At 74.9% G+C, this 56,245-nt stretch carries 52 protein-coding genes, 1 tRNA gene and 2 pseudogenes (2 of these 55 running past the window's edge); 36 read left to right on the top strand and 19 right to left on the bottom strand.

What is annotated here, in order from left to right; all coding sequences use genetic code 11:
- From CLT72_RS06515 to CLT72_RS06495, 5 genes are all read left to right on the top strand, one after another.
- A protein-coding gene (locus CLT72_RS06515) for an ABC transporter substrate-binding protein (RefSeq protein ID WP_101409986.1) crosses the window boundary here: on the top strand, positions 1–512 show its 3' end. 811 nt of this gene lie to the left of the window's left edge; 512 of the gene's 1,323 nt are visible here — the last part of the coding sequence; its start codon lies off the left edge, out of view; the stop codon is at positions 510–512.
- On the top strand, positions 509–1,549 hold the full coding sequence (locus CLT72_RS06510; protein ID WP_101409984.1) for an ABC transporter ATP-binding protein: 1,041 nt from the start codon (positions 509–511) through the stop codon (positions 1,547–1,549). Before CLT72_RS06515 ends, CLT72_RS06510 begins: the two co-directional genes overlap by 4 nt.
- A gap of 38 nt (positions 1,550–1,587) precedes the next feature.
- Positions 1,588–2,457 (top strand): carbohydrate ABC transporter permease, encoded by an 870-nt coding sequence (locus tag CLT72_RS06505; protein ID WP_101414981.1) that lies wholly within the window; start codon positions 1,588–1,590, stop codon positions 2,455–2,457.
- An 89-nt stretch (positions 2,458–2,546) separates the two neighbouring features.
- Positions 2,547–3,161 (top strand): GNAT family N-acetyltransferase, encoded by a 615-nt coding sequence (locus tag CLT72_RS06500; protein ID WP_101414980.1) that lies wholly within the window; start codon positions 2,547–2,549, stop codon positions 3,159–3,161.
- Positions 3,162–3,189: 28 nt separating this feature from the next.
- Complete coding sequence (locus CLT72_RS06495; protein ID WP_101409982.1) at positions 3,190–4,608, top strand: RtcB family protein; 1,419 nt, start codon at positions 3,190–3,192, stop codon at positions 4,606–4,608.
- A 25-nt stretch (positions 4,609–4,633) separates the two neighbouring features.
- On the opposite strand, the gene CLT72_RS06490 is transcribed toward CLT72_RS06495, so the two are convergent.
- Complete coding sequence (locus CLT72_RS06490) at positions 4,634–5,062, bottom strand: archease (protein ID WP_101409980.1); 429 nt, start codon at positions 5,060–5,062, stop codon at positions 4,634–4,636.
- A gap of 41 nt (positions 5,063–5,103) precedes the next feature.
- Complete coding sequence (locus CLT72_RS06485; protein ID WP_101409978.1) at positions 5,104–6,705, bottom strand: LLM class flavin-dependent oxidoreductase; 1,602 nt, start codon at positions 6,703–6,705, stop codon at positions 5,104–5,106.
- A gap of 140 nt (positions 6,706–6,845) precedes the next feature.
- Between CLT72_RS06485 and CLT72_RS06480 the strand changes: the two genes are divergently transcribed.
- The 3 genes from CLT72_RS06480 to ygiD all read left to right on the top strand — a co-directional run bounded on the left by CLT72_RS06480 (position 6,846) and on the right by ygiD (position 8,746).
- The gene (locus tag CLT72_RS06480) at positions 6,846–7,448 is read left to right on the top strand and encodes an MBL fold metallo-hydrolase (protein ID WP_101414979.1); all 603 of its coding nucleotides are present in this window, start codon (positions 6,846–6,848) and stop codon (positions 7,446–7,448) included.
- A 77-nt stretch (positions 7,449–7,525) separates the two neighbouring features.
- On the top strand, positions 7,526–7,744 hold the full coding sequence (locus tag CLT72_RS06475; RefSeq protein WP_089000245.1) for a hypothetical protein: 219 nt from the start codon (positions 7,526–7,528) through the stop codon (positions 7,742–7,744).
- A 105-nt stretch (positions 7,745–7,849) separates the two neighbouring features.
- Positions 7,850–8,746, top strand: a complete 897-nt coding sequence (gene ygiD, locus CLT72_RS06470) for a 4,5-DOPA-extradiol-dioxygenase (RefSeq protein ID WP_101409976.1) — start codon at positions 7,850–7,852, stop codon at positions 8,744–8,746.
- Here ygiD and CLT72_RS06465 read toward each other — a convergent pair.
- Together CLT72_RS06465 and CLT72_RS06460 are read right to left on the bottom strand one after the other, a co-directional pair.
- Positions 8,733–9,218: an SRPBCC family protein gene (locus CLT72_RS06465; RefSeq protein ID WP_101409974.1), complete on the bottom strand. Its 486-nt coding sequence runs from the start codon at positions 9,216–9,218 to the stop codon at positions 8,733–8,735. The genes ygiD and CLT72_RS06465 overlap by 14 nt on opposite strands.
- On the bottom strand, positions 9,215–9,577 hold the full coding sequence (locus CLT72_RS06460) for an ArsR/SmtB family transcription factor (RefSeq protein ID WP_101414978.1): 363 nt from the start codon (positions 9,575–9,577) through the stop codon (positions 9,215–9,217). Before CLT72_RS06460 ends, CLT72_RS06465 begins: the two co-directional genes overlap by 4 nt.
- Before the next feature lie 117 nt (positions 9,578–9,694).
- Between CLT72_RS06460 and CLT72_RS06455 the strand changes: the two genes are divergently transcribed.
- Both CLT72_RS06455 and CLT72_RS06450 read left to right on the top strand, forming a co-directional pair.
- Positions 9,695–10,006 carry a hypothetical protein gene (locus CLT72_RS06455; protein ID WP_101409972.1) on the top strand — a complete coding sequence of 104 codons (312 nt, stop codon included), beginning with the start codon at positions 9,695–9,697 and terminating at the stop codon, positions 10,004–10,006.
- 155 nt (positions 10,007–10,161) lie between these two features.
- Entirely contained in the window at positions 10,162–11,196 is a 1,035-nt protein-coding gene (locus CLT72_RS06450) for an extracellular catalytic domain type 2 short-chain-length polyhydroxyalkanoate depolymerase (RefSeq protein ID WP_101409970.1), read from the top strand.
- Positions 11,197–11,232: 36 nt separating this feature from the next.
- On the opposite strand, the gene CLT72_RS31830 is transcribed toward CLT72_RS06450, so the two are convergent.
- From CLT72_RS31830 to CLT72_RS06415, 7 genes are all read right to left on the bottom strand, one after another.
- On the bottom strand, positions 11,233–13,587 hold the full coding sequence (locus CLT72_RS31830) for a tetratricopeptide repeat protein (RefSeq protein WP_158241977.1): 2,355 nt from the start codon (positions 13,585–13,587) through the stop codon (positions 11,233–11,235).
- Positions 13,584–15,347 carry an ABC transporter permease gene (locus CLT72_RS06440; RefSeq protein ID WP_101409968.1) on the bottom strand — a complete coding sequence of 588 codons (1,764 nt, stop codon included), beginning with the start codon at positions 15,345–15,347 and terminating at the stop codon, positions 13,584–13,586. Before CLT72_RS06440 ends, CLT72_RS31830 begins: the two co-directional genes overlap by 4 nt.
- Positions 15,344–16,642: an extracellular solute-binding protein gene (locus CLT72_RS06435; protein ID WP_101409967.1), complete on the bottom strand. Its 1,299-nt coding sequence runs from the start codon at positions 16,640–16,642 to the stop codon at positions 15,344–15,346. Before CLT72_RS06435 ends, CLT72_RS06440 begins: the two co-directional genes overlap by 4 nt.
- Positions 16,639–17,250: an ATP-binding cassette domain-containing protein gene (locus CLT72_RS06430; protein ID WP_101409965.1), complete on the bottom strand. Its 612-nt coding sequence runs from the start codon at positions 17,248–17,250 to the stop codon at positions 16,639–16,641. The genes CLT72_RS06435 and CLT72_RS06430 overlap by 4 nt, the downstream gene beginning before the upstream one ends.
- A gap of 193 nt (positions 17,251–17,443) precedes the next feature.
- Positions 17,444–17,749, bottom strand: coding sequence for a DUF2470 domain-containing protein (locus CLT72_RS06425; RefSeq protein ID WP_101409963.1), 306 nt, complete (start codon positions 17,747–17,749; stop codon positions 17,444–17,446).
- The gene (locus CLT72_RS06420; RefSeq protein WP_350822859.1) at positions 17,746–18,417 is read right to left on the bottom strand and encodes a biliverdin-producing heme oxygenase; all 672 of its coding nucleotides are present in this window, start codon (positions 18,415–18,417) and stop codon (positions 17,746–17,748) included. Before CLT72_RS06420 ends, CLT72_RS06425 begins: the two co-directional genes overlap by 4 nt.
- 149 nt (positions 18,418–18,566) lie before the next feature.
- Complete coding sequence (locus CLT72_RS06415; RefSeq protein ID WP_101409961.1) at positions 18,567–19,229, bottom strand: TetR/AcrR family transcriptional regulator; 663 nt, start codon at positions 19,227–19,229, stop codon at positions 18,567–18,569.
- 112 nt (positions 19,230–19,341) lie between these two features.
- Here CLT72_RS06415 and CLT72_RS32195 point away from each other — a divergent pair.
- The 6 genes and pseudogenes from CLT72_RS32195 to CLT72_RS06390 form a co-directional block, all read left to right on the top strand.
- Positions 19,342–20,793, top strand: a pseudogene (locus CLT72_RS32195) (flavin-containing monooxygenase); the annotation flags it as partial.
- 21 nt (positions 20,794–20,814) lie between these two features.
- Entirely contained in the window at positions 20,815–21,768 is a 954-nt protein-coding gene (locus tag CLT72_RS32190) for an SDR family NAD(P)-dependent oxidoreductase (protein WP_199184712.1), read from the top strand.
- Positions 21,765–22,628 (top strand): alpha/beta fold hydrolase, encoded by an 864-nt coding sequence (locus CLT72_RS06405; RefSeq protein ID WP_101409957.1) that lies wholly within the window; start codon positions 21,765–21,767, stop codon positions 22,626–22,628. The genes CLT72_RS32190 and CLT72_RS06405 overlap by 4 nt, the downstream gene beginning before the upstream one ends.
- A gap of 30 nt (positions 22,629–22,658) precedes the next feature.
- The gene (locus CLT72_RS06400; RefSeq protein WP_199184497.1) at positions 22,659–23,762 is read left to right on the top strand and encodes a CapA family protein; all 1,104 of its coding nucleotides are present in this window, start codon (positions 22,659–22,661) and stop codon (positions 23,760–23,762) included.
- A gap of 69 nt (positions 23,763–23,831) precedes the next feature.
- Positions 23,832–24,494 carry a GntR family transcriptional regulator gene (locus tag CLT72_RS06395; RefSeq protein WP_101409955.1) on the top strand — a complete coding sequence of 221 codons (663 nt, stop codon included), beginning with the start codon at positions 23,832–23,834 and terminating at the stop codon, positions 24,492–24,494.
- Between the two features lie 2 nt (positions 24,495–24,496).
- Positions 24,497–25,786, top strand: coding sequence for an MFS transporter (locus tag CLT72_RS06390; protein WP_250101927.1), 1,290 nt, complete (start codon positions 24,497–24,499; stop codon positions 25,784–25,786).
- A gap of 212 nt (positions 25,787–25,998) precedes the next feature.
- Here the strand turns inward: CLT72_RS06390 and CLT72_RS06385 are convergent, their stop codons facing one another.
- On the bottom strand, positions 25,999–26,418 hold the full coding sequence (locus CLT72_RS06385; protein ID WP_101409953.1) for a hypothetical protein: 420 nt from the start codon (positions 26,416–26,418) through the stop codon (positions 25,999–26,001).
- Between the two features lie 187 nt (positions 26,419–26,605).
- Here CLT72_RS06385 and CLT72_RS06380 point away from each other — a divergent pair, with 187 nt between their 5' ends.
- Entirely contained in the window at positions 26,606–27,691 is a 1,086-nt protein-coding gene (locus tag CLT72_RS06380) for an S-(hydroxymethyl)mycothiol dehydrogenase (protein WP_101409951.1), read from the top strand.
- Positions 27,691–28,320, top strand: a complete 630-nt coding sequence (locus CLT72_RS06375; RefSeq protein ID WP_101409950.1) for an MBL fold metallo-hydrolase — start codon at positions 27,691–27,693, stop codon at positions 28,318–28,320. The genes CLT72_RS06380 and CLT72_RS06375 overlap by 1 nt, the downstream gene beginning before the upstream one ends.
- A 76-nt stretch (positions 28,321–28,396) precedes the next feature.
- Here CLT72_RS06375 and CLT72_RS06370 read toward each other — a convergent pair whose 3' ends face one another.
- The gene (locus CLT72_RS06370) at positions 28,397–29,338 is read right to left on the bottom strand and encodes a sensor histidine kinase (protein ID WP_101409948.1); all 942 of its coding nucleotides are present in this window, start codon (positions 29,336–29,338) and stop codon (positions 28,397–28,399) included.
- A gap of 200 nt (positions 29,339–29,538) precedes the next feature.
- On the opposite strand from CLT72_RS06370, the gene CLT72_RS06365 reads away from it, so the two are divergent.
- The 3 genes from CLT72_RS06365 (at position 29,539) to CLT72_RS06355 (ending at position 33,338) form a co-directional block, all read left to right on the top strand.
- Positions 29,539–30,666 carry a DUF3626 domain-containing protein gene (locus CLT72_RS06365; RefSeq protein WP_486484190.1) on the top strand — a complete coding sequence of 376 codons (1,128 nt, stop codon included), beginning with the start codon at positions 29,539–29,541 and terminating at the stop codon, positions 30,664–30,666.
- A gap of 259 nt (positions 30,667–30,925) precedes the next feature.
- On the top strand, positions 30,926–31,633 hold the full coding sequence (locus CLT72_RS06360; protein ID WP_101409946.1) for a hypothetical protein: 708 nt from the start codon (positions 30,926–30,928) through the stop codon (positions 31,631–31,633).
- Positions 31,634–32,741: 1,108 nt separating this feature from the next.
- Positions 32,742–33,338 carry a hypothetical protein gene (locus tag CLT72_RS06355; protein ID WP_101409944.1) on the top strand — a complete coding sequence of 199 codons (597 nt, stop codon included), beginning with the start codon at positions 32,742–32,744 and terminating at the stop codon, positions 33,336–33,338.
- A gap of 428 nt (positions 33,339–33,766) precedes the next feature.
- Here the strand turns inward: CLT72_RS06355 and CLT72_RS06350 are convergent, their stop codons facing one another.
- Positions 33,767–35,224 carry an MFS transporter gene (locus tag CLT72_RS06350; RefSeq protein ID WP_101409942.1) on the bottom strand — a complete coding sequence of 486 codons (1,458 nt, stop codon included), beginning with the start codon at positions 35,222–35,224 and terminating at the stop codon, positions 33,767–33,769.
- A gap of 85 nt (positions 35,225–35,309) precedes the next feature.
- Complete coding sequence (locus tag CLT72_RS06345; protein WP_101409940.1) at positions 35,310–35,546, bottom strand: hypothetical protein; 237 nt, start codon at positions 35,544–35,546, stop codon at positions 35,310–35,312.
- 151 nt (positions 35,547–35,697) lie between these two features.
- Here CLT72_RS06345 and CLT72_RS06340 point away from each other — a divergent pair, with 151 nt between their 5' ends.
- The 3 genes from CLT72_RS06340 (at position 35,698) to CLT72_RS06330 (ending at position 39,147) form a co-directional block, all read left to right on the top strand.
- Positions 35,698–36,816 (top strand): geranylgeranyl reductase family protein, encoded by a 1,119-nt coding sequence (locus tag CLT72_RS06340; RefSeq protein WP_101409938.1) that lies wholly within the window; start codon positions 35,698–35,700, stop codon positions 36,814–36,816.
- 186 nt (positions 36,817–37,002) lie between these two features.
- Positions 37,003–37,194: a hypothetical protein gene (locus CLT72_RS06335; RefSeq protein ID WP_101409936.1), complete on the top strand. Its 192-nt coding sequence runs from the start codon at positions 37,003–37,005 to the stop codon at positions 37,192–37,194.
- A gap of 276 nt (positions 37,195–37,470) precedes the next feature.
- The gene (locus tag CLT72_RS06330; RefSeq protein ID WP_101409934.1) at positions 37,471–39,147 is read left to right on the top strand and encodes an ABC-F family ATP-binding cassette domain-containing protein; all 1,677 of its coding nucleotides are present in this window, start codon (positions 37,471–37,473) and stop codon (positions 39,145–39,147) included.
- 69 nt (positions 39,148–39,216) lie between these two features.
- Here the strand turns inward: CLT72_RS06330 and CLT72_RS06325 are convergent, their stop codons facing one another.
- Positions 39,217–41,007: a 5'-nucleotidase C-terminal domain-containing protein gene (locus tag CLT72_RS06325; RefSeq protein WP_101409932.1), complete on the bottom strand. Its 1,791-nt coding sequence runs from the start codon at positions 41,005–41,007 to the stop codon at positions 39,217–39,219.
- 211 nt (positions 41,008–41,218) lie between these two features.
- On the opposite strand from CLT72_RS06325, the gene CLT72_RS06320 reads away from it, so the two are divergent.
- A complete protein-coding gene (locus CLT72_RS06320) occupies positions 41,219–42,121 on the top strand; it encodes an SDR family oxidoreductase (protein WP_101414973.1) in 903 nt (300 codons plus the stop codon).
- A gap of 163 nt (positions 42,122–42,284) precedes the next feature.
- On the opposite strand, the gene CLT72_RS06315 is transcribed toward CLT72_RS06320, so the two are convergent.
- Entirely contained in the window at positions 42,285–42,944 is a 660-nt protein-coding gene (locus tag CLT72_RS06315; protein WP_250101937.1) for a nucleotidyl transferase AbiEii/AbiGii toxin family protein, read from the bottom strand.
- On the bottom strand, positions 42,941–43,282 hold the full coding sequence (locus CLT72_RS06310; protein WP_089000275.1) for a hypothetical protein: 342 nt from the start codon (positions 43,280–43,282) through the stop codon (positions 42,941–42,943). The genes CLT72_RS06315 and CLT72_RS06310 overlap by 4 nt, the downstream gene beginning before the upstream one ends.
- A gap of 814 nt (positions 43,283–44,096) precedes the next feature.
- Between CLT72_RS06310 and CLT72_RS06305 the strand changes: the two genes are divergently transcribed.
- The 10 genes and pseudogenes from CLT72_RS06305 to CLT72_RS32175 all read left to right on the top strand — a co-directional run bounded on the left by CLT72_RS06305 (position 44,097) and on the right by CLT72_RS32175 (position 55,384).
- Positions 44,097–44,690 (top strand): hypothetical protein, encoded by a 594-nt coding sequence (locus tag CLT72_RS06305; RefSeq protein ID WP_101409930.1) that lies wholly within the window; start codon positions 44,097–44,099, stop codon positions 44,688–44,690.
- Between the two features lie 494 nt (positions 44,691–45,184).
- Positions 45,185–48,398: pseudogene (gene fdh, locus CLT72_RS06295) on the top strand (formate dehydrogenase); the annotation flags it as partial.
- Between the two features lie 75 nt (positions 48,399–48,473).
- Positions 48,474–49,400 (top strand): 4Fe-4S dicluster domain-containing protein, encoded by a 927-nt coding sequence (locus tag CLT72_RS06290; RefSeq protein WP_101409927.1) that lies wholly within the window; start codon positions 48,474–48,476, stop codon positions 49,398–49,400.
- Positions 49,397–50,386: an NrfD/PsrC family molybdoenzyme membrane anchor subunit gene (nrfD, locus tag CLT72_RS06285; protein ID WP_250101939.1), complete on the top strand. Its 990-nt coding sequence runs from the start codon at positions 49,397–49,399 to the stop codon at positions 50,384–50,386. The genes CLT72_RS06290 and nrfD overlap by 4 nt, the downstream gene beginning before the upstream one ends.
- A 44-nt stretch (positions 50,387–50,430) precedes the next feature.
- A tRNA-Sec gene (locus CLT72_RS31825) sits at positions 50,431–50,526 on the top strand.
- A gap of 19 nt (positions 50,527–50,545) precedes the next feature.
- Complete coding sequence (gene selA / locus CLT72_RS32185) at positions 50,546–51,850, top strand: L-seryl-tRNA(Sec) selenium transferase (RefSeq protein WP_199184496.1); 1,305 nt, start codon at positions 50,546–50,548, stop codon at positions 51,848–51,850.
- Between the two features lie 3 nt (positions 51,851–51,853).
- On the top strand, positions 51,854–53,617 hold the full coding sequence (gene selB, locus CLT72_RS32180) for a selenocysteine-specific translation elongation factor (protein WP_199184495.1): 1,764 nt from the start codon (positions 51,854–51,856) through the stop codon (positions 53,615–53,617).
- A gap of 40 nt (positions 53,618–53,657) precedes the next feature.
- Positions 53,658–53,855, top strand: a complete 198-nt coding sequence (locus tag CLT72_RS06275; protein WP_089000292.1) for a hypothetical protein — start codon at positions 53,658–53,660, stop codon at positions 53,853–53,855.
- Between the two features lies 1 nt (position 53,856).
- The gene (locus CLT72_RS06270; RefSeq protein WP_101409925.1) at positions 53,857–55,146 is read left to right on the top strand and encodes a hemolysin family protein; all 1,290 of its coding nucleotides are present in this window, start codon (positions 53,857–53,859) and stop codon (positions 55,144–55,146) included.
- A gap of 67 nt (positions 55,147–55,213) precedes the next feature.
- Positions 55,214–55,384: a hypothetical protein gene (locus CLT72_RS32175; protein WP_199184494.1), complete on the top strand. Its 171-nt coding sequence runs from the start codon at positions 55,214–55,216 to the stop codon at positions 55,382–55,384.
- Positions 55,385–55,388: 4 nt separating this feature from the next.
- Here the strand turns inward: CLT72_RS32175 and CLT72_RS06265 are convergent, their stop codons facing one another.
- Entirely contained in the window at positions 55,389–56,039 is a 651-nt protein-coding gene (locus tag CLT72_RS06265) for a hypothetical protein (protein ID WP_101409924.1), read from the bottom strand.
- Positions 56,040–56,158: 119 nt separating this feature from the next.
- On the opposite strand from CLT72_RS06265, the gene CLT72_RS06260 reads away from it, so the two are divergent.
- Positions 56,159–56,245, top strand: the beginning of a protein-coding gene (locus CLT72_RS06260; RefSeq protein WP_089000295.1) for a hypothetical protein. 117 nt of this gene lie beyond the right edge of the window; 87 of the gene's 204 nt are visible here — the first part of the coding sequence; the start codon lies at positions 56,159–56,161; its stop codon lies beyond the right edge, outside the window.

Raw genomic sequence — 56,245 nt, 5'->3', positions numbered from 1 at the left:
ACGACGAGTCGCGCTTCGCCAACGGCCGGCTCGCCATGCTGATGAGTTCCCGCCGCTCCACCACCACGTTCCGCTCGATCACCGGCTTCGAGTGGGACGTCGCCCCGCTGCCCGTCTACAGGGAGCAGGTCGGCGTGCTGCACTCCGACGCGTACTGCATGACGCGGGGCGCGAAGCACAAGGACGCCGCGTGGCGGTTCCTGGAGTTCGCCATCGCCGAGGAGGGGCAGCGGATCGTCGCGGCCACCGGGCGTACCGTCCCGTCGCACATCGGGGTGTCGCAGTCCCCGGCGTTCCTCGGCCCTGCCCAGCCGCCGCGCAGCGCGAAGGTCTTCCTCGACGCCATCCCCACCGTCCGGGCGCTGCCGACCGTCTCCACCTGGCCGGAGATCGAGGACGTCACCTACGGCATCCTGGAGAACGCCATGCACCGGGGCGACCGGCTCGACGACGTGATCCGCGAACTCGACCGGCAGACCCGCCCGATCTTCGCCCGCGGGGAGCACGGGTGAGCGACCCGGGCCTGGCCCTGGCCGGGGTCTCGGCCGCGTACCGGAGCGCGACCGTGCTGCACGAGGTGGACCTGGCCGTCGCCCGGGGCGAGCTGCTGGTGGTGCTCGGCCCGTCGGGCGCCGGCAAGTCGACCGTGCTGCGGGTCGTCGCCGGCCTGGAGCCGGTCACCGCCGGCCGCGTCCGCATCGCCGGCCGCGACGTCACCGCCGAGCGCCCCGGCCGGCGCAACGTGTCGATGGTGTTCCAGTCGTACGCGCTCTTTCCGCACCTGAGCGTCGCCGAGAACATCGCGTTCGGCCTGGAGGTGCGCGACACGCCCCGCACGGCGGCCCGCGAGCGGGCCCGCGCGGCGGCCGAGACGGTCGGCTGCGCCGGGCTGCTGGACCGGCGGCCCGCGCAGCTCTCCGGCGGCGAACGGCAGCGGGTGGCACTGGCCCGGGCGCTGGTGCGCGAGCCGGACGTGTTCCTGCTCGACGAGCCGCTGTCCAACCTCGACCAGGCGCTGCGGGTGCAGATGCGCGCCGAGCTGCGCGCCCTGCACGACCGGCTGGGCGCGACGATGGTGCACGTCACCCACGACCAGACCGAGGCGCTGGTACTGGCCGACCGGATCGCCGTGCTGCGCGACGGGCGCATCGAGCAGGTCGGTACCCCCGACGAGATCTGGCGTACCCCGGCCACCACCTTCGTGGCCCGCTTCGTCGGTTCCCCGGCGATGAACCTGCTCCCGGCCGACGGTCCGCTGCGCCCCGACGGCGCCCCGGCCCCGGGTGCCGACCACGACGGTATGGAGATCGGCTTCCGTCCCGAGGCGGTCGCCCTCGACGCCGCCGAGGGCACGGACGCCACCGTCGAGCGGATCGAGGTGGTTGGCGAGGACGCGTACGCGTACCTGACCCTCGCCGGCGGGCACCGGATCGTCGCCCGGGTGCCCGCCGCCCGCCGGCCCGGCAAGGGCGAGGCGGTACGCGTCGGCGTGCGCTGGGCCGACGCGCACGTCTTCCACGCCGCCTCCGGCCGCCGGTACGCCCCGTGACGAGCCCCGACCGCCGCTCGCGCCGGCAGTTGACGCTGATGCTGACGCCGTACCTGGTGGGGCTGGTCGGGCTGGTGCTGCTGCCCGCCGCCGTCACCCTGGCGCTGGCGTTCACCGAGTACGACCTGCTGCGCCCGCCCCGCTGGGTGGGGCTGGACAATCTCGCGGCGCTGGCCGACGACCCGGTGTTCCGGGTGTCGCTGACCAACTCGCTGGTCTTCGCGCTGGTGGCCGTACCGCTGCGGATGCTGCTCGCCCTCGGCCTGGCGCTGCTGCTGCACCGCCGAGCGTTCGGCGTCGGCAGCGCCCGCACCGCGGCCGTGCTGCCGACCGCGGTGCCGGAGATCGCCTACGGGCTGCTCTGGCTCTGGCTGCTCAACCCCCTCTACGGCCCGATCAACCAGCTGCTGCGCACGGGCGGGGAGAACGGCCTGACCGCGCTGGGGCGCACCCCGCCGCAGTGGCTCACCGACCCCACCGACGCCCGGGCGGCGATCATCGGGATGAGCCTGTTCACCATCGGCGAGACCTTCGTGGTGCTGCTGGCCGCCCGCCGCGCGCTGCCCCGCGACGTCTACGAGATGGCGGCGATCGAGGACGCCACCGGCTGGGACGTGTTCCGCCGGGTCACGCTGCCGCTGATGGCGCCCGCGCTGGCGCTGCTGGCGGTGCGCGACGCCATCCAGAGCCTGCACTTCTCCTTCGTGCCGGCGTTCGTGGTGACCGACGGCGGCCCGCCCCCGTACGCCACCACCTACCTGTCGCTGTTCGTCTACCGCACCGGCTTCGAGTACCTGCGCTACGGCTACGCGGCCGCCGCGACCCTGGTGATGATCCTGCTGACCGTGGCGGCGGTGCTGGTGCAGTGGCGGCTGATCCGCCGCTACCGGGCGTTCTACCGGCTCTGACGCCCCGATAACCGCGGGCGCCGGCCCCGGGGGCCGTGGCATGATCGCGCACTGCGCCGACGCGGGTGGCGGCGCGCGAGGAGGACGGCATGGAGTTCGAGGTACGCCGCATCGGGCCGGAGTCGACCGCCGAGGCGGCCGACGTGCTCGCCGACGCCTTCGACGGGTACCCGTGGACGGCCTGGACGGTGGCGGCCGAGCGGCACCGGGAGCGGCTGGCGGCGATGTTCGCCGGCACCGTCGCCGCCGTCGGGCTGCCCTACGGCGACGTCTGGGCGGCGGTGGACCCCGCCGGCCGGCTGGCGGCGGTGGCGGTCTGGCTGCCCCCGGACCGGCCGGTGCCGGACGAGGTCTGGGCCGCCGTCGCGGCCCGCAACGCCGAGCTGGCCGGCGACCGGCAGCCGGCGCTGCGCGCCGCCGACGAGGCCTGCGCCGCGCTGCGGTCGGCCGAGCCGGCGTCGCTGCTCGCCACCGTCGGCGTGCGCCGGGCCGACCAGGGCCGGGGGCTGGGCGCCCGGGTGCTGGCGCCCGGCCTGGCCGAGGCCGACCGGGCCGGCCTGCCGGCGGTGCTGGAGACCTCGTCGGAGCCGAACGTGCGCTTCTACCGGCGGCTCGGTTTCGCCGTCACCGGCCAGGCGCGGGTGCCCGACGGCGGGCCCGACGTCTGGGCGATGCGGCGGCCGGCGGCCGGCGAGCGGGTGTAGGGACCGCCGGCCCGGGTAGCCGCCGGGGATGGAGCTGGTGGAGGAGTCGCCGTACCGCTTCCGGATCGACCGGCACGACCCGATGCGGGTGCCGGGGGTGGTGTTCGCGTCCCGGTCGCTGCTGCCCGACGCCGGGGAGGACAGGTCGCTGGAGCAGGTCGCGAACGTCGCCACGCTGCCCGGCATCGTCGACGCCTCGTACGCCATGCCCGACGTGCACTGGGGCTACGGGTTCCCGATCGGCGGCGTGGCCGCTACCGACGTCGCGCACGGCGGGGTGGTCTCGCCCGGCGGGGTGGGCTTCGACATCTCCTGCGGCGTGCGGCTGCTCGCCGCCGACACCGACCGCGACGGGCTGCGGTCCCGCCTCGACGCGCTGATGGACGGGCTGGGCGAGGCGACCCCGCGCGGCATGGGCCGGGGCGCGGTGTGGCACCTGTCGAATCGCGCGGAACTCGACGCGGTGCTGCGCGGCGGCTCCCGCTACGCCGTCGAGCGCGGCTTCGGCGTGCAGCGGGACCTGGAGCGCTGCGAGGACGCCGGAGCCGTCGGCGACGCCGATCCGGCGCGGGTCAGCGAGCGGGCGATCGAGCGCGGCGCGCGCCAGGTCGGCAGCCTCGGCTCCGGCAACCACTTCCTCGAGGTGCAGGCCGTCGACGAGGTGTACGACGACGCCGTGGCGACCGCCTTCGGGCTGCGCCCCGGCCAGGTCTGCGTGATGATCCACTGCGGGTCCCGCGGGCTGGGCCACCAGATCTGCACCGACTACGTGCGGAAGATGGAGCAGGTGATGGCCCGCCACGGCATCGAGGTGCCGGACCGCCAGCTCGCCTGCGCCCCGGTCTCCTCCGCCGAGGGCCGCGCCTACCTGGGGGCGATGGCCGCCGCCGCCAACTACGCGCGGGCGAACCGGCAACTGCTGGCCGACGCCGCCCGGAAGGTCTTCGCCCGGGTCACCGGCAGCCGGCTCGACCTGGTCTACGACATCTCGCACAACCTCGCGAAGATCGAGACGCACGACGTCGACGGCGCGCCGCGCGCGCTGTGCGTGCACCGCAAGGGCGCCACCCGGGCGCTGCCGCCCGGGCACGACGAGCTGCCCGACGACCTGCGGGACGTGGGCCAGCCGGTGTTGATCCCCGGCTCCATGGGCACCGGCTCGTACGTGCTCACCGGCGTGCCGGGCTCGCCGGCCTTCGCGTCCACCTGCCACGGCGCCGGCCGGGTGCAGAGCCGCAGGCAGGCCGTGCGCTCGGAGCGCGGGCTGGACCCGCGTGCCCAACTGGAGGAGCAGGACATCGCCGTGCGCGGTGCGTCGCGGCGCGGCCTGGCCGAGGAGATGCCGGCGGCGTACAAGGACGTCTCGGCGGTGGTGGCCGCCGCCGAGGGCGCCGGGCTGTGCCGCAAGGTGGCCCGGCTGGTCCCGCTCGGCGTGGTGAAGGGTTGAGCGGGGGTGGGGCCGGGCGTGGGGTTCACACGTCCAGCGTCACCGCGCAGGACCAGCCCCCGCCGTCGGGCCCGAAGCGCAGCCCGTGCAGGGAGACGGCCTTCGGCACCGCGCCGACCAGCTCGACGGCGTCGGTGTCCGCCGTGCGCCAGCGCACCCGCAGGCCGCCGGCGCCGTCGTCGGCCACGTCGGTGTGCAGCGGCAGCTCACCCGCCGTCTCCATCCGGAAGATCACCTCGTCGAGTACGCCCACCAGCAGGTCCGCGTCGTCGCCGGCCGGCGCGTGGAACTCCCGCCGCGCGCCCGGCCGCGCCCCGCCGGGGTCGACGAACGTGTCGACCAGCGCGGCGACCGCCTCGGCGACGCACTCCTGCCGGCTCGGCGCCCACGCCTCGATGCGGACGTCGGCGGTGTGCGGCAGGCGGCGGTGCCCCCGCCCGGGTCGTCGCTGCATGCCCCGATCCTGCGCCACGCGGGCCCGCGCGGCGGCCGGTTTCAGTTCAGGCCGAGCCGGGCGATCGGCTCGACGAGTTCGCGTTCCTCGTAGGCGAGGTGGGACAGCAGGGTGTCGCTGAGCAGGTCGACCGCCGCGCGCAGCTCGGCCATCCCGTCGGCGACGGAGACGAACGCGACCAGCGCCCGGTCGACGCGTTCCAACACGTCGTGGATGGCGTGGTGCTCCTGCTCCAGCCGGTCCAGCACCGGGGCGAGGCGGTCGTCGCCGCGGCGCAGGTGCGGGAAGATGCCCCGGTCCTCCAGCGTGTGGTGGGTGGTGACCACCCGGCAGTACGACTCGCAGTAGGTGCCCAGCGTCCACTTGTTCTGCCGGATGGTCATGGTGTTGATGTGCGAGCGGGCCGTGCCCGCGTCGACCAGCCCGGCGCCCACCTGCTCGACGAGGTCGTACAGCCGGGTCAGCTCGGCGCGCAGCCCGTCGTGCACGTCGATGAGGTGCTGGGCGCCGGCCTGGTCGTGCGGGCTGTAGGTGCGCGCCGGGTCGGGCGCGGGACCGGTGGGGCGCGTGGCCTCGTCCCAGACGCGGATCGCGCTGCGCCGCACGCCGTCGTCGGGCGTGGGGACGACGGCGAGGGGTGCCGCGCCGGCGGGCGGGCGTGCGGCGTCCGTCGCCCGCGCCCCGGCGCCCCCGGGTGTCGCCCGCGCCTCGACGGCCTCGGGCGTCGCCGGGGTCACGGCGGCAGCGGTGCCGCCCGCGCGCTCGCCGGCCACGAGTTCGCGTACGGCCGGGGCGACCTCGGCGGCGAAGCGCCGCAGGTCCTCGGGGTCGTCGCTGCCCAGGATGAAGGTGCCGACCCCGTCGCTGAGCGCGAGGTCGGCCAGTTCCTCCGCCCACTGCTCGGCGGGCCCGTGCAGCGGTCCCCGGCCGACAGAGGCGAAGCGGCCGGTGACGTTGAGCAGCCGGCGTACGTCGGCCGGGTCCCGGCCGGCCTCCCGGGCGGCGTCGTCGATGATCGTGTTTCCCCTGCCGAGGTCGCCGGGTTGCAGGTAGCCCAGCGACGGCAGCCACCCGTCGGCCCGTCGCCCGGTCAACGCCAGCATCCGCGGCTTGTACGCACCGAGCCAGATGCCCACGTCGTGGGCGGGCGCGGGGCCCCGCTTCGCACCGACCACGCGGTGGAACTCGCCGTCGACCCGTACGCCGCCGCGCGCGTCGACGTCCCAGACCTGGCGGATGACGTCGATGGCCTCGGCCAGGGCCCGTACGCCCTGCCCGGGCGAGAGCCGGCGCCCGCCCATCGCCTCGATGGCCTCCCAGAACGCGCCGGCGCCCAGACCGAGCTCCACCCGGCCGCTGCTGAGCAGGTCGAGGCTCGCCACGGCGCGGGCCAGGACGGCCGGCGGGCGCAGCGGCAGGTTGGTGACGTTGGCGGCCAGCCGCACCGTGCCGGTCCGGGCCGCCACGAAGCTCATCAGCGTCCACGTGTCGAGGAACGCGGGCTGGTAGGGGTGGTCCTGGAAGGTGACCAGGTCGAACCCGACCTGCTCGGCCAGCATGGCGAGGCCCACCACCCGCCCCGGCTCGGCGTTGCCGGGCGTCAGGAACGCCCCGAACGCCAGCGGGTGACCGTAGTCGCTCATGTCGGCACTCCCTTCCGCTCCGCAGCCTCTCACGCGGCCGCCGGCGCGTGCCGGGCGACGCCGCGGGACGGGTGCGCCGCGAGCCGTCCGGCGGAATCGGGGGGCCCACCGCCACGGGCCTCCGGGCGTACGGTCGGCGGATGCGGATCACGAAGTTCACCCACTCCTGTGTCCGGCTGGAGCACGACGGCGGCGTGCTGGTCATCGACCCCGGCACCTGGAGCGAGCCGCGCGCCCTGGCCGGCGCGGACGCCGTGCTGGTCACCCACGAGCACACCGACCACGTCGACGTGCTCCGGTTGGCGGGCCTCGGCGTGCCGGTCTTCGTGCCGGAGGACGCCGTCCTGCCCGACCTGGCGCCGCTGCCCGTGACCAGGGTCGCCGCCGGCCAGCGGTTCACCGCCGCCGGCCTCACCGTGACCGCGCTCGGCGGCCGGCACGCCGCCATCCACGGCGGGCAGCCCGACTGCGCCAACCTGGGCTACCTGGTCGGCGACGCCGTCTACCACCCGGGCGACTCCCTGCACCGGCCGGGCCGGCCGGTCGAGACGCTGCTGGTCCCGGCCCAGGCGTCCTGGCTGAAGCTCACCGAGGCGATCGACTTCGCCACCGCCGTGGGGGCCGAGCGGGTGTTCCCGATCCACGACGCGCAACTCAACGAGCGCGGCCTGGGCAGCGTGAACGGCTGGTTCGCCGAGACGGTGGCCGGCTACCGCCACCTGGCGCCGGGGGAGTCCGCCTGACCGGTCACCCCACCCAGGGGTGATCTCCACCGACACCGGACGTGTCGTCCACGGACGAACTGCTATACGGTCGCGGGGTGAGGGTCGAAGAACACTGGTGGAACGGCGACACGTCGCAGCGTGGGCGTCGGGACGTGTACATCCGTACCGACGGGCAGCGATGGGACGTACAGGTACGGATCGGCGGCGAATCCGGCCGCTCCCGGGTGCAGGAATGCCCCGGTCGGACATCGGCGGTCATTCTGGCCGGTGCGTGGCGCGGCAACCACCCCGCCTGGCGCGAGGTGTCCGACTGACGCCGACCGCCGGCACCGGACGGTGACGGTCGGTCACGCTCGACGTTGGCCGGCTGCTCCCTCCGACGTTGGTTACGCTCGGGTGACCACGGCGGGGGGAGCAGCATGAGCGGCGAAACCGTTCCGGCGGTGATGCCGGCCGCGTTCATCGGTCACGGCAGTCCGATGAACGCGCTGGAACTCAACCGCTACACGCAGGCGTGGCGCGCCTTCGGGCGGGCGGTCCCGCGGCCCCGGGCGATCCTGGTGGTGTCGGCGCACTGGTACGTCGGCGCCACCGCCGTCACCGCGATGCCCCGGCCGAGGACGATCCACGACTTCTACGGCTTCCCGCAGGAGTTGTTCGACGTCGCCTACCCCGTGCCCGGCCTGCCGGAGCTGGCCGAGGAGGTCGCCGACGTCGTCCATCCCACCTGGGTCGGGGCGGACGTCGACTCGTGGGGGATCGACCACGGCACCTGGTCGGTGCTCACCCACGCGTTTCCCGACGCCGACATCCCGGTCGTGCAGCTGAGCATCAACGCGTTCAAGGGCCTGGACCACCATCTGGACCTGGGCGCGAGGCTCGCCCCGCTGCGCGAGCGCGGCGTGCTCGTCGTGGCCAGCGGCAACGTGGTGCACAACCTGCGGGGGGTGGACCCGCGCCTGCTCGACGAGGGCTTCGACTGGGCGCGGCGGTTCGACGAGGCGGCGAAGGACGTGATGCTCGCCCGCCCGACCGAGGTGGCCGCCCTGGACGCCCACCGCGACTTCGACCGCGCCGTGCCGACGCCGGACCACTTCATCCCGCTGCTCTACCTGGCCGGCCTCGCCGACGCGGCCGGCGACGGCGCGCAGGTGCTGGTGGACGGGGTCGCTGTCGATGACCGCCTACACGCTGGGGTTGTCCTGCCGCACCGACGCCCCGCTGGCCGGCGCGCCCGCCCTGCCGGCCGACGTGCCGCCCGACTCGGCCGACATCTGACGGACACCCGGGGCGTCGCCGCCGTCAGCGGGCCTTGACGACCTCGACCAGCTGGTCCAGCGCGGCGCTCCAGCCCTCGGCGAAGCCCATCTCCTCGTGCGACTTCCGCGCCGAGGCGTCGGCGTGGATCGCCGTGGCGGTGTACTTCGTGCCGCCGCCGGTGCCCTCGATCCGGATGATCGCGGTGAACGGGAAGCCGTCGCCGCCGACCTGGGGACGGAAGCCGGGGCCTAGCCCCGAGGTGAAGGCCAGCGTCGAGCTCTCCTCGACGACGAGGATGCAACCGGTGCTCGGGTACTCCTCGCCCTCGGGCGAGCGCATCACGGTGTGGAACCTGCCGCCGGGCCGAAGGTCGATCTCGCAGGCGGAGGTCGACCAGGGTCGGGGGGCGAACCACTTCACGAGCAGCTCGGGCGTCGTCCAGGCCTTCCAGACCAGCTCGGGCGCGACGTCGACGGTGCGCGTCAGGACGAGGTCGAGATCCGGGTCCACGTGCGGGTAGGCGGTCATGTCTGCTGCTCCTTCAGATCGTGCAGAAACGAGTCGAGTTGGTCGAGGCGTCGGGACCACATCGCGCGCTGGCCCGCGAGCCAGCTGTCGACGTGGGCGAGCGACTCGGGGGCGAGCCGGTAGGTGCGCACCCGCCCCTTCTTCTCCGACGTCACCAGGCCGGAGCGCTCCAGGACGCCCAGGTGCTGGGTGAACGAGGGCAGTGCCATGTCGAACGGGCGGGCGAGTTCGCTGGTCGTGGCGGGACCCCGACCGAGCAGCTCGACGACCCGGCGGCGGGTGGGGTCCGACAGCGCGTGGAACACGCCGTCCAGGGCCACGTCGTCGCTGCCGTCCCCGCCGCCCAATTGCTTAGGCATGAGCCTAAGTATGCCCACGCCGTTCACTTAGGTCAAGGCCTAAGTGAAGTTGCCGGCGGCGGCCCCCGTCCGGCCGGCGGCGTTCCTCAACGGCCGCGCGTGGGCCATGCTGATGCCATGACCGACGCCGGCACCCCGGAACCGCTCACCCTCAACGTGTACTGCCGGCTCACCGTGGCCGTGACCGACCCGCAGGTGCTCACCGAGTACGCGGTCGCCGACCTGCGGGCCGCCGACATCGACTGGCCCGCCGAGGAGGACGACCTCGAGGCGGCGGCGGCGGACCTGCGCAACGACATCGTGGTGTCGCTGGCGTCCGTGGTGGACATCAGCCGGATGGTCGAGGGACTGCCCGGCGTGGCGGCCCGCGGCGGGCTGTGCTGGGCCGAGCCCGGCCCGCCCCGCGAGGCCGTCTGGCGCGCCGAGTAGGACCGACCGGGCCGGACGCGGGGCGTCGCTGTGTCGGTCCCGGACACACCGGCGACGCCCGAGGTGTCGGCGGCACTCATGTCCACTGTGCCCGGCGTCACGTTAGCGTCTGCGCACGCCGGCACCACCGCCCCGCTCCCGGACAGGAGAGCGCCATGACCACACCGCTGAGGGCCACCGCCGCCCTCGTCACCGCCCTGCTGCTCGTCCTCACCGCCACCGTCCCCGCCCAGGCCGCCGCCACCCCCGCCACCAAGACCCCGGTCGCCGGCACGCTGCGCGCCCACAACGTCTCCGGCGTGTACGTCGCCGGCGTCTCCTCCGGTGGCTACATGGCCACCCAGCTGCACGTCGCCTACTCGTCGCGGATCCGGGGCGCGGCGGTCTTCGCCGCGGGGCCGTACTACTGCGCCCAGAACAACGTCGCCCAGGCACTCGACGGCTGCGGCGACAACGTGTACCCCACGAACGTGTCGGCCCTGCAGGCGTACACCCGGACGTGGGCCTCCTACGGCTGGGTCGACCCCGTCGGCAACCTGTCCGGTGATCCCGTGTACGTCCTGCACGGCACCAACGACACCGTGGTCCAGAAGTCCGTCACCGACGACCTGGTCCGGTACTACCAGCACTTCGGTGCCAACGTGCAGTACGACAGCGGCACCCCGGCCGGCCACGCCTGGGTCACCCCGTACGGGACCCTGGGGTGCGCCACCACGGCGTCGCCGTTCCTCGCCGACTGCGGCACCGACCCGCAGGGCACCCTGCTGCGCAAGCTGCTCGGCAGCATACGGGCACCGAACAGCGGCCCGCTGGGCGGCAGCCTGATCCGGTTCAGCCAGCACACGTACGCGGTCAACGGCTGGGCCGACGGCCTGAGCATGGCCGCCGACGGGTTCGCCTACGTGCCGGCGTCCTGCGCCGCCGGGCAGTCCTGCCGGCTGCTCGTCGCCCTGCACGGCTGCCTCCAGGGCCACGGCGCGGTCGGCACCGCCTTCGTGGACCGGGCGAACCTCAACCAGTACGCCGACACCAACCAGTTGATCGTGCTCTACCCCCAGGCGCGCGCCGCCGCCACCAACCCGAACGGCTGCTGGGACTGGTGGGGCTACCTGGGCGCGACGAACTACCCGATCAAGGGCGGCGCCCAGATTGAGACGATCATGAACATGGTGCGCCGGCTGGACGGCTGAGCCGCCGCCCGGGCGGGGCCCCGGCGCGGGCCCCGCTCAGGCCGGCGCGTCGCTGCCCACCAGGCGGGCGTCGGCCGCGGCCTGACCCTCGACGTCCCCCGCCTCCTCGCACACGCCCGCCGCGTCCGCCCAGTGCCGCCGGGCCTCCTCGGCGTCGCCGAGGGCCGCCGCCGCGTCGCCCAGGTGCAGCAGCGTCCGTCCCAGCCCGGCCGTCGGCCGCCCGTCGCGCAGCCGCAGGCTCTCGGCCAGCATCCCGTACGCCTGCCGGGCCTGCGCCGGCGTGGCGGCCAGCAGCGCGCCACCCGCGTTGAGCAGCGCGGCGGCCCGATTCGTGGGGTCGACCACCGTGTCGTACTCGCGCAGCGCCGCCCGCCACGACTGGGTCGCGTCGAGGTGCTCGCCGAGCCCGGCGTGTACCAGCACCAGGTTGGTCAGCGCCGCCGCGTAGCCCCGGGCGTCGCCGAGCGCGCGGAAGGCGTTCGCCGCGCGGACCAGGTGGTGGTGCGCGACCTCCAGCTCCCCGCGGGCCAGCCGGGCGGCGCCCAGGCCCAGGTCGGTCAGGGCGTGCCCGGACCGGTCCGCCGCCGAGCGGTGCCGCCGCGACAGCTCCAGGTGCTCGACCGCGTCGTCGAGCTGCCCCAGGTCCAGCAGCACCAGACCCAGGTTCATCCGCGCCTGCGCGGTGCCGCGCCGGCCCCGCTCCGCCACCGCGAGGCTCAGCGCCGTCGCCGCCCCCTGCGGGTCGTGCCGGCGGCGGCGCAGCACCCCCAGCTCGTTGTGGGCCCAACCGGCGATCTCCGGCCGGTCGTCGGCCGTGGGCGTGGCGAGCACCGTGCGACACACCTGCGCCCACTCGTCGAGCCGCCCGGCGTGGGCGAGCCACCCGCACAGCGCCACCGCCAGCCGGAACCACCACCGGCGCACCCGCCGGGGCAGGGTCTCCGCCGCGCCCGCCGGCACCCGCACCACCGCCAGCAGCAGCTCCTGGTGCAGGTCGAACCAGCCGTACGGGTCGTCGTCCAGCGCCAGCGTCGGCTCCCGGTCCGGCGGCGAGCCGACCACGGCGAGGCTCGCCGCGTGCCGCTCGGCCCGCCGCGCGAGGTGCCGGGTGAGTCGCGCCTGCGCGGCGACCCGCCGCCGCGCAGGCTCCGCGTGCCGCAGGTGCATCCGGGCGTACGGGGCCAGCAGCGGGCGCACCTCGTAGCGGTCGCCGGGCGCGCCGGTGACGAACCCGCCGGTGGCCAGCTCGTGCAGCAGGGCGGCCACCCGCTCCGGGCGGCGACCGGCGAGCGCCGCGAGCGTCGGCCGGTCCAGCGGCACCGGGCTGAGCGACATCAGTCGCCACAACCGCCGGGCCTCGCCGCCCAGCGCGTGGTACGCGGTGTCCCGCGCGGTCACCAGCAGGGTCGCCGGGGAGGCGGCGACGTGCTGGTGCGGGGGAGTGTCGACGGCGCGGCGCAACGCGTCGAGCACGTCGCCGTGCCGCCACCCGTGCTGGGCCGTACGCCGACCCAGCTCCGCGAGGGTGCGGGGCTGGCGCCCGCAGAGCTCGACGAGGGCGCGTACCGCCGGGTCGGTGCGCGGGTCCGGGCGGTGCGGCCGGGCGACGGGCGCGGTGGCGCCGGCGGCCGCGAACAGCTCGACGGCGTCGTCGGCGTCCGGCTCGGCGAGCCCGTGCGCCACCACCCCGTCCAGCGCGGCCAACGCCCCCGTGCCGGCCAGCAGCAGGCGGCACGTGCGTGCGGTCGGCGGCAGCAGCGGCCGCACCTGGGCCGGGTCGTCCACGTTGTCCAGCACCACGAGGATCGCCCGGCCGTCGAGCTGGCCGCTCAGCTCATCGGCGGCGTCGGCGAGGTCGTCGGTGCGCCCCGACGCCGGTGGCCGGGTGCCGAGGATCCGGGCCAGCGCGGTCAGCACCTGCCGGGCGTCGAGCGGCCGGCCGCCCCGGCGCAGGTCCAGGTAGTACTGGCCGTCGGGGAAGTCGTCCCGGCACAGGTTGGCGGCCTGGACCGCGCAGGCCGACGTGCCGACGGCCCGCCGGCCGACCACCGCGACCGCGTGTTCCTTGCGCAACAGCTCGATGATCGCGTCGACGTGCCCGGCGCGCCCGGTGAACCCGGTCGGCCACGGCAGGGTGGGCGTGCCGGCGGCGGGCGTCGCCTCGGTGTCGTCCGGCGCCACGGCCTGCTGCCGCTGGCGGCGCCACTCCACGATCATCGCGGCGGCGAGGCCGAGCACGATCACCCCGGCGCTGGCGGAGCCGAGCTGGGCGACGGAGAGCTCGGAGAGCAGGTTGCCGGTGACGTTGCCGAGCACCGCGCTGACCGTTCCGCCGACCACGCCGCCGAGCGCGAGCAGCAGGCTCAGCCGCCGGGGGCGGCGCCCCGTCACCGCACGCCCCCGGCGACCAGGCCGGCGACCAGCTGGCGGCGGGCCAGCACCACCAGCAGCACCGGCAGGATCGAGGCGATCACCGAGCCCGCGGCGAGCGCCCCGCTGTTGGCCGCGAAGCCCCGGGTCTGCCCAGCGAGGAACAGCCCCAGCGGCAGCGCGCCCGGCCCGCTGAACAGCAGACCCACCACCAGGTCGTTCCACACCTGCACGAACTCCAGCACCGCGACCGCCACCACCGCCGGGCGGTTGTGCCGGGCGAGCAGTCGCAGGGTGCCCCACCAGTGCCGCCCGCCCACCCGGGCCGCCCGCACCTGCTCGGCGGGCAGGTCCGCGAACGCGTTGCGCAGCACCAGCACGGCGAACGGCACGCCCAGCGCCACATGCACCAGCGCCAGGCCGCGCGCCGTGCCCGAGGAGAGCACCACGCCGAGCACCTCGTTGACCGGCCCGGCGATCACCTGCACCGGCACGATGCTGGCGGCCATCAGCAGCAGCCCGGTCGCCTGGGCGGGCGGCCCGGTCAGCCACGCCAGCGGGTACGCGGCGAGCAGCGCTACGCCCAGCACCACGGCGGTGACCACGGTCGCCAGCACCAGCGTGAAGCCCAGCGTGCGCCACAGCTCGGCGCCGGTGAGCAGCTCCCGGTAGGAGTCGAGGCTGGGTGGGCTCCACCACCAGCCCCGGGCCGCCGCGTCCACCGCCCCGTGCAGCGAGGTGGCGAGCAGCACTCCGAGGGGCACCAGCCAGGCGAGCGCCGCGCCGGCCACCAGCAGCCGGGTCGTCCGGCGCGGTGCCGGTGCCGCCGGCTCGGGCGCGACGGGCACCGGGTCCTGGGGCGGCGGCCACGCCTGCCGCACGAACAGCGCGGCGACCAGCAGGCCGGCGGCCACCGCCGCCAGCCACACCACCCCGAGCGCGGCGCCCTCGCCGGTGGTGGCGCCGTTGGAGGTCTGCCAGACCCGCAGCGCGAGCACCGACGCCTCGTCGCGCACCGAGCCGGGCGCCATCACCAGGATCAGGTCGAACGTCCGGGCGGTGCCGAGCGCCGCCAGGGTGAACACCACCGCCACGGTGCGCAGCAGCAGCGGCCGCCACTGCGCGTCCCAGAGCACGTCGCGGCGGTTGCCGCCGTAGGCGCGCACCGCGTCGGCGAGGCTGGGCGGCACCGCGTCGAGGGCGGCCCGGAACACCAGCACGGCCAGCCCGACCCACGCCCACACGAACGCCGACATCAGCGCCACCGTCACCAGGCGGGGGCCGAGCAGTTGCGGGGCGTCGGCCGCGGACCGACCGGTCAGCGTCGCGGCGACCAGCGTGGCCAGCCCGCGCTCCGGGTCCGGGTCGTACATCAGCCGGAAGGTGACCCCGGTGACCACCAGCGGCAGCGCGGTCGGCACCACCAGGATGAGGCGGACCAGCCCGCCCTCCTGCGAGCGGCGTGAGGCGGCGGCCAGCAGGTAGCCCAGCACCGTGACCACCGCCGGCACCAGCAGCGCCCAGAGCAGCGTGCGGCCCACCACGGCGCCGGTGCCGGGCGCGCCCAGCGCGGTGCGGAAGTGCTCCGCGCCCACCCACCGGCCGTCGGTGGTGACGCTGGCGTGCAGCGTACGCAGCACCGGCCACGCCACCAGCCCGCCGAGCAGCAGCAGGGCGGGTAGCAGCAGCGCCGAGGTGGCGCCGGCCGCCGGATAGGCCCGCCCGCGCCGGGGCGGCCCGACGTCGTCGAGGACCGCCAGCTCGCCCAGTACGCGGCTCACCGGCCGCCCCCGCTCGAGCGGGCCGCCGCCGCCAGTTGCCCGACGGCCCGGCGGGCGGCCCGGCCAGCGGGGACCTTGTCGGTGACGTCGGCGAAGAAGTCCTGCATGATCCGCCAGATGCCCACCCCGTCGGAGCCGGTGAACGGGCCCGGCAGCCGGTCGGACAGGTCGAAGCGCACGGCCCCGGCCGTACGCAGCTCGGCGGCGAGGCGGCGGCGGACGGGATCGCGGTAGTCCGCCAGCGGCACGGTGACGTTGGGGGAGAGGTAGCCACCGGCGCGCAACCACGGCCCGAACGCCGACCCGCCGCTGAGCCAACGCACCAGTTCCGCCCCGCTGGCCGAGCCGGCGAACGCCACGGCGGCGTCGCCGCCGACGATCAGCGGGCTGTCGGCCAGCCGGGAACCGGGGAAGCGGAAGGTCTCCGGCTGCTCCGGGCCCCGGCGGAACCGGCGGCTGACGTCGTCGACGAAGTCGGCCTCGAAGAGCATCGTCGCCCGCCGGTGGTGCACCACCTGGATGACCGACTCCTCGTACTGGGTGAGCAGGGCCCGGCGGCCGTCACCGGGGAACGCGCCGTCGACGCTCCACAGCTCCGCCAGCCGGTCCAGCGCCGTGTGCACCGACGGGCTGCGCCAGTCGGCCTCGCCGCGGGCCAGCGCCTCGTAGTAGCCGGGCGGCGCGACGTCGGCGAGCACGTTCTCGAACCAGTCGGTGAGCACCCAGCCGTCGGCTGCACCGATGGCCAGCGGGGCCGGGCCGTCGCCCGCGCGGGCCCGCGCGCCGAGGCGCCGGGTGAGCGTCACGAGCTGGTCCCAGGTGCGCGGCGGCGCGGGGAGCATCGACGGGAAGTACCAGAACAGCGACTTGTGGGCCGCCTTCACCCAGACGCCGTAGCGGCGCCCGTCGGCGGAGAGCAGGTCGGCCATGCCGGGCGGGAGGGCGTAGCTGGGGGCGGGGCTCAGCTCGCGCAGCCAGCCGCGCCGGGCGTACTCGACGACCAGCCCCGAGCGGGGCAGGATCGCCACGTCGGGGCTGGTGCCGGCCAGTTGGCGGGCGCGCAGGAATGCGTCGATGTCGTTGCCGGCGCTGATTACCTGCACGCCGGTGTCGTAGCCGGCCACGACCTCGCGGAAGCGGGCCAGCTCGCCGCCGCTCCACACGACGGCGACCTGGACCGCCGGCGGCGCGCCCGAGCAGCCGGCGACGGCCGTCGCGGTGGCCCCGGCGGCGGCCCGCAGCAGAGTACGGCGGCCCAGCCGCGCCGCCGGCACGATCCGAGGCACCGGCGTCATCCGCCCACCTCGGCGGCGACCGGCACGTCGGGCAGCGCGCCCGGCTCGGCCGTGCAGACCAGCACCGCCACCCCCGGCGTGTCCGGTGGGGTCAGCCGGCCGAGCAACTCGGTCAGCCGCCCGCCCCCGGTCGGCCCGGTCGGCAGGTCGATCACCAGCGCCTCGGGCAGGCAGACCACGGCCCGGGCGAGCGCCACCCGGAACCGCTGCGCCTCCGACAGCAGGTGCGGTCGCAGCCCCAGCGTCGGGGCAAGTTCCAGCCGGTCGACCACCGTCGCCGTCCACGCGTCGGCCACCTCGCGTACCCGTTCCCGGCGGCGCTGGCCGTAGGCGATGTTGCGCCGCACGGTCAGGTGCGGCAGCAGCGCGCCGCCGGCCGGCACGTAGGCGATGCGGCGCTGCGGCGGCGGCAGGGCGGTCACCTCGCGGTCGCCGACCAGGACCCGCCCGGCGACCGGCGCGGCCAGCCCGCTCACTACCCGGGCGACGGCGGTGCCGACGACGGGCGGGGCCGCGACCAGGGCGGCCGTGGCACCCGCGGCGACGTCGAGGTCCACGGCGGCGGCGTCCGGCACGGCGACGAGTGCGCACAGTCGTAACGTGGCCATCACCTCCCGTGACCGGACGGTCGCCCCCAGGGTCGCACAACCGGGCGACAACCGGCGCCCCGCCACCGTCCGTTGTGGAGGGGCGCCGGGGGATCAGCCCGGCATCCGCCCACCGGACGGGGGCGCGTAGAGGTCGGCGGCGGTCGCGGCGAGCCGCTCGCGCAGTGCCGCCGGGGCCATGGTCGTCGCCCGGTCAGCCGGCCGGGCGCGGCGGGAGCCCGAGGCGCTGGCACGCCTCCCGGTACATGCGCACCACCTCCTGGCGGATCTGCACGCGTTCGGTCAACGGCTGGGCGAACGGCACCCGCACCGGGACCTCGACGTCGTCCACGGTGACGGCGAAGTCCATGCCCCCGGCGTCCAGCGCGGTGGCCCGGGCCCGGGTGGCGGCCGGCTGCCCGCCGAGCGTGCGGCAGATGAGCAGCGAGTCCGCGGCGTGGTCGTCGTTCATGTGCCGACAGACGGCGGCCACCACGTCGGGGCCGAACGGGGCGCTCACGCGGCTCCCTCCGCGTACGCGGCCGGCACGAGGTGGGACAGGGCGGCCAGGACCTCCGTGTTGTGCCGGTACGCCACGAGCACCTCGGCCCGCAGCCGCGCCCGCCCCGCCTCGTCGAGCGGCAGGTCGTCCAGCCTCGCCCGGTAGGTGTCCTTGTACGCCTTCGGGCTGGGGATCCGGTCGAAGCGGTAGAACGCCGCGCCGGCGTCCCCGGTCAGCCCGTGGTGCCGGGCGAGCGACCGTCCGATGTGCAGGCCGCCGGAGAGGTCGCCGAGGTAGCGGGTGTAGTGGTGGGCGAGGAACAGCTCGGGCGGGCCGGCGCGGAGCGCGCCGAGGCGTACGGCGTACGCGGCCGTGGCCGGGGTCGGTGCGATGCGCCGGCGCCAGTCGGGCCCGAGCAGGAACTCCAGGTCCGCGGCGAGGGCGGGCAGCCGGGTCAGCGCGTCGTCGACGAACGGGCCGGCCAGCGGGTCGTGGCGCATGGCGTCGGCGGCGTCCTCCAGCGCCTCGTAGATCACGTGGTGCTGCGCCACCAGCGCGGCGTAGCCGGCGCGGTCCAGTTCGCCGGCCACCAGGGCCGAGACGTACCGCTGGGACTCCGCGCCCTGATGGGCCTCGGCGCTGGCGGCCCGCAGCTCGGCCGAGAACGTGGTGCTGGTCGGGCGCAAGTCTCCTCCAGTGGGACGGATGGCCGGGCGGGTCGCCGTCGCGGAACGACCAACGGTAGCCGGGCACGTCGGTGGGGGCACGACCTCGACGTCGTGCCGGCTCACCGCGAGGGTGGCGTAGCCCGGACTCCGGCTCCGACGGCAGCGGCTCAGGCCGGCGGGGGAGCGGTGCTGCGGTAGATCGCCGCCAACCAGACGTCGCGCAGCACGTCGACGACGTCGGCCTCGGCCACCGCCGGCCCGTCGCCGGCGAAGGTGGCGTACCAGACGCGCTCGTTCATCGAGTTGAGCGCGATCGCGAGGTCGCGGGCGGGTATGCCGTCGGGGGCCGCCCCGCGCCGCCGCTCGGCCACGATCGCGGTCTCGATGGCGTGCACCCAGCGCTCCAGCACGGTTGCCCAGAGCCGGCGCACCTCGGCGTTGGTGCCGCGCACCTGCGCGCAGGCCAGCACCACCGCCCGGTGCGCGCCGAACGTCTCGTGGAAGCGGTGGATCAGCTCCCGCCAGCGTGCCCGGGGATCCTCGGCCAGCCGCTCCAACACGTCGCCGGCGGCGGCGTCGGCCTCCTCGGTGACCCGGTCCAGCAGCGTGAGCAGCACCGCGTCCTTGGACGGGAAGTAGAAGTAGAACGTGGGCCGGGAGATGCCCGCGCCGCGCGCCAGGTCGTCGATGGAGATGTCGGCGAAGGCCCGCTCCCGCAGCAGCCGCTCGGCGGTGGCCAGGATGGCCGACTCCCGTTCGTCACCGGCGGAGCGCGCCGCGCGCCGTCCGCGCCCGGTGGCGCTCCCGGCGGCCGTACGGGCGGGTGTCATGCCCGGTGACTCTACACCGGATCAACACGGTGTCGATCCGACTCGACAGGGTGTTGACGCGCCTCGACGGCCGTGGCTAGTGTCCGGTGTCACACGGCGGACGGGAGACGAGATGGCCACCGACCACGTCGACGTGCTCATCGTCGGGGCCGGCCTGTCCGGCGTCGGCGCCGCCTGTCACCTGCGCCGCCGCTGCCCCGACAAGACGTACGCGGTGCTGGAGTCCCGCGCCGCGATCGGCGGCACCTGGGACCTGTTCCGCTATCCCGGTGTCCGGTCGGACTCCGACATGTTCACCCTCGGCTACTCCTTCAAGCCGTGGACCGACCCGAAGGCCATCGCCGACGGCGACGCCATCCGCGACTACGTCCGCCGCACCGCCGATGAGTACGGCGTCACCGACCACATCCGCTTGCGCCACCGCGTGCTACGGGCCGACTGGGACGGCGCCAGCGCCCGCTGGACGGTGCACGCCCACCGCGACGACACCGGCGAGACGGTCGTGCTGACCTGCTCCTTCCTGTTCACCTGCGCGGGCTACTACCGCTACGACGCCGGCTACACCCCTGCGCTGCCGGGCGCCGAGCGCTTCGCCGGGCGGATCGTGCACCCGCAGCACTGGCCCGACGACCTCGACCACACCGGCAAGCGGGTGGTGGTGATCGGCAGCGGCGCCACCGCCGTGACCCTGGTGCCGGCGATGGCCGAGCGGGCCGCCCACGTCACGATGCTCCAGCGCTCACCCACGTACGTCCTGGCGTTGCCGTCGCGCGACGTGCTCGCCGACGCGCTGCGGCGCTGGCTGCCGGCGAGGGCCGCGTATCCGGTGGTGCGGTGGAAGAACGTCCTGCTCTCCACCGCCAACTTCCAGCTCAGCCGGCGTGCGCCCGCCCTGGTCCGGCGGCTGCTGCTGCGCGCCGCCCGCGGCCGGCTGCCGGCCGGCTACGACGTCGACCGGCACTTCTCGCCCCGCTACGACCCGTGGGACCAGCGGCTGTGCGTGGTGCCCGACGGCGACCTGTTCGCGGCGCTGGCGCGGGGGCGCGCGTCGATCGTCACGGACACCATCGAGACGTTCACCGAGGCCGGTGTCCGGCTCGCCTCCGGCGAGGAACTGGCCGCGGACGTCGTGGTCACCGCCACCGGGCTCAACCTGCTCGCCCTCGGCGGCATGACGCTGAGCGTGGACGGCGCGCGGGTGGACCTGCCCGGCACCGTCGCCTACAAGGGCATGATGCTCTCCGGGGTGCCGAACTTCGCGATGACCATCGGTTACACCAACGCCTCGTGGACGCTGAAGGCCGACCTGGTCGCCACCTACGTCTGCCGGCTGCTGCGGCACCTGGACCGCACCGGCCAGCAGGTCGTCACCCCGCTGCCGCCCCCCGACGGGGAGCGCGAGCCGATCATCGACCTGACGGCCGGCTACGTGCTGCGCAGCGTCGACGTCCTGCCCAAGCAGGGCACCCGGGCGCCCTGGCGGCTGCACCAGAACTATCCCCGGGACGTCCTGTTGATGCGGCACGGCCGGCTCACCGACCCCGGCGTGCGCTTCGCGCCGGCACACCGCAAAGGAGGACCGTTCGTGCGTAGGTTCGTCTTCACCGGCGGCACGGCCGTGGTGACCGGCGCCGCCAGCGGGATCGGGGAGGCCCTCGCCCACTCGCTCGCCCGCCGGGGCAGCGACCTGGTGCTGGTCGACCGCGACGCCGGCCGGCTCGACGCCGTCGTCGCGGCGGTCCGCGCCGCGTACCCCGACCGGCAGCTCACCGCCCACGTGGTCGACCTGGCCGACGCCGCCGCGACCGCCCGGGTGGCGGAGGAGATCCGGCAGCGGCACCCGGCGGTACGGCTACTGGTCAACAACGCCGGGGTGGCGCTGGGTGGGCGCTTCGACCAGGTGAGCCTGGACGAGTTCAGCTGGGTCGTCGACGTCAACTTCCGGGCCGTGGTGCAGCTGACCCACGCGCTGCTGCCCACCCTGCGGGCCGAGCCGGGCGCGCACCTGGTCAACCTGTCCAGCCTCTTCGGGATCATCGCCCCGGCGGGGCAGACCGCCTACTCGGCCAGCAAGTTCGCCGTCCGGGGCTTCACCGAGGCGCTGCGCCAGGAACTGGCCGGCGAGGGGATCGGGGTGACCTGCGTGCACCCGGGCGGCATCCGCACCCGCATCGCGCAGAACGCCCGGGTGGGCGCCGGCGTGCCCGCCGGGGAGTTCGAGACCGGCCGCCGGCAGTTCGAGCGGCTGCTGACCATCGACCCCGCCACGGCCGCCGAGGTGATCCTGCGGGGCGTGCACCGCCGCCGGGGCCGGGTGCTGATCGGCTGGTCGGCGAAGCTGCCCGACCTGCTGGCCCGGGCGGCGCCGGTGTCGTACCAGCGGGTCCTGGCCTTCGCGCTCGATCGCGTCGCGGGCGACGCCACCCGCCGGCTCACCACCGGGCGACCCGCCCCGGCGCAGCGCCAGCCCGAGGCGCCCCCGGCGCAGCGGCAGCCCGAGGCGACCCCGGCGGCCGACCCGGCCGGGGGGCCGGCGTGAGCGCCCCGGCCCGGCGCCGGCACGTCACCGTGGACGGCCGGCGGGTGTGCCACCGTGTCGACGGCGACGGGCCGCCGGTGCTGCTGCTGCACGGCATCGGCCGCACCCTGCGCGACTTCACCGAGCTGCACGAGCTGCTCGCCGAGCGGTTCCGGGTGCACAGCGTCGACCTGCCCGGCTACGGCGGTTCGTTGCCGATGGGCCGCCCCTGCACCCTGTCGGCGCTGGGCGAGTTCGCTGCCCACTACCTCGACGCCGTGGGCGTCGAGGAGCCGGCGCACGTGGTCGGCAACTCCCTCGGCGGCGCGGTCGCCATGCGCCTCGCGGCGTCCGAGCCGGCCCGGGTCGGCAGCCTGACGCTGGTCAACAGCGCCGGCTTCGGCCGGGAGGTCACCATCGTGCTGCGGCTGCTGGCGCTGCGCCCGCTGGGCCGGCTGATGCTGCGCCCCACCCGCTGGGCGGCCCGCCGCGCCGAGCGGTCCCTCTTCCACGACCCGGCGCACGCCACCGCCGAACGCGTCGCCCACGCCCTGGCGGTCGCCCGCCAGCCGTACGCCGCCCGGGTCATGCTGGAGACGGCGCGCGACCTCGGCACCTTCCGGGGCGTGCGCCCGCGGTGGCGCGAGGAGCTGCTGGCCGAGGTGCAGCGACTCGACGTGCCCACCCTGGTCGTCTGGGGCGACCGGGACCTGATCCTGCCGGCCACGCACCTCGACGCCGCCCGGGCCCGGCTGCCGAAGGCCCGCACCCACCTGTTCGCCGACTGCGGTCACCTGCCGCAGATCGAGTGCGCGGCCGAGTTCCACCGCCTGCTCGTCGACTTCTGGGCCGAGGCCGGCGCGGACGCCGCCGGCAGGTGAGCCGGCGGCGGGACGGGGAAAGCGGGCCGGGTGCCCGAGCTGACCCTCTTCCTCGGCGGTGACGTGATGACCGGCCGGGGCGTGGACGCGATCCTGCCCGCGCCCGGCCCGCCCGAGCTGCGCGAACCGGCGGTACGCGACGCCCGCGACTACGTCGACCTGGCCCGCGCCGCCAACGGGCCGGTTCCGCGTCCGGCGCCCCCGGCCTGGCCGTGGGGCCAGGCGCTCGACCTGCTCGACGAGGTGCGGCCCGACGCGCGCGTGGTCAACCTGGAGACCGCGGTGACCGGCCGGGGCGAGCACGCACCGGCCAAGGCGATCCACTACCGGATGCACCCGGGGAACCTCGGCTGCCTCGCGGCGGCCCGGCTCGACGTCTGCGCCCTGGCCAACAACCACAGCCTCGACTTCGGCCCGGTGGGGCTCACCGACACCCTCGACGCGCTCGCCGCCGCCGGCATCGCCACGGCCGGCGCCGGCCGGGACGCGGCCTCGGCCTGGCGACCCGCCCGGGTGCCCCTCGGCACGGGCGGACGGCTGCTCGTCTGGTCGGTGGCCGCGCCGTCGAGCGGGGTGCCCGCGCCCTGGGCGGCCACCGCCGGGGCGCCCGGGGTGGCGTACCTGCCGGAGGTCTCGGTCGCCTCGGCGGACGCGCTGGCGGCACGGATCGCCGCCGTGGCCGGGCCGGGGGACCGGGTGCTGGTCTCCGTGCACTGGGGCACCAACTGGGGGTACGAGGTCCCGCCCGCGCACGTCGACTTCGCCCACCGGCTCGTCGACGCCGGGGTGGACGTGGTGCACGGCCACTCGTCGCACCACCCGCGCCCCGTCGAGGTGTACCGCGAGCGGCTGATCCTCTACGGCTGCGGCGACCTGCTCGACGACTACGAGGGCATCGGCGGACGGGAGGCGTACCGGCCGTGGCTGTGGCTGCTGTGGCTGCCGACCCTCGACGCGGCCACCGGTGCGCTGCGGCGGCTGCGGGCGGCCCCGGTGCGGATGCGCCGGCTGCGGCTGGCGCGGGCCGCGCCCGATGAGGCGCGCTGGCTCGCGGGGCTGCTCGGCGGCTTCGGCCCACCGTTCGTGTCCGGGTGGGCGGTCGACGACGGCCTGCTGGCGCTGCGAGCGCGCTGACGGGTGGCGCGCGCCACCTCCGGCGGGGGCGCGGGGATGCGCCGGCGCGACGGGATCCACGATAGATACATGACGCATCCCTCCTCGCCGGGCCGGACGGCCGCGCCCTCCGCCGCCGAGCGGGCCTACCGGCACCTCAAGCGCGAGATCCTGGAGCAGATCCACCCGGGCGGCTCGCTGGTCAGCGAGGGGGAGATCGCCGAGGCCACCGGGGTCTCCCGCACCCCCGTCCGGGAGGCGCTGCTGCGCCTGGAGGCGGAGGGACTGGTCCGGCTCTACCCGAAGCGGGGCGCGCTGATCCGCCCGGTCTCCGCCCGCGAGATCAACGACGTGATCGAGGCGCGGCGGCTGGTCGAGCTGCACGCCGCCGAGCGGGTCTGGCCCCGGCGCGCGGCGCTGCGCGGCGACCTCGCCGCCCGGCTGGCCGAGATGCGCGCCGCGCACGCCGCCGGCGACCTCGCCGCGCTCATGCAGGCCGACCGGGCCTTCCACGCGACCGTGGTGGAGGCGGCCGGCAACGAGATCCTCGCCGAGCTGTACCAGCGGCTGCGCGACCGGCAGCTGCGGATGGGCGAGGCCAGCTTCCGGCTCTCGCCCGGCTGGGCCGAGACGGCGCTCACCGAGCACGCCGAGCAGGTCGCGGCGCTCGACTCCGACGACCCCCGGCGGTGGCTCGCCGCCGTCGCCGCGCACATCGACAACGCCGCGGACGTGCTGCGGACCCTGCGGTGAGGGTGCTGACCGCACCGGTCTCCTCGCGCCGGTCGGCGGGCGGCCTCGTCTGGGGCGTCGCCGTGGCCGCGTACGTGGCCGCCGTGTTCCACCGCAGCTCGCTCGGCGTCACCGGCGTCGACGCGACGCACCGCTTCGACATCAACGCCTCGGCGCTGGCCACCTTCTCCGTCGCCCAGCTCGCCGTGTACGCGGCGATGCAGGTCCCGGTCGGCGTGCTGCTCGACCGGTTCGGGTCCCGCCGGCTGCTCATCGCCGGCGGCGCCCTCATGGTGGCCGGCCAGCTCTGCTTCGCCGTCGCCACCGACGTGCCCCTGGCGATCGCCGCCCGCGTCCTGATCGGGCTCGGCGACGCGATGACCTTCATCAGCGTGCTGCGCATCGTGGCGCTGTGGTTCCCGGGGCGGCGCTACGCGATGATGACCCAGCTCACCGGCACCCTCGGCCAGCTCGGGGCGATCCTCGGCGCCGTACCGCTGGTGGCGCTGCTGCACTGGGCGGGCTGGACCCCCGCCTTCGTGACCGCCGCGGCGGTCGGGGCGAGCGTGCTGCTGATGATCGTCGTCGCCGTACGGGACACCCCGGGCGGGCCGGTCCCGGCCGGCGCGGCGCCCACCCTCGCCGGCGTCCGCCGGGAGCTGGCCGCCGCGTGGGCTGCGCCGGGCACCCGCCTGGGGCTCTGGACGCACTTCGTCACCCAGTTCTCCGGCGCCGTCTTCGCCCTGCTGTGGGGGTACCCGTTCCTCGTGCAGGGGCAGGGGCTCAGCCCGACGACGGCGGCGTCGCTGCTCACCCTGATGACGGCCGCCATGCTGCTGACCGGGCCGGTGGTCGCGCACCTGTGCGCCCGGCACCCGTTCCACCGCTCGGTGCTCGTCTTCGCGATCACCGGCGCCACCGCCGCGGTCTGGACCGTCGTGCTCGCCTGGCCGGGACGCGCGCCGGGCTGGCTGCTGGTCGTGCTGGTCCTGGTGCTCGCCGTCAACGGCCCGGCCTCTCTGATCGGGTTTGACTACGCGCGCAGCTTCAACCCGGTCAACCGGATCGGCAGTGCCACCGGGGTCGTCAACGTCGGCGGCTTCGTCGCCTCGATCGTGCTGGTGCTGGCCGTCGGCGTCGTGCTCGACCTGGCCACCCCGGCCGGCCGGGCCACCCCGGACCTGGCCGCCTTCCGGTGGGCCTTCGCCGTGCAGTACCTCCTCTGGGCGCTCGGCGCGGTCCAGGTGCTGCGCTACCGCAACGCGGCCCGCCGCGACCTAGCCGCGCGGACACCCGTCGAGCCGCCGAGCTGACCCGTCGAGCCGCCGAGCTGATCCGCCGCACCGCCGAGCTGACCCGCCGCACCGGCCGCGTGACGCCGACCGCCCTCCCGGCGCGGGGCGCGTGACCCGGCGCGGGCGTGTCCGAAGCGGCTGATCGATACGGCTTCCACGCGCGACTTCGTCACCGGCGGGTGGAGCACCGGCGCAGTGGCCCGGGTGTCGCCGGTCGCCGGCGTCGGACGTCAGCGGCGCCGGCGGCCGTGGGTGAGGTCGTCCAGCACCAGGGTCAGGCCGGCCCCGAGCAGCCAGACGTCCTTGGCCAGGCCGATGCCCTGCTGGGTGGGCCGGAGGCTGCCCGTCTCACGCATCCCCGGCGTACGCAGGTAGAGCTGCACCAGACCCGCGCCGAACGCGGCCAACCCCAGCCCGGCCAGCGCCGACGGGACGAACGGCGCGAGCAGCGCGGCACCCAGGGCGATCTCGGCCCGCGAGAGCAGCCGGGCGAACCGGTCCGGGTCGAGCCTGCCGAGCTGCGGCACCGCCCCGACAGCCATTCCGTGCACGCCCTGCGCGGCCTCGCCCTCCAGCGACCGCTTGCCCAGCCCCGAGTTGAGGACGAACGCGCCGATGCTGACCCGCAGCGGCAGATGGCTGACCCTCATGGCGTACTCCCGTCCGACTGTCGAACCGTGCCCCCGCCTACCCGCCGCCACCCGGGATAACCGCCCGGCGGGCCCGGGTGGTCCACGACGATCGGGGGTAGTTTCGGCCCGAGGGACGTGGCCGAGGTGCCGCGTCAGCGCACCGACGGACGGCGGCGCGACGCGTCGGCGTGGAGCAGGAGGAAGCGTGAGCCAGGAGGTCAGGGGAGTCATCTCCCGCAGCAAGGGTGCGCCGGTCGAGGTGACCACGATCGTGCTGCCCGACCCGGGGCCGGGCGAGGCGATCGTGCGGATCCAGTCCTGCGGGGTCTGCCACACCGACCTGCACTACCGGGAGGGCGGCATCAACGACGACTACCCGTTCCTGCTGGGCCACGAGGCCGCTGGCGTCGTCGAACAGGTCGGGCCGGGCGTCGACGGCGTCGCGCCGGGCGACTTCGTGGTGCTCAACTGGCGGGCCGTCTGCGGGGAGTGCCGGGCCTGCCGCCGGGGCCGCCCGTGGTACTGCTTCGCCACCCACAACGCGGCGCAGAAGATGACCCTCACCGACGGCACCGAACTCACGCCGGCGCTGGGCATCGGTGCCTTCGCCGAGAAGACCCTGGTGCACGCCGGGCAGTGCACCAAGGTCGACCCGGCGGCCCGGCCCGCCGCCGTCGGTCTGCTCGGCTGCGGCGTGATGGCCGGTCTCGGGGCCGCCATGAACACCGGCGGGGTCACCCGGGGCGACTCGGTGGCCGTGATCGGCTGCGGCGGCGTCGGGGACGCGGCGGTCGCCGGCGCGGCGCTGGCCGGCGCGACGACGATCGTCGCCGTGGACACCGACCCCCGCAAGCTCGACTGGGCCCGCAAGTTCGGCGCCACCCACACCGTCAACGCCCGCGAGGACGACCCGGTCGAGGCGATCCGCGCCGCCACCGGCGGCTTCGGCGCCGACGTCGTGATCGACGCGGTCGGCCGCCCCGAGACCTGGAAGCAGGCCTTCTACGCCCGCGACCTCGCCGGCACCGTCGTGCTGGTGGGCGTACCGACGCCGGAGATGACCGTCGAGGTGCCACTGCTCGACGTCTTCGGCCGGGGCGGCGCGTTGAAGTCCAGCTGGTACGGCGACTGCCTGCCCAGCCGCGACTTCCCCATGCTCACCGAGCTCTACCTGCAGGGCCGGCTCGACCTGGACGCCTTCGTCACCGAGGAGATCGCCCTGGGGCAGGTCGAGGAGGCGTTCGCCCGGATGCACCGGGGCGACGTGCTGCGCTCGGTGGTGGTGCTCTGATGGCCGCGCGCGTCGACCACGCCGTCACCTCCGGCACGTTCTCCCTCGACGGTCAGACCTTCGACGTGGACAACAACGTGTGGGTCGTCGGCGACGACACCGAGTGCGTCGTCGTCGACGCCCCGCACGACGTCGACGCGATCCTGGCCGCCGTCGGCGACCGACGGGTGCGGGCGATCCTCGCCACCCACGCGCACGACGACCACGTCCGGGTGGCCCCGGCGCTGGCCCGGGCCACCGGCGCCCCGGTGCTGCTGCACCCGGCCGACCGGGTGCTGTGGGACATGGTGCACCCCGACGAGGCACCTGGCGGGGAGTTGCGCGACGGGCAGGTCGTCGAGGTGGCCGGGACCGCGCTGAGCGTGCTGCACACGCCCGGGCACAGCCCCGGCGCGTGCAGCTTCCACGCGCCGCAGCTCGGCGTCGTCTTCACCGGCGACACGCTCTTCGCCGGCGGGCCGGGAGCGACGGGACGCTCGTACAGCGACTTCGGCACCATCGTCGCCTCGATCCGGGACCGGCTGCTCACGCTCCCACCGGAGACGGTCGTGCACACCGGGCACGGGGAGAGCACGACCGTCGTGGCGGAGGCTCCCCACCTCGACGAGTGGCTGGCCCGCGGCCACTGAGCGGGCCGGCGGTCGTCCCGGGCAGTCGCCGTACGGGCTGCCCGGGACCGCTCGGCGGCCTACCTCCCGGGCCGGGTCACGCCGGGCGGCGCACGTACATCCGGATGGTCGTGCCGGCGGCGGTCGTGTGTAGGCGCACCAGGTCGCACAGCGCCTGCACGATCACCAGCCCCCGGCCGCCGATGCCGTCCGCCGCCGGGGTCAGCCGCCCGGCCAGCGGGTCGGTCAACGAACCGTCGTCGTGGATCTCGCAGACCAGGTGCTCGGCCGTCCGCCACACGCGCAGCACACCGGCGCCCCCGGCGTGCGCGACGCTGTTGGTCGCCAGCTCGGTCACCGCGATCTGGAGGTCGGCCAACCGGTCCGCGTCCAGCCCCGCGGCCTCCCCGTGCCCGGCCACGAACCGGCGCACGGTGGTGAGCGTGTCCAGCTCGTACGCCAGCGCCGCGACCGGCTCCGTCGGGCTCGGCAGGGGCTCGTTGTAGCGGGCCACCACCTCCGCCGGGGCGTAGCGCGGACTCGGCCGTCGCCCCGCGTCGTCGACGAGCACGGGATGCGTGGCATACGCGTCGGCCAGCACGTCGGCGTCGAGCCCGGCGGTGTCGTACGGGCAGAGGATGGTCGCGTCGCGGCCGGCGAAGGCCATGTTGATCAGTGCCTCGTGCTGGGCGCACGCCGGGTACTCCGTGTCGCTGCGCCCGGCCCAGATCGGCTCGCCGATGATCCGCACCCGCCGGCCGGCGTGCTGCTCGATGAACGCCTGCAACACCCACGGGATGATCCGGCCCGGGTTCCGGCCGGCCTGCGTCATGTCCGCCCAGCGCACGGCGTCGGTGGGGCCGACCTCGGCGCGGACCCGCCGCAGGTTGGCCCCCGGCATCGCGACCAGCACCGGCTCCCCGGCGGCGAGACCGTCGGTGATGAACGGGACCGTGCCGGCGAGCAGGGCCCGCGGACCCTCGTAGAAGAACCCCTCGTGCACGAAGGCGCCCTGCTCGACCACGGCACCACCAGTCATTCGTCGCCTTCCGCTTGGCGCCTCCCACTGTAATCGTCGGTCCAGATGTCGGCCCACCGGGTGAAACATCGGCGTCGCCGCGCCGCCCACCCGACTCCGCCCCATGACCGTGACCGGGCCGACGCGGGCGTGCCGGCCAGGTCACCACCGAAGGGAAAAGGGGGTGCGTCCCCGCCCGCGAATGGGAGACATTCGTCGCCGTGCGACCCCCCGCTGAACCGGCCGCCGCGCAGGCGGCACCGGCACTCACCCCCGCCCAGAGCGCCGCCCTCGCGTACGTCCGCGCGGTGGCGCTGCGTGACCGTCCCGCCGCCCTGGCCGCCATCGCCCGCGCGCTCGCCGGCTCCGGCGTCACCCACGGTCCGGAACTGTTGATCGCGGCGGTCGGCCGGCACGGGCGGCTCACCCTCAACTTCCACCCCGACCGGCTGCTCGCCGACGGGCGTACGGTCGCGGAGGCCCTCGCCGCCGAGGGCGTCTACCGCAGCCAGTTCGAGACCGGCATCTCCAACGGCGGCCTGACCGCCTTCCCCGGCGGTGACCGGGACCGCTGGGAGGAGTCCCTCTTCGGCGGCGCCTACCAGGCACCCGGCGTACCCCTCGCGGACCGGCCGAAGTACGGCGGCCTCAACCTGCTCGACCATCCCGACGGCGCGTGCCCCCGGTTCGGCTCCTGTCACCTGCGGCTGCGTCCGCAGGTGCTCGCGCGGGCCACGTTCTGCTTCGGCGACAGCCACCTCGGGCCCCGGGACCTGGGCACCGTCGACGTCTTCGAGCCGGTGCTGGCGGCCCTGCTGGCCGCCATCGACGACACCGGGATCAGCCTCGGCGTGCCGGGCGACGTGGTGAGCCTGGCCCAGAGCCTGCTGCGCCGCCGGGAGGACGCCGGGTGGGCCCCCGGCACGGCGGGGCGCGCGCTCGACGACTACATCGAGGCCCAGATCCACGGCGAGCTGAGCCTCGCCCGCGACGTGGAGGCGATGGTCGTCGACCCGTCCTTCCGGGGCACCGAGGCCGGGGAGATCCTCGCCGCGCTCGCCCGGCGGCACGGCTTCGCCCTGCTCTGGCACGCCGGGTTCGCGCTTCCCGTCGACCGGATCGACGCCGACTTCCGGGGCCCGGCCATCCCGCCGCTGGCCGCCCGGGTGCACGCCGAGTTCGCCCGGCCGGGGGAACTGGTCGACGCCGCCCTGATCGGCCGGGCGGCGGCCTCGGTGGTCAGGGAGCCGTCCCGCTGGGCCGACCGTGGGCCGACGCACGTGACCCTCCAGCACCTCAAGCAGCTCTGGCACGTCCTGGTCCGCTTCGGCGCTCCGCGCGACGCCTAGGAACGAACGCCCGCGCCCGCCGCGCCGCCGCCCGGCCTGGGGCTCGTCGGGGCGGGGCGGGGCGTTGCTGCCCCTGCGTCCGATCCGCGTGGTGACCCCGGTCGCAGCCGACGGCGGCCGGCGCATATCCGGAATGACCGACAGGCCCGGCTGGTTGTGTCCCCCGTACCGCCGGAGCCGAAACCCGTCCGGCACGGAAGTTTCCCCTCCAGGAGTGCTCATCCAGGGAGCGCTTCGCCTGACCGAAAGGGCAACCATCGTGAAGTACGACTTCACTCGATGGCTCCCGGCCATCGCGAAGGACTCGACGGACTCGAACCGCAAGATCGCGTTGAGCGTGGTGGGTGTCGCCGCCCTCGGTGGTCTCGCCTTCGGGCCGACGGCCGTGGCCGCGCCGGTCACGTCCGCCCCCCACGAGGGCGCCGTGGCGGCGATCGAGCAGGCCACCGGCAAGAGCCGGCCGGGCGCGGCCGAGGAGTCGGCACTGACCACGGGCGGTACGACCACCAAGCCCTCCGCCGACAAGCCCAGCCGCGAGAAGCTCATCCCGCACGGCGTGCAGGGCGCCCAGTCGCGCATCCCGCTCGACGACGCGCAGCTCGCCAACGCCAAGGCCATCATCGAGGAGGCCAAGGAGAGCGGTGTGGGTGAGCGGGGCGCCGTCATCGGCATCGCCACGTCGCTTCAGGAGTCGAAGCTCTACAACCTCGGCCACCTGGGCGCGTACAACGACCACGACTCGCAGGGGCTGTTCCAGCAGCGCCCGTCGTCGGGCTGGGGCTCGCCCGAGCAGATCACCGACCCCGAGTACGCCTCGGAGGCCTTCTACCGGGCGCTCAAGAACGTGGGCGGCTGGCAGGATCTGCCGCTGACCTCCGCCGCGCAGACCGTGCAGGTCTCGGCCTACCCCTTCGCGTACGCGCAGTGGGAGGAGCAGGCGGCGGACATCGTGTCCCAGCTCTGGTGACGATCGCGTGACACCGGCCGGTCCCCGCCTCGGGGGCCGGCCGGTCGCGTCCATGCCGACGAAGCCCCCGCATCGGGCTTGCCGTCCCGTATCCGGTCTGCCGCTCCGTGTCCGGCCTGCCGTCCTGCATCCGGTCTGCCGCCCCGGCCGCAGCCGGCGCAGCGTCTCGTCGTGGTGGCCAGCGCGAGCCCTGTCGAGCTGCCCCGTCCACGAGACCGCCTTCGAGGTCCGGGCCCGCGACGCCAGCGGGATCACCGGTGGAACACCATGGGTGTCTCCCGGCCCCGGTGACACCCATGGTGTTCCACCGGTGGCCGTCGCCAGCGTCCCTGCTTCCGAGCCCGTCCGCTGCGGCTCGACTCCGACTCCGATTCCGCCGCGACGGACGCCAGCCTCCTCGCGCCGGGATTGCGGGTCCGGTCTGCGTCCGTTCCGTTTCCTGGTGCCGTGAGATCTTGGTAGGGATGTGCCCCTCCCGGGGGCGTGAAGCTACCAAGATCGCGGTCGGTCACGGTTACGCCTACCTGCGTCGCGTGTCCGGTTGTGGCGCAGGCGTGCGGGGAGTGCGGCTGGGCTGTGCTCGTCTGGTCCGGGGTGGGTGCGGTGTCCGGTTTGGGGGTGTGGTCGGGGACATCGTGAGGGCGGAATCGTGGCGGGGGTGGGGTCGTTACACCCTGCGTACGACCGAGCAGGGCCACGCGCCGGGCCACGTCGCCCGCCCCGGCGGGCAAGTCCCAAGGCGATGTCGCCAGGGTCGGGATGGCGGGCCCCGGGGTCCCGGAATGGTGGCGGGCCGGTGGTCGTTACACATGGTCCGGCCGACGTGAGGGCAACCCCCCGCCCCACGAAACAGCCCGGGTCTTTGCGACCGGCACAGGTTCGGGCCTCCGGTCGTCACGGCCGATCTGATCTTTCTCCAGCCGGACGCCGGGGACCTTTTCTTCGGTGCGACCGTCGGAGATCTTTCCTCCAGTCGGACGCCGGAGGTCCCTCCGGTTCGACTGGGCATCCCCCTGGAGTTCCTTGGGCGCCGGACGGTGCTTGCACCCGCGTGAAAGCCGATCCCCCTTCGGTGTGTGGGTGCCGACCCCCGAATGGAGCATCTGTGATGAACACGATCATTCGTAACAGCGTTCTCGGTATCGCCGGTCTGGCGTTCGCCGGTGGTGTGGCCGCCGGCCCGATGACCGACAGCACCCCGACGACTGTCGACACCACGCCCGTGGCGGCTGTGGCCATGCAGGCTGACAAGCCGGCCGTGGACAAGGGCAAGCTGGTGCCGCACGGTGTGCAGGGCGCCCAGTCGCACATCGACCTGTCCGATGAGCAGGTGGGCAACGTGAAGGCGATCATCGCGGCGACGAAGAAGGCCGGCATGGACGAGCGGGCCGCCGTCGTCTCCATCGCGACCGCCCTGCAGGAGTCGAAGCTGGAGAACCTGGGTCATCTGGGTGACCGCAACGACCATGACTCGCAGGGCCTGTTCCAGCAGCGTCCGTCCAGTGGTTGGGGCACGGTCGAGCAGATCACCGACCCCGAGTACTCGACCACCGCGTTCCTGAAGGGTCTCAAGCAGGTCGACGGGTGGCAGGACATGCCGCTGACGAAGGCCGCGCAGACCGTGCAGGTGTCGGCGTACCCGGACCACTACGCCCAGTGGGAGCAGATGGCCGCCGACCTGGTCGCCGAGCACTGGAACAGCTGACCCGAGCAGTGTGAACGACTGCCGCTGGCCGGCACCCCCCGGGGTGCCGGCCAGACGCATGCCCGGAGCCGGGAGGCGCGGAGTCAGCCCGGTTGCGCAGGCGGGAGCCGTACCGTCCGGTCGCGCCAGCGCGAGAGGGACTGGCACCGGCCCGGGGCGGACGGGAAAGCATCGACCCGGCGATGCTGGTGCACGCCAAGCCGACGCCGGCGATCTGCGCCGTGGCCGTCGTCGTACCGGTCAGGGGCGGTGGGCGTGGCCGGCGGTCAGGGGCGGCGGGCTGGTTGGCGGTCAGGGACGCCGACCGTCGTGACCCCGAAAAGGGGCGGCGGGCTGTCGTGATGCCGGTCAGGGCCGACCGTCGTGAGGCAGGTCAGGGCGCCCGCTGTCGTGCAGCCGGTCACGGCGGCGGGCTGTCGTGACGCCCGTCAGGGACGGCGGTCGTCGTGACGGCGGTGGCCGAGGGTGACGTCGACCAGGGCCGCCACCAGCGCGAGGGCGATCACCCCGGCGGCCAGCAGCAGCGAGTGCCGGAACGCGAGCGGGAAGTCCCCATCGCTGGCGGCCAGCGAGGAGAAGAAGACCGAGCCGACGGCGGCGATGCCGGCGGCGGAACCGATCCGCTGGCCGGTCTGGAGCATGCCCGCCCCGCTGCCCGCCTGCCGCACCGGCACCTGGGACAGCGTCAGGGTCTGGTTCGGCGCGATCACCAGGCCGCTGCCCAGCCCGGCGACCAGCAGGGGAGCGGCGGTCAGCCACGGCACGGGTACGCCGCCGGGGGCCAGGTCGAGCACGACGACCACCGCCCCGAGCCCGAGCACCACGGTGAGCAGCCCGACCGCGACCAGCGGGCGCCCGTAGCGGTCGACGATCCGGCCTCCGAGCGCCGACGCCGCGGCCGAGCCCAGCGCGAACGGGGTGATGGCGAGGCCGGCGACCAGCGCGCTGTAGCCGAGGCCGTTCTGGAGATAGAGCGTGAAGACGAAGAAGATCGCGGTGAACCCGCCGAAGTAGACCAGCGCGATCAGCGCGCCCAGGGCGTACGACCGGAAGCCGAACAGCCCCAGGTCGAACAGCGGCTCCTGGCGTCGGGCGTACCACCGTTCCCACGCCCCGAAGCCGGTCAGGGTGAGCAGCCCCACGGGCACGAGCAGCCACTTCGCCGGGTTCCGCCACTCCTGCTGCACCAGCGGCAACAGCACGAGCAGCACTCCGGCACCGAGCAGCAGCACCCCGACGGGGTCCAGCCGCCGGTGGTCGCGCGGCCCGGCCGGCCGGGCGGGGAGCAGCCGCCAGCCGAGGACCACCGCCAGGACGCCCACCGGCACGTTGACGAAGAACACCCACCGCCAGCCGTGTTCCTCGCCGCCGACGGCGATCAGCAGGCCACCGAGCAGCGGGCCGACGGCCGTGGAGATCCCGATGGTGGCGCCGAGCAGCCCGAACGGTCGGCCCCGCTCGGGGCCCAGGAAGAGCTCCTGGATCAGCCCGGTGACCTGCGGGTTGACCACGCCGGCGGCGGCGCCCTGGAGCAACCGGGCCGCGATCAGCCAGGCGGGGGAGGGCGACAGCCCGGCCAGCGCGCTGGCCAGCGTGAACAGGGCGATCCCGAAGACGAACGCGCTGCGCCGGCCGCGCGCGTCGCCGAAGCGGCCGGCGGAGACCAGCACCAGCCCGAACGTCAGCGCGTATCCGGACAGCACCCACTGCAGGTCGCTGGGGGAGGCCCCGAGGGCGCGGTCGATCGACGGTACAGCGACGTTGACGATGCTCACGTCGAGCAGCGTCATGAAGGCGGCGACCAGCCCGACCCCGAGGGCCTGCCAGCGCCGCCGGTCGTCCGGGGACGCGTCGGGCTCGGCCGGCGGCGTACCCGCCGGGCTCATCGTGCCTCCCGTGGACCGGTGAACGGGCATCGCTGAGCGCTACCCCGGTCCCCGGGAGGCGAACCATCACGTGGCGGGCGGCGGCTCACGCCATCTGGCGGGCACAGAACCGGGGTCCGAAGTCCAGCCCGGCCATGGGGGAGTCCTCCCGGTGCAACAGGTTCTTCTCGGTGAGCTGGTGCAGCGGCTCGCGCAACTGCTCCTCGGTGAGGCCGGCCTCCTCGGCGATGAGGTCCGGGTACGGCACCTGCCCTCGGGCCTCCAGCGCCGCGACCGCGTCGTACACCCGTTCCTCGACATCCGACAGTTGCACCTGCCGCATGGCCCTTCCTCCTTCGCCTGTCCCGCCCCCCGTGCGGGCGGTTGCGCCGCGCGGTTACCCGGTGGGCGTCCGAAGATGCCCACCCGATCGGGCGGTGCCGCCGGTCGCGCCGACGCTGCCCGCGCCTCGCGGCTTGCCCTAGGCTGCACCAGTGATCGTCTGGGATCTCGCCGTCGTCGGCGCCGGCCCCGCCGGGCTCACCGCCGCCCGTGCCGCCGCCCGCGCCGGCCTGCGCACGCTGGTCGTCGAGCGCGCCGCACACCCGCGCTACAAGACCTGCGGGGGCGGCCTGATCGGCACGTCGCTGGCGGCGGTGGCCGGCCGGATCGAGGTGCCGGCGCACGACCGGGTCGACCGGGTGACGTTCACCCGGGACGGGCGGCGCCGGTTCACCCGCCACCATCGCGGCGGGCCGCTGGTGAGCATGGTGCGCCGGGAGGAGTTCGACGACCGGCTGCGCGCCGCCGCGGTCGCCGCGGGCGCCGAGGTCCGCGAGCGGGTCGCGGTCCGCGCCGTCGAGCAGGACCCCGACGTCGTACGCCTCAGGCTCGCCGACGGGGACACGGTGCACGCGCGGGCGGTGATCGGGGCGGACGGTTCCTCGGGCGTGACCGCACGGCACGTGGGGGCCCGTTACCGGCAGGTGGACCTGGGGCTGGAGCTGGAGCTGCCCGTGCCGCCGCGGGAGCAGGCCCGTTGGCGGGGCCGCCTCCTGCTGGACTGGGGTCGCCTGCCGGGCTCGTACGCCTGGGTCTTCCCGAAGGGCGACCGGCTGACGGTCGGCGTGATCGCGGCCCGGGGTGAGGGGGAGCGGACCAGGGCCTACCTGCGGGGGTTCGTCGAGCGGCTGGGCCTGTCCGGGGTGGAGCCGGCGCACGACTCCGGTCACCTGACGCGCTGCCGGGCCGAGGACTCGCCGCTGCGCCGGGGGCGGGTGCTGGTCGCGGGCGACGCGGCCGGGCTGCTGGAGCCGTGGAGCCGGGAGGGGATCAGCTACGCGCTGCGTTCCGGCGAGCTGGCCGGCGCGGCGGTCGCGGCCGGTGACCTGGCGGGGTACGAGCGTGCGGTCGCCCGGGACCTGGTGCCGTCGATGCGCGCCGGGCATCGGCTGCTCGACGTGTTCGCCCGGCGGCCGGAGGTCTTCCACGCGTTGTTGGCCACCCCGCCGGGCTGGCGGATGTTCGTGCGGTTCTGTCAGGGCCGGGCGAGCTTCGACGAGACGCTGGACCGCGCGCCGGTCCGGGCGGCCCTGGCGCTGCTGGACCGGTAGGGCGGGTGGTCCGGGGCCCGCCCCCGGCGACGTGATCCGCCCGGCCCGGCCAGGCCGTCGAGCACGACCTGGCCGTGGGGCCGACCCGGAGCCCGCCCCACCGTTCCACCCAGGATCCTAGGATGCTTTAGCGGTGGTGTGCGCCGCCACCACCGCACAGAATGATGACGTCGAGGGAGAGCAGCCATGACAGAGGACCACTCCGGGGTGTCGTTCACCGACGACGAGTACCGCTTCCTGCGGCACGTGCGCTTCGGCGAGCTACCGCCCGCGGTCCGTCCGGAGGAGCGCACCGCGCTGACCGAGACCGACCCGCGGCGGGACCAGCCGGATCCGGGCGACGAGCGCGACCGGTGGGACCTGCGGCACGGGGCCTGACCGACCGCCACGGAAGCTGAAACGTTCGCCCTCCGCTCGAAGCCGGTCACCGACGACGGGGACCCGCCGACGCCGCCGCGCCGGGTGAAAACCGGGCGGGGTCGCCGCGCCGGCGCTGCTAGGGTTGCCGCCATGGCACGAGGTATCTGGTCGCAGAAGGTCCGCTCCGCCCGCTGACGGCGGCGCCTTCCCTCTGCTGAGTCCGCGCTCGCCGTCCCGGTCCCGCCGGGCGGCCGCCTGCTGCTGCCCGGCTCCACCACGAGCTGCGGAGCACCGTTGAACCTCACCCCGAACCCCGAAGCCATCTCGCTGCCCGTCACCGCGGGCGGTGTCGCACATGTCCGCGCCGACGGCGTCACCGTCGTACGGGGGTCCCGCCGGGTCCTGACCGACGTGTCGGTGACCGTCTCCGCCCGGTCGCGGGTCGCCGTCGTCGGCGAGAACGGCCGTGGCAAGACGACGCTGTTGCACGTGCTCGCCGGGCTGATCGCCCCCGACGAGGGCACCGTGCACCGGGCGGGCACGATCGGCCTGGCCCGCCAGGAGCTGGCCGTGCGCGACGGCACGACCGTCGGCACCCTGACCTCGCAGGCGCTGGCCGCGTCGTTCGCGGCCCTCGCCGCGTTGGACGAGGCGTCCCGCGCCCTGGCGGCCGGCGATCCCGGTGCCGGGGACCGCTACGCCGCCGCGCTCGACGTCGCCACCAGCCTCGACGCGTGGGACGCCGAGCGCCGCGTCGACGTCGCGCTCGAGGCCCTGGGTGCCTGCACGGACCGCCGACGTGCGCTGTCGACGCTCTCGGTCGGGCAGCGCTACCGGGTGCGGCTGGCCTGCCTGCTCGGCGCGCGCCACGACGTGCTGCTGCTCGACGAGCCGACCAACCACCTCGACGCCGACGGGTTGGACTTCCTGACCCGCAGGCTGCGCGAGCACGGCGGCGGCCTCGCCGTCGTCAGCCACGACCGGGCGCTGCTGCGTGACGTCGCGGACCGGTTCCTCGACCTCGACCCGACCCGCGACCGGACGCCGCGCCTGTACGCCGGCGGCTACGACGCCTGGCAGGACGCCCGGCGGCGTGACCGCGAATCGTGGGAGCAGGACTACGACGAGCAGCAGGCCGAGCATCGCCGGCTGACGGACGCGGTGACGAAGGCCCGCGACCGGCTCTCCACCGGCTGGCGGCCGGACAAGGGAACCGGCAAGCACCAGCGCCAGTCCCGCGCGCCGGGCGTCGTGCAGGCACTGAACCGGCAGCAGGACACCCTGCGGGCGCACCGGATCGACGTGCCGGAGCCGCCGCCGACGTTGCGGTGGCCCGACCTGGGCGTCCGCCCGGGGGCGCCGCAGGTGCGGGCGTACGGCGTGGTCGTCGACGGGCGCCTGGCGGGTCCCGTCGACCTCAGTCTCGACGGCGGTGACCGGCTGCTGGTCACCGGAGCGAACGGCGCCGGAAAGTCCACGCTGCTCGCGGTGCTGGCCGGGGCGCTCGAACCCACGGCCGGGCACGTGCGGAGGGCGACCGGGGCACGGATCGCCCTGATCACCCAGGAGACCGCCGAGCACGACCCCGGCCTCACCGCGCGTGAGGTGCAGGCCCGTCACGTGGGGCGGCTGGTGGCCCGCGGGGTGCTCCGCGACGCCGAGACGGTCGGGCTCGGGGCGCTGGGGCTGCTGGACTCCGAAGCGATGCGTACGCCGGTCGGGCGGATGTCGCAGGGGCAGCAGCGGCGCCTCGACCTGGCGTTGGCGTTGGCCGGGCGGCCCGGCCTGATCCTGCTCGACGAGCCGACCAACCACCTGTCGTCGGCGCTGGTGGACGAGCTGACGGCGGCGATCCGCGAGACGAGCGCCGCCGTGGTGGTGGCCACGCACGACCGGCAGTTGCTGCGGGACCTCGCCGACTGGCCGCGCCTGGAGATCGGGGGCGGGGTCACCGGCCGCGACCCACGCTGATCCGGCTGCATCCGGCCGGACACGCGAACGGGCCGTGGGCGATCCGCCCACGGCCCGTCCGGCGCTGGATCAGAAGACCGGCACGCCCTCGCGTACCAGCCGCCAGTTCGGCTGGTGGAAGTCGACCGGGTCGATGGTGCCCCTGGCCTGCGCCCAGTCGATCAGCAGCTGGCGGATCTCCTGCTGCTCGTTGTAGACCTGGGTCTTCACGATGCCGGGGAAGTTGCCGCCGCCGCTGCGCCGGTAGTTGTTGACCGCCACCACGAACTGCGCGTTGTCCGCCACCGGCGTGTCGGTGCCGGGCAGCACCAGGCGGGTGAGGCGCTGGCCCACCGGCCTGGAGATGTCGATGTCGTAGTCCAGGCCGGAGACGACGTCGTAGTTGTAGTCCGGCACGGCCGGGTCGCTGATCGTCGCCGGGTCGACCGGGGCGCCCGGGGCGAGGGTCCGGAAGTACTTCGCCGAGTACTCCAGGTAGGTGCGTACCTCGGCGCCGCTGAGCACGACGGCTTCGAGGGTGTTGTCGAAGACGTAGAGCCCGGCCACGTCGCGGATCTTGACGTCGCCGGCGGGGAAGACGGCGGTGCGGCTGAACGGCGCCGCGATCGACAGGACCGGGAGGTCCGCGTACGAGGTGCCGACCAGCGCCTGACCGACGACCTCGGTCTGGACGTGGTTGATGAAGTCCAGGATCGGGGTGTCCTTGTAGCGGCTCTCAGCCGCCGACAGCTCCACGGTGGAGCGGGCGACGACCTGGTTGACGTACGCCACGGTCTTCTGGTGCTGTGCCCGCACGGCCGCGAGGACCTTCGGGTCCTCGACCACCGTGTTGGTGTTCAACAGGGCGGCGGTCTTCTTGGTGATCTTCCAGCTACCCCACTCGCGGGTGAGCGTGAAGTCCATCCGGCTCAGCCGCTGGCCCCACTTCGACGGCTCGGTGAGCAGCACCTGCTCGCCGGTGCGCTCGTTGGTCACGAACTTCTCGGCGACCTCGGCGTGGGCGTGGCCGAACAGGATCGCGTCGATGCCGGGGACACGCTGGGCGATCAGCGCCGTCGGGTTCTCGATCGGCAGCTCGGGGCCGTAGCTGGAGGTGCCGCTGTCGCCGCCGTGGGCGGAGATCAGCACGATGTCGGCGCCGCGCGCCCGCATGATCGGCACGTACTTCGCCGCGGTGGCGATCATGTCGTCGAACCGCAGCCTGCCCTCGACGTTGGCCCGGTCCCAGATCGCGCTGCCCGGGTTGGTCAGGCCGAGGATACCGACGCGCAGCGGCGGCGCGGCGAAGCCGACGGAGACCTTCTTGATGACGTACGGCAGGAAGGCCGGCTTGCCGGTGGCCACGTTGACGGCGTTGGCGGCCAGCGCCGGGAAGCCCAGCTGCGAGATCCACTTCGCCAGCAGCGGCAGGCCGTAGTTGAACTCGTGGTTGCCGAGCGTCACGGCGTCGTAGCCGAGCACGTTCATCGCGTTGGCCATCGGGTGCGTCTCACCGGTGCTGGTGATCGGCTCCTGCTTGGCGTAGAAGGTGGCCAGCGGGGTGCCCTGGATGGTGTCGCCGGCGTCGAGCACCAGCGTCGCCTTGCCGCGCCGCTCGGCGCGGATCTGCTTGACCAGCGCGGCCAGCTTGGCGACGCCGACGTCGTTGTGCTTGCTGTCGTCGTACTCGGCGTCGGAGTAGTAGTCCCAGTTGTAGACGTTGCCGTGGGTGTCCGAGGTGCCGAGGATCGTGAGGTCCCAGGTCCGCGACCGGGCCGCGCCGGCCGCCTGGGCGGGGGTGGCGGCGATCAGCGGGACGCTCGCCGCCGCGGCCGCGGCGGCGAGCACCGTCCGACGCGACGGGCCGGAGGGAGAGGTCATGAGGTGCCCTTCCGTGGGGGTTCGCGACGCCCGGTGAGCGCCGAGCGCACCATAAACGAGGCGTCGCCCCTGCTGCCACAGCAGCCCCGGGTGTTTCATCCCACCGCCGGGTAGGGCCCACCGGTGTAACACCGGGGCCGCCGTTTCCGCTCGCCGTCGCAGGGTAGGGCGGTGGAAGACCCACACCCGACCGGTGCGCGAGGAGACGTCGGTGAGCGAGGACCAGCACACCCAGCAGGACCCCACGAGCCAGTACGGCCAGCAGGAGGGACAACCGAAGCAGCAGCAGACGCCGCCCGGCTCGACTCAGGAGATGACCCCGAAGCCGGATCACGGCGAGGAGTCGTACCGCGGCAGCGGCAAGCTCGAGGGGCGGCGGGCGGTGATCACCGGTGGCGACTCCGGCATCGGCCGCGCCATCGCCATCGCGTACGCCCGGGAGGGCGCCGACGTGCTCATCTCCTACCTCAGCGAGGAGGAGGACGCCGACGCCCGCGAGACCGTCCGGCTCGTCGAGGAGGCCGGCCGCAGGGGCATCGCGGTACGCGGCGACATCATCGTCCAGCGCCACTGCCAGGAGTTGATCGAGCGGGCCGTACGCGACCTCGGCGGCATCGACATCCTGGTCAACAACGCGGCCTACCAGATGGCGCAGGAGGACGGCATCCTCGGCATCAGCGACGAGCAGTTCGACCGCGTGCTGAAGACCAACCTGTACGCGATGTTCTGGCTCTGCCGGGCGGCCGTGCCGCACCTGCCCGAGGGTTCGGCGATCATCAACACGTCGTCGATCCAGGCGTTCGACCCGTCGCCGCAGCTGCTGGACTACGCCACCACCAAGTCGGGGATCGCCAACTTCACCAAGGCGCTCGCCGCCGACCTGGCCGAGCGGGGAATCCGGGTGAACGCGGTGGCGCCCGGTCCGATCTGGACGCCGCTCATCCCGGCCACCATGCCGCAGGAGAAGGTCGAGAAGTTCGGCCAGGACACCCCGGAGGGCCGCCCGGGCCAGCCGGCCGAGCTGGCCCCGGCGTATGTCTTCTTCGCCTCCCAGGAGTCCAGCTACGTCACGGGCGAGATCCTCGGCGTGACGGGCGGCCGCCCCACGAAGTGACCCCGCCCCGCCCCCGGCCCCGCCCCTTGACCTGGTGTCCCTTGGCCCGCCCCCTGGCCCTGGCCCTGGCCGATCATGCAGCGATGGTGCCTGACGGAAGGTGCGCACCGTCGCCTCCCGCCCACCACGACTGCATGATCGACGAGGGTGGGCGGGGCAGGGGTCAGCGGGGCCAGGGGACCAGGCGGGTGCGTACCTGGGCTATGGCGGCGGGGTCCAGGCCGTAACGGGCGAAGCGGCGGTCCGGCAGCCGGTCCAGGTATCGGCCGGCCGCCCGTACGTCCTCGTCGTCCAGGGCCGGGTCGAGTTGGCGGGCCAGCTCCAGCAACTCCGCCACGCCGTGGTGCTCGAGGGCGGCCGCGACGTCGATGTAGTCCCGGACCTCCCGCCGGTTGACCAGGGCGGCGGTCTTGTTCGCCATCAGGTCCCGCACGTCCATCACCGGCCCGAGATCCATGACCACCGGACTGCGGTGCCGGTCCAGGCGGGCCAGGCTGAGCCGGATGAGTCGCCCGTCCCGGCTCACCACGAAGTCCCGCAGGTCCCGGTCGAAGCCCTCGAACAACTCGGCCAACTCGCTGTCCGGGTCGGCGTCGGTCACCTCGAACCCGGCCCGTTCCAGTGCCGCCCGCACCCCGTCCGCCGCCGCGGCGGCGGCCCCCTCCACGTCCGCGAAGAGATCCACGTCCTCCGTCGGGCGGGTCACCAGCCCGTGCGCGGCCCACGCCACCCCGCCGCCGAGCACGAACCGGTGCGGCCCCGCGGCGGACAGCGCCACCCGGGCCACCTCGCGGTAGAACTCGTGCGGGTGCGCGCTACTCACGCCGTACGCAGCCCCCGGTGGCGGCTCTCCCACGCCTGGCGTACGCCCCGGGGCAGGTTGAGCAGCCGCCACACCCGGCGCAGCGTGCGCCCGTCGATGAGCAGCCGGAGGTCCTCCGCGCGGGTGGTCTCGCGCAGCACGTTCTCGTACATCCAGAGCAGTTCGTCCGGATCGCCCAGGTCGAAGGTGCGGTCCGCGTTCCACATCAGCCGCACCGGCAGCTCCACCACACCACGGGTGGGACCGGTCAGCTCGGCGAGCGTGCGGGCCACCACGGCGGGCCGGCCCGGGCGGGCCAGGTGGGCCGCGCGGGTCGGTGCGGGGGATAGGGCCTGCATGCTGTCAGGGTAACCCCAGGTCGGGCCGCTTGGGACTGTGGCTGCGGCCGGGTCGGGGATGTTGTGGTCGCGTCGCGTCTGTCGGTGTCTGACTTTGTGGTGGTGATCCGGCTGCGGCTCCTTTTCCGGCCCCGCCCGCTCGTGTTCCGGTTGGTGGCTCCCTTACGGCACCGGGTCCAGGTCCGGTTCCGGGACCGGGTCCGGGGGGATCTCGGTAGGGACGTGCCCCTCCAGGGGCCGGTAGCTACCAGGATCTGCGGCGAGTCGCCGCCGTATCCGGCTGCGTGGGCTGTCCGGTTCGTGGCGGGTGTCCGGATGGCTTGGTCGGGTCTGCGGTGGCAGGTTTCGGTTGGTTGGTGGTGTCCGGTTTGGGGGTGTGGTCGGGGACATCGTGAGGGCGGAATCGTGGCGGGGGTGGGGGCGTTACACCCTGCGTACGACCGAGCAGGGCCACGCGCCGGGCCACGTCGCCCGCCCCGGCGGGCAAGTGCCAAGGCGATGTCGCCAGGGTCGGGATGGCGGGCCCCGGGGTCCCGGAATGGTGGCGGGCCGGTGGTCGTTACACATGGTCCGGCCGACGTGAGGGCAGCCCCCCGCCCCACGAAAACAGCCGGCCTCCTCCGACCGCACAGGTTCGGGCATCCGGCCGACACGGCCGACCTGATCTTTCCTCCAGTCGGACGCCGGGAGGTCCCTCCGGTTCGACTGGGCATCCCCCTTGATCTTCTTGGGCGCCGGACGGTGCTTGCACCCGCGTGAAAGCCGATCCCCCTTTTCGGCGTGTGGGTGCCGACCCCCGAATGGAGCATCTGCGATGAACACGATCATCCGTAACAGCGTTCTCGGTATCGCCGGTCTCGCGTTCGCCGGTGGTGTGGCCGCCGGCCCGCTCACCGACACCGCGCACAGCCCGAGCGTGGACGCCACGGCTGTCGCCGTCGCCACCGTGCAGGCCGACAAGCCCGACATGGCCAAGCTGGTCCCGCACGGTGTGCAGGGCGCCCAGTCGCACATCGACCTGTCCGACGAGCAGATGGGCAACGTGAAGGCGATCATCGCGGCGACGAAGAAGGCCGGCATGGACGAGCGCGCCGCCGTCGTCTCCATCGCGACCGCCCTGCAGGAGTCGAAGCTGGAGAACCTGGGTCACCTGGGTGACCGCAACGACCACGACTCGCAGGGCCTGTTCCAGCAGCGCCCGTCCAGTGGTTGGGGCACGGTCGAGCAGATCACCGACCCCGAGTACTCGACCACCGCGTTCCTGAAGGGCCTCAAGCAGGTCGACGGGTGGCAGGACATGCCCCTGACGAAGGCCGCCCAGACCGTGCAGGTGTCGGCGTACCCGGACCACTACGCCCAGTGGGAGCAGCAGGCCGCCGACCTCGTCGCCGAGCACTGGAACAGCTGACCCGCAACCACGGACACAGACTTTCCACCACAAGGGGGATCGCTGGCCGGCACCCGAACCCGGGGTGCCGGCCAGCGGCACATCCACCGCCGGGGAACATCGCGGCCCGCCGGCTGGTTGAATGAGGTGTCGGTGTGTCCAGTGTCCCCGGGCCTCACCTAAATTGCCTTCGCGGAATACCGTCCGGCTGGAGCCGCGTCGCGCCACTCGCCGAGAGGCGACCTGCACACCGACACCAGCGCCGCCCCCGAGCCTCAGGGCCCGGGGGCGGCGTCGTGTCGTCTGGCGCCCGTACCCCTGGCGGGGCCGACGGCCGGTCGCGGACGAGAGCATCAGGGCGCGAGCTGGCGCGCGGACATTGGGCCTCGGGGTGGTGAGCCGGCGTGTGGGCGTGGACCTCGGGGTGGTGATCGGCGGGCACGGGTCGCGGTGCCCGGCGGCCTGGCCTATGTTCATGGTGGCGACGTCACACGGGCCGGGAGAGGGGGTGTCGCGTGGGCCTGCGGACCTTCATCCAGGGCTGGCCGGTCTACCGGCAACTCACCGGCACCGACCCGCTGGGCCGGGGCGCCGCGGCGCAGTCGGGGCGGTCGGCGGAGCTGACTCCCCGCACCGAAGCCGCCGACAGCGTGGCCCGCTCGGTCTGCCCCTACTGTGCGGTGGGCTGCGGCCAGCGCGTCTTCGTGAAGGACGGCGCGGTCACCCAGATCGAGGGCGACCCGGACAGCCCGATCTCCCGGGGCCGGCTGTGCCCGAAGGGGTCCGCCAGCAAGAGCCTCGTGACCAGCCCGCTGCGGCAGACGAAGGTCCGCTACCGGCGGCCCTACGCCACCGAGTGGGAGGACCTGGGGCTCGACGTCGCGCTCGACATGATCGCCGACCGGATCCTCGCCGCGCGGGCGGAGACCTGGGAGGACGTCGACGCGCAGGGCCGGCCGCTCAACCGCACGCTGGGCATCTCCAGCCTGGGCGGCGCGACGCTGGACAACGAGGAGAACTACCTCATCAAGAAACTGTTCACGGCGATGGGGGCGCTCCAGATCGAGAACCAGGCGCGCATTTGACACTCCGCCACCGTCCCCGGTCTGGGGGCCAGCTTCGGTCGCGGTGGCGCGACGGACTTCCAGCAGGACGTCGCCAACGCTGACGTCGTCATCATCCAGGGCTCGAACATGGCCGAGGCACATCCGGTGGGCTTCCAGTGGGTGATGGAGGCCAAGCGGCGCGGCGCCAGGGTGTTCCACGTCGACCCGCGGTTCACCCGCACCAGCGCGCTGGCCGACACGTACCTGCCGATCCGCGCGGGCTCCGACATCGTGCTGCTCGGTGGCGTGGTGCGGCACATCCTGGAGAACGAGCTGGACTTCCGGGAGTACGTGCTGGCGTACACGAACGCCGCGACGATCGTCAGCGAGCGCTTCGTCGACACCGAGGACGGCGACGGCTTCTTCTCCGGCTTCGACCCCGGGACGGGCAGCTACGTCCAGGACTCCTGGCAGTACGCGGGCCACGAGTCGGACTCCGGCAGCGGGCACACCGCCAAGGAGCGCGACACCGCCGCGGGGCTGCGCCACGAGTCGCACGGCGCCCAGGTGAGCGGGCAGGTCGAGCGGGACGAGACGTTGCAGCATCCGCGCTGCGTCTACCAGATCCTCAAGCGGCACTTCGCCCGCTACACCCCCGAGATGGTGGAGCGGGTCTGCGGCATCCCGCGGGAGAAGTTCCTGGAGCTGGCCGAGGCGTGGACGGCCAACTCGGGTCGGGAGCGCACCGGCGTGCTGATCTACTCGGTGGGGTGGACGCAGCACAGCGTCGGCGTGCAGTACATCCGTACGGGCGCGATCATCCAGCTGTTGCTGGGCAACATGGGCCGCCCCGGCGGGGGCATCCTGGCGCTGCGGGGGCACGCCAGCATCCAGGGCTCCACCGACATCCCGACGCTGTTCAACCTGCTGCCCGGCTACCTGCCGATGCCGCACCACGCCGACCATCCCACCTTCGACGAGTGGGTGGACAGCATCCGCCACCCGGGTCAGAAGGGCTTCTGGGGCAACGCCCGCGCCTACGCGGCGAGCCTGCTGAAGGCGTACTGGGGGGACGCGGCGACGCCCGAGAACGACTTCTGCTACGGGTACGTGCCCCGGATGACCGGCGACCACGGGACGTACCAGCAGGTGCTGAACATGATCGACGGGAAGGTGCGGGGCTACTTCCTGCTCGGCCAGAACCCGGCGGTGGGCTCGGCGCACGGCCGGGCGCAGCGCCTCGGCATGGCCAACCTGGACTGGCTGGTGGTCCGCGACCTGTTCATGATCGAGAGCGCGACGTTCTGGCGCAACAGCCCGGAGGTCGCCACCGGCGAGATCGTGCCGGAGCAGTGCGGGACGGAGGTGTTCTTCCTGCCGGCCGCCTCGCACGTGGAGAAGGAGGGCACCTTCACCCAGACCCAGCGGCTGTTGCAGTGGCGGGAGAAGGCCGTGGACGCGCCGGGCGACGCCCGCTCCGAGCTGTGGTTCTTCTACCACCTGGGGCTGCGGCTGCGGGAGAAGCTGGCCGGCTCCGACCTGCCGCGCGACCGGGCGCTGCTCGACCTGGCCTGGGATTATCCGACGCACGGCCCGCACGCCGAGCCGGTCGCCGAGGCGGTGCTGCGCGAGATCAACGGCTACGAGGTGGCGACCGGCCGCCCGCTGTCCGCGTTCGCCGAGGCCCGCGACGACGGTTCCACCGCCGTCGGTTGTTGGATCTACTCCGGGGTGTACGCCGACGGCGTCAACCAGGCGGCGCGGCGACGGTCGCGCCACGAGCAGGACTGGGTGGCCGCCGAGTGGGGCTGGGCGTGGCCGGCGAACCGGCGCACCCTCTACAACCGGGCCTCGGCCGATCCGCAGGGCCGGCCGTGGAGCGAGCGCAAGCGCTACGTCTGGTGGGACGAGGCGGCCGGGCAGTGGACCGGCTACGACGTGCCGGACTTCGAGCGGACCAAGCCGCCGACGTACCGGCCGCCGGAGGGCGCGTCCGGCCCGGAGGGGATCGCCGGCGACGACCCGTTCGTCATGCAGGGCGACGGCAAGGGCTGGCTGTACGCGCCCAGCGGCGTGCTCGACGGCCCGCTGCCGACGCACTACGAGCCGGCCGAGTCGCCGGTGCGCAACCCGTTCTACCGGCAGCAGGCAAACCCCACCCGCAAGGTGTACGCGCATCCGGTGAACTCGGTCAACCCGAGCCCGCCGCAGGAGCACAGTCAGGTCTTCCCGTACGTGTTCACGGTCAGCCGGCTCACCGAGCACCACACGGCGGGCGGGATGAGCCGTACGGTGCGGCCGCTGGCGGAGTTGCAACCGGAGATGTTCGTCGAGGTGTCCCCGGCACTGGCGGCGGAGGCGGGCCTGGCGCACCTGGGCTGGGCGCACCTGGTCAGCGGTCGGGCGGTGATCGAGGCGAAGGTGCTGGTCACCGACCGGCTCCGCCCGCTGCGCGTGGACGGCCGGGTGATCCACCAGATGTGGCTGCCGTACCACTTCGGGTTCGAGGGCCTGGTGACGGGCGACTCGGCCAACGACCTGTTCGGGATCACCCTGGACCCGAACGTGCTGATCCAGGAGAGCAAGATCGGTACCTGTGACGTGCGGCCGGGGCGGCGGCCCACCGGCCCGGCCCTGCTGGAGCTGGTGGCCGACTACCAGCGGCGGGCGGGCATCGTCCCCGGCCAGCCGCCCCCGACGCTCACCCCGGGGGCGCTCGCCCCGCCGGAGCCCGCCGACGGTGCCGGGGAGGGCCATGATGCTTCCTGACCCGCACAGCCTGTCCGGGCCGCTGGATCCCGCCCCCGAGGCGGGCTGGACCGACGCGCCCCCCCGGATGGGGTTCTTCACCGACACCAGCGTCTGCATCGGCTGCAAGGCGTGCGAGGTGGCCTGCAAGGAATGGAACGACGTCCCCGGCTCGGGGCTGGACCTGCTGGGCATGTCGTACGACAACACCGGCGCGTTGACCGCGAACTCGTGGCGGCACGTGGCGTTCGTCGAGCAGCCCCGCCCGGCCGGGACCCAGGACCCGCCGGGCCGGACGGGCGGGCCGGAGTTCCTGGGGATGCCGGGGGCGCAGCCGCCGGGGCGCGCCGGGGGCGCGGAGGGGCGCACCGACTTCCGCTGGCTGATGATGTCCGACGTCTGCAAGCACTGCACCCACGCGGCCTGCCTCGACGTCTGCCCGACCGGGTCGCTGTTCCGCACCGAGTTCGGCACGGTGGTGGTGCAGGAGGACATCTGCAACGGCTGCGGGTACTGCATCTCCGCCTGCCCGTACGGCGTCATCGACCAGCGTAAGGGCGACGGCCGGGCGTGGAAGTGCACGCTGTGCTACGACCGGATCGGCGCGGGCAACACTCCGGCCTGCGCGCAGGCGTGCCCGACCGAGTCGATCCAGTACGGGCCCCTCGACGAGTTGCGGGAACGGGCGGCGGCCCGGGTGGCGACGCTGCACGAGCGGGGCGTGCCCGAGGCGCGGCTCTACGGGCACGACCCGGCCGACGGGGTGGGCGGCGACGGCGCGTTCTTCCTGCTGCTCGACGAGCCCGAGGTGTACGGGTTGCCGCCGGACCCGGTGGTCACCACGCGGGACCTGCCGAAGATGTGGAAGCGGGCCGGCGTGGCCGCGCTGGCGATGGCGGCGGCGGCCGTGGCCGCGTTCGTGGGAGGTTCCTCGTGAGTCCGGAGCGTGGTGGGCGCAGGCGGCGCGGAGGCGAGGAACTGCGCGTCCCGGAGGCCGAGTTCACCTCCTACTACGGTCGGCCGATCCTCAAGGCGCCGGTCTGGAAGTGGGACATCGCCGCGTACCTGTTCACCGGCGGGCTGGCCGCCGGCTCGTCGCTGCTCGCCGCGGGCGGGCAGCTCACCGGCCGGCCCGCGCTGCGCCGCGCCGGCCGGGTCACCTCGCTGGCGGCCGTCACCGCCAGCACCGTCTTCCTGATCAGGGACCTGGGCCGGCCCGCCCGGTTCCACCACATGCTGCGGGTGGCCAAGCCCACCTCGCCCATGTCCGTGGGCACCTGGATCCTCGGCGCGTTCGGCCCGGCCGCCGGCGTCGCGGCGGTCGCCGAGGGCGCGGCGTGGCTGCCCGAGCGGGGGCTGTCCGGCCTCGCCCGCCGGGTGCTGCCACCCGTGGGGCACGCCGCGGGGCTGGCCGCCGCGGCGACCGCGCCGGCGCTCGCCACCTACACGGGGGTGCTGCTGGCCGACACGGCCGTGCCGTCGTGGCACGAGGCGTACCCGGAACTGCCGGTCATCTTCGCGGGCAGCGCCCTGGCCAGCGGCGCGGGAGTGGGGCTGATCGCCGCGCCCGCCGCACAGGCCGGGCCCGCCCGGCGGATGGCGGTGGCGGGCGCGGCCCTGGAGCTGTACGGCGCGCACCGCGTGGAGACCCGGCTCGGGCTGCTCAGTGAGCCCTACCGCACCGGCTCCGCCGGTCGCCTGCTGCGCGCCGGGCGGGCCCTGACCGCCGTCGGGGTGGCCGGCGCGCTGCTGGGCCGGCGTAGCCGCACGCTCTCCGCGTTGTCCGGGGCGGCACTGCTGGGCGCCTCGGTGGCGACCCGGTTCGGCATCTTCCACGGCGGCGTCGCCTCGGCGAAGGATCCGAAATACACGGTGGTGCCGCAGCGCGAGCGCCTGCGGCGGCGACGCGCCGCCGAGGGCTGACGCCGCCCACGCCCGCCCGCCGGGCCTGTGGTTCACTGCTGCGTGGAGGCGTTCAGGCGGCTGGTGCCCCTCCCGGTCTTCAAAACCGGTGTGGTCCGGGATCCGGGCCAGGCGGGTTCGATTCCCGTCCGTCTCCGCCATGCTGCGGAAGAGGGGACCATGGGGGACGTCGCGGCCGATCCGCGCCGGCGGGTGCCGCGCACCGACGCGCTGCTCGCCGACCCCCGGCTGGCCGCCGCGGCGGTCACCGTCGGTCGGGAGCGGGTCAAGGCCGCCGTCCACCGCGCCCAGGAGCGCGCCCGCCGGGGCGAGATCACCCCCGAGGCGGTACGCGACGCCGCGCTGGCCGCCCTGCCCGCGTCGACGCCCCGCGCGGTGCTCAACGCCACCGGGGTGGTGCTGCACACCAACCTGGGACGCGCCGCGCTGTCGCCCGCCGCCGTCGCGGCGGTGGCCGCCGCCACCGGGCACACCGACGTCGAGCTGGACCTGCGCACCGGGCGGCGGGCCCGGCGCGGACGCGACGCCCTCGACGCCCTCGCGGCGGCGGTGCCCGACGCGGGCGCGGTGCACGTGGTCAACAACGGCGCCGCCGCGCTGGTGCTCGCCGCCACCGCCCTGGCCGCCGACGCCGAGATCGTCGTGAGTCGGGGCGAGCTGGTGGAGATCGGCGACGGGTTCCGCCTGCCCGACCTGCTGGAGAGCACCGGCGCCCGGCTGCGCGAGGTCGGCACCACCAACCGCAGCACCCTCGACGACTACGCCGCCGCGCTCGGCCCCCGTACCGGCTTCGTGCTCAAGGTGCACCCGTCGAACTTCCAGGTCACCGGCTTCACCTCCGCCGTGCCCGTACGGGCGCTGGCCACCCTCGGCGTCCCCGTGGTCGCCGACATCGGCTCCGGGCTGCTCGCGCCCGATGCGCTGCTGCCCGCCGAGCCGGACGCCGCCTCCACCCTGCGGGCCGGCGCGGCGCTGGTCACCGCCAGCGGAGACAAGCTGCTCGGCGGCCCGCAGGCCGGCCTGCTGCTCGGCGCCGCAGACCTGGTCGAGCGGCTGCGTCGCCACCCCCTGGCCCGGGCCCTGCGCGTGGACAAGCTGACCCTCGCCGCGCTGGCCGCCACCCTCGGCGACCCGGCCACCCCCACCCGGGCCGCGCTGCACGCCGACCCGGGTGCGCTGCGCGAGCGCACCGAGCGGCTGCGTGACGCGCTCGCCGCCGACGGGTGCGAGGCGCAGGTGGTGCCCGCCGGGGCGGTCGTCGGCGGCGGTGGCGCGCCCGGCGTCGAGCTGCCCTCCTGGGCGCTCGCCCTGCCCGAGCACTACGCGGGGCCGCTGCGTCTCGGCGACCCGCCGGTGCTGGGCCGGGTCGTACGGGGACGGCTGCTGCTGGACCTGCGCTGCGTGCCCGTCGACGCCGACGCGGCGCTGCGCGCCGCCGTGCTGCGCGTACCCGGGCGGGGCTGAGCCGTGTTCGTGGTGGCCACCGCCGGGCACGTCGACCACGGCAAGTCGACGCTGGTGCGGGCGCTGACAGGGATGGAACCGGACCGGTGGGCCGAGGAACGCCGCCGGGGCATGACCATCGACCTCGGTTTCGCCTGGAGCACGCTGCCCTCGGGCGCGACGGTCGCGTTCGTCGACGTGCCGGGCCACGAGCGGTTCGTGCCGAACATGCTCGCCGGCGTCGGCCCGGTGCCCGCCGCGCTGGTCGTCGTCGCCGCCGACGAGGGCTGGATGCCGCAGTCCGCCGAGCACCTGGCGGCGCTGGACGCGCTCGGGGTGGCGTACGGGCTGCTGGTGGTGACCCGCGCGGACCTGGCCGACCCGGGGCCGGCGACGGCGCAGGCCCGGGCGGAGCTGGCCGCCACGTCCCTCGGCGGCCTCGACGCGGTCGCCGTCAGCGCGGTCACCGGCGCCGGCCTGCCGCAGGTGCGCGCGGCGCTGGACCGGCTCGCCGCCCGGCTGCCCGACGCGCCCACCGACGCCCCGGTGCGGCTGTGGGTGGACCGCGCCTTCACCGTCCGGGGCGCCGGCACGGTGGTGACCGGCACCCTCGGCGCCGGCCGGCTGCGGGTGGGCGACGAGCTGGAGCTGGCCGGCAGCGCGGAGACGGTGCGGGTACGCGGGCTGCACTCCCTCGGCGTGGCGCGGCCCGAGGTCGCCGCGGTCGCGCGGGTGGCGGTGAACCTGCGCGGCACGCCCCGAGACCGCCTCGGGCGCGGCGACGCGCTGCTCACCCCCGGCCGGTTCCACCGCACGGACCTGCTGGACGTGAGGCTGGCCGGCGATACGGCCGGGGACCTGCCGGCCACCCTGACCCTGCACATCGGCGCGGCGGCCGTGCCGGCCCGGGTCCGGCCCCTCGGTGCCGACACGGCCCGGCTGCGGCTGGCCCGGCCGCTGCCGCTGCTGGTCGGCGACCGGGCGCTGCTGCGTGATCCGGGCCGGCACCACGTCGCGGGCGGGGTGACCGTGCTGGACGTGGCGCCGCCGCCGCTGACCCGCCGGGGCGCGGCGGTGGCCCGCGCGGCCGTACTGGCGACCATGGACGGCCGCCCCGACCTGGCCGGCGAGCTGCGCCGGCGGCGGCTGGCGCGGGCCGCCGACCTGGCCCGCACCGGCGTCGAGGTGACCGGCCCGCCGGTCGCCGGGGACTGGCTGGCCGACCCGGAGCACTGGCGGGCCCTCCGCGCCCGGCTGGTCGAGGAGGTCGCCCGGCACGCCCGGGAGCATCCGCTGGAGCCGGGTGCGCCGGTCGAGCTGCTGCGTCAGCGCCTGGACCTGCCCGATCGGGCGCTGGTCGAGGCGCTGGTGGGGCCGCCGCTGCGGCTGCGCGCCGGCCGGGTCACCGCGTCGGCGGCCGACGCGTTGCCGGAACCGGTGGCCCGGGCCGTGGCCCGGGTCCGCGCCGAGTACGCCGAGCGCCCGTTCCGTGCCCCCGAGGCCGAGCACCTCGCCGACCTGGGGCTGGGTCCCCGGGAGATCGGCGCGGCCGTACGGGCGGGGGCGCTGCTGCGGCTCGCCGAGAACGTGGTGCTGCTGCCCGGCGCGGCCGACGACGCCGTGCGGGTGCTGGCCGGGCTGCCCCAGCCGTTCACGCTCAGCGCCGCGCGGCGGGCGCTGGACACCACCCGCCGGGTCGCGGTGCCGCTGCTGGAGCTGCTGGACCGCCGCGGCGTGACCCGGCGGCTGCCCGACGACGCGCGGGTCGTGGTCACGGCCGGGTCCTGAAGCCGCCCCGGCGGGGCGGGTGGTCGCCTAGCGTGACGCCATGGACCCTTCCGCGGTCTGGCGGGACAGGCAGCACAAGTGGCGGATCGAGGCGTACCGGGCGCCGGACCTGCGTTTCGCGATCTTCGCGACCAACGGCACCACCGAGTCCGCGCCGCTGTGGCTGTTCGGGATGTCGGCGCTGGCCCGGTGGCTGATGACGCACAAGATCTCCCTCGACGACCTGGAGGTCGACTGACATGGGGGCGCAGTGGGGTCAGCTCGCGCTGGTGGCGGTGCTGGTGCTGATCAACGCCGCCCTGTCGGGCAGCGAGATGGCGCTGGTGACGCTGCGCGAGGGGCAGGTACGGCAGTTGGGCCGGCGCAGCCGCTCGGGGGAGCGGCTGGCGCGGCTGGTGCGTGACCCCAACCGGTACCTCGCCACCATCCAGCTCGGGATCACCCTCGCCGGGTTCCTCGCCTCCGCCGCAGCCGCGGTGTCCCTGGCCGAGCCGCTGGTCGGGCCGCTGGGCTTCCTCGGCGGCGCCGCGCGGGGCGTCGCGATCGTCCTGGTCACCGTGCTGCTGACGTTCGTCACGCTGGTCGTGGGCGAGCTGGCCCCCAAGCGGCTGGCGATGCAGCGCGCCGAGCGCTGGGGGCTGCTCAGCGCCGGCCCGCTGGACCTGCTGGCCCGGCTGTCCCGGCCGGCGGTCTGGCTGCTGAGCAGAGCCACCGACGTGGTGGTGCGGCTGGCCGGCGGGGACCCGCGGGCCAGCCGCACGGAGATGACCGAGGACGAACTGCGGGAGATACTGGTCAGCCAACGGGGCCTGTCCGCGCAGCAGCGGGAGATCCTCACCGGCGCGTTCGACATCGCCGGCCGTACGCTGCGGGAGATCCTGGTGCCCCGGCTGGCCGTGACGACGCTGCCCGCCACGCTGTCCGCCGCCGACGGGCTGCGCCGGCTCGCCGCCGCCGGCCGCTCCCGCGCCCCGGTCGTCGGGCCGGGCGGGCTCGACGAGGTGCGCGGCGTGGTGCACATCCGCGAACTCGTCGGCGCGGACGCGGCGACCGTCGCCGACCGGGCCCGCCCGCCGCTGCTGCTGCCGGGCACCCTGCCCGTCTCCGACGCGCTGCGGGAGCTGCGGGCGTGCCACCAGCAGCTCGCCCTCGTCGTCGACGAGCACGGCGGCGTCGACGGCATGATCACGATGGAGGACCTGCTGGAGGAGGTCGTCGGCGAGCTGTACGACGAAACCGACCGGGACGTGACCGGGGCGACCCGGGAACCGGACGGCTCGCTGCTGGTGCCCGGCGACTTTCCGCTGCACGACCTGGCCGACGTCGGCGTACGCCTGCACTTCCGACCGTCGCGGGAGTACACGACGGTGGCCGGGCTGGTGCTGGCCGGGCTGGGGCACCTGCCGAGCGGCCCGGGGGAGACCGTGCACCTGCCGGGGCTGACCGTCGAGGTGGTGGAGGTGTCCGACCGGGTGATCCGCCGGGTGCGGCTGCGCGGCTTTCCCGCCGGCCCTGACCCGGTCGGGTGACGGCGGGCCGAACCGTCACTAACAGGGCGGAGCCGGACGTACCGTCCGGTACGTGAAGGACCGAGGGATGCGGACGTTCGTCACCGTGCTGGCCGGGCTAGCGGTGATCTACTTCGGCACCACCGGCCGCAGCGAGGAGGACGGCCGAGGCGTGTCCGGGGGCCTCGTCGTGCTCGCGCTGTTGGCGGCGCTGCTGGTGTGGCACCTGACGAAGCCGGGCGACAAGACGGTGAAGTAGGCGGTCACGCGGCGGCGGCGCGGGTCACCTCACCGGCGGACTCCTCGCCGAGGGCCACCCGGACCAGCGCCGAGGCGAGCCGACCGAAGTCGGCGGGGGCGACCAGCGCGGCCAGCCGCTCCGCCGAGCCGGGCAGGCCGAGGCGTTTCGCGCCGGCCAGGGCCCGCCGGTCGGCGAACGGGCGCAGGTCCGGCCAGACCACCTGAGCCTCGCGCAGGAAGATGTCCGCACCGGTGGGGCCGATGCCGGGGAACTCGGTCAGCAGCCGGCGCAGTCCGGCCGGCTCCCCGCCGGCCTCGCGGTGCAACCGGCGCAGGTCGCCGCGCCAGCGCTCCCGGCACAGCCGCGCGCCGGTGCCGAGCATGGTCGAGGTCCGCTCGTCGTAGCGGCGGTAGTGGCCCCGGCCCAGCGCGTCGACCCGGTCCTGCCAGCTCGCCGCCTCCATCGCCTGCGGGGTCCGCAGGCGGGCGGCGAACAGCTCCCGCGCGGCCGCCACGGCCACGCCCGCCCGGATCCGGGTGCTCAGCAGCGTGGCGAGCACCAGCAACTGGTAGAGCGGGGCGGGCCGGTCGGCGAGCGTGATGCCCGCCTCCTCCGCGTACGTGCGGCCCCGCCGGTCCAGCAGGACCCGCGCCACCTTCCGGTCGTCGCCCATCCCTGGGATGTACCCGCCCTGCGCCCGGCCACCCCTGCGAGCGCCGGCCCCGGCGGGCATGCCGCAGAGGTGGACGGGTAACCGACGCCGGACCCGGTCGAACCCGGAAGGAGAGACCCGTGGTGAATCCGCAACAGGAGGAGTTCCGCCGCAACAACAAGGGCGCCACCAGCCAGGACAGCAAGGGCCCCAACCCCGCGGGGCAC

The organism is Micromonospora sp. CNZ309, from assembly GCF_002846525.1.
This window is presented reverse-complemented; position numbering and strand designations above follow the sequence as displayed.

Bases quoted from the DNA above. Each gene is read 5' to 3' on its own strand.
- CLT72_RS06505 (WP_101414981.1), top strand. From the start codon at position 1,588: ATGCTGACGCCGTACCTGGTGGGGCTGGTCGGGCTGGTGCTGCTGCCC.
- CLT72_RS06500 (WP_101414980.1), top strand. From the start codon at position 2,547: ATGGAGTTCGAGGTACGCCGCATCGGGCCGGAGTCGACCGCCGAGGCG.
- CLT72_RS06495 (WP_101409982.1), top strand. From the start codon at position 3,190: ATGGAGCTGGTGGAGGAGTCGCCGTACCGCTTCCGGATCGACCGGCAC.
- CLT72_RS06490 (WP_101409980.1), bottom strand. From the start codon at position 5,062: ATGCAGCGACGACCCGGGCGGGGGCACCGCCGCCTGCCGCACACCGCC.
- CLT72_RS06485 (WP_101409978.1), bottom strand. From the start codon at position 6,705: ATGAGCGACTACGGTCACCCGCTGGCGTTCGGGGCGTTCCTGACGCCC.
- CLT72_RS06480 (WP_101414979.1), top strand. From the start codon at position 6,846: ATGCGGATCACGAAGTTCACCCACTCCTGTGTCCGGCTGGAGCACGAC.
- ygiD (WP_101409976.1), top strand. From the start codon at position 7,850: ATGAGCGGCGAAACCGTTCCGGCGGTGATGCCGGCCGCGTTCATCGGT.
- CLT72_RS06465 (WP_101409974.1), bottom strand. From the start codon at position 9,218: ATGACCGCCTACCCGCACGTGGACCCGGATCTCGACCTCGTCCTGACG.
- CLT72_RS06460 (WP_101414978.1), bottom strand. From the start codon at position 9,577: ATGCCTAAGCAATTGGGCGGCGGGGACGGCAGCGACGACGTGGCCCTG.
- CLT72_RS06455 (WP_101409972.1), top strand. From the start codon at position 9,695: ATGACCGACGCCGGCACCCCGGAACCGCTCACCCTCAACGTGTACTGC.
- CLT72_RS06450 (WP_101409970.1), top strand. From the start codon at position 10,162: ATGACCACACCGCTGAGGGCCACCGCCGCCCTCGTCACCGCCCTGCTG.
- CLT72_RS06435 (WP_101409967.1), bottom strand. From the start codon at position 16,642: ATGACGCCGGTGCCTCGGATCGTGCCGGCGGCGCGGCTGGGCCGCCGT.
- CLT72_RS06430 (WP_101409965.1), bottom strand. From the start codon at position 17,250: ATGGCCACGTTACGACTGTGCGCACTCGTCGCCGTGCCGGACGCCGCC.
- CLT72_RS06415 (WP_101409961.1), bottom strand. From the start codon at position 19,229: ATGACACCCGCCCGTACGGCCGCCGGGAGCGCCACCGGGCGCGGACGG.
- CLT72_RS06395 (WP_101409955.1), top strand. From the start codon at position 23,832: ATGACGCATCCCTCCTCGCCGGGCCGGACGGCCGCGCCCTCCGCCGCC.
- CLT72_RS06385 (WP_101409953.1), bottom strand. From the start codon at position 26,418: ATGAGGGTCAGCCATCTGCCGCTGCGGGTCAGCATCGGCGCGTTCGTC.
- CLT72_RS06375 (WP_101409950.1), top strand. From the start codon at position 27,691: ATGGCCGCGCGCGTCGACCACGCCGTCACCTCCGGCACGTTCTCCCTC.
- CLT72_RS06370 (WP_101409948.1), bottom strand. From the start codon at position 29,338: ATGACTGGTGGTGCCGTGGTCGAGCAGGGCGCCTTCGTGCACGAGGGG.
- CLT72_RS06355 (WP_101409944.1), top strand. From the start codon at position 32,742: ATGAACACGATCATTCGTAACAGCGTTCTCGGTATCGCCGGTCTGGCG.
- CLT72_RS06350 (WP_101409942.1), bottom strand. From the start codon at position 35,224: ATGAGCCCGGCGGGTACGCCGCCGGCCGAGCCCGACGCGTCCCCGGAC.
- CLT72_RS06345 (WP_101409940.1), bottom strand. From the start codon at position 35,546: ATGCGGCAGGTGCAACTGTCGGATGTCGAGGAACGGGTGTACGACGCG.
- CLT72_RS06335 (WP_101409936.1), top strand. From the start codon at position 37,003: ATGACAGAGGACCACTCCGGGGTGTCGTTCACCGACGACGAGTACCGC.
- CLT72_RS06325 (WP_101409932.1), bottom strand. From the start codon at position 41,007: ATGACCTCTCCCTCCGGCCCGTCGCGTCGGACGGTGCTCGCCGCCGCG.
- CLT72_RS06310 (WP_089000275.1), bottom strand. From the start codon at position 43,282: ATGCAGGCCCTATCCCCCGCACCGACCCGCGCGGCCCACCTGGCCCGC.
- CLT72_RS06305 (WP_101409930.1), top strand. From the start codon at position 44,097: ATGAACACGATCATCCGTAACAGCGTTCTCGGTATCGCCGGTCTCGCG.
- CLT72_RS06290 (WP_101409927.1), top strand. From the start codon at position 48,474: ATGCTTCCTGACCCGCACAGCCTGTCCGGGCCGCTGGATCCCGCCCCC.
- selA (WP_199184496.1), top strand. From the start codon at position 50,546: ATGGGGGACGTCGCGGCCGATCCGCGCCGGCGGGTGCCGCGCACCGAC.
- CLT72_RS06275 (WP_089000292.1), top strand. From the start codon at position 53,658: ATGGACCCTTCCGCGGTCTGGCGGGACAGGCAGCACAAGTGGCGGATC.
- CLT72_RS06270 (WP_101409925.1), top strand. From the start codon at position 53,857: ATGGGGGCGCAGTGGGGTCAGCTCGCGCTGGTGGCGGTGCTGGTGCTG.
- CLT72_RS32175 (WP_199184494.1), top strand. From the start codon at position 55,214: ATGCGGACGTTCGTCACCGTGCTGGCCGGGCTAGCGGTGATCTACTTC.
- CLT72_RS06265 (WP_101409924.1), bottom strand. From the start codon at position 56,039: ATGGGCGACGACCGGAAGGTGGCGCGGGTCCTGCTGGACCGGCGGGGC.